41 protein-coding genes and 1 pseudogene (1 of these 42 running past the window's edge) are annotated in these 57,671 nt (G+C 50.4%); 24 read left to right on the forward strand and 18 right to left on the reverse strand.

Annotated elements, in window-relative coordinates; all coding sequences use genetic code 11:
• From IPN95_22110 to IPN95_22130, 5 genes are all read left to right on the forward strand, one after another.
• A partial coding sequence (locus tag IPN95_22110) for a T9SS type A sorting domain-containing protein (GenBank protein MBK9452062.1) occupies positions 1 to 1,856 on the forward strand: 1,856 nt, incomplete at its 5' end.
• Positions 1,857 to 2,222: 366 nt separating this feature from the next.
• Positions 2,223 to 5,018, forward strand: a complete 2,796-nt coding sequence (locus IPN95_22115; GenBank protein ID MBK9452063.1) for a TonB-dependent receptor — start codon at positions 2,223 to 2,225, stop codon at positions 5,016 to 5,018.
• A 55-nt stretch (positions 5,019 to 5,073) separates the two neighbouring features.
• The gene (locus IPN95_22120; protein ID MBK9452064.1) at positions 5,074 to 6,570 is read left to right on the forward strand and encodes a T9SS type A sorting domain-containing protein; all 1,497 of its coding nucleotides are present in this window, start codon (positions 5,074 to 5,076) and stop codon (positions 6,568 to 6,570) included.
• 125 nt (positions 6,571 to 6,695) lie between these two features.
• Positions 6,696 to 7,337 (forward strand): T9SS type A sorting domain-containing protein, encoded by a 642-nt coding sequence (locus tag IPN95_22125; protein MBK9452065.1) that lies wholly within the window; start codon positions 6,696 to 6,698, stop codon positions 7,335 to 7,337.
• A gap of 30 nt (positions 7,338 to 7,367) precedes the next feature.
• On the forward strand, positions 7,368 to 8,888 hold the full coding sequence (locus IPN95_22130; GenBank protein ID MBK9452066.1) for a hypothetical protein: 1,521 nt from the start codon (positions 7,368 to 7,370) through the stop codon (positions 8,886 to 8,888).
• 324 nt (positions 8,889 to 9,212) lie between these two features.
• On the opposite strand, the gene IPN95_22135 is transcribed toward IPN95_22130, so the two are convergent.
• From IPN95_22135 to IPN95_22160, 6 genes are all read right to left on the reverse strand, one after another.
• A complete protein-coding gene (locus IPN95_22135) occupies positions 9,213 to 9,488 on the reverse strand; it encodes a hypothetical protein (protein ID MBK9452067.1) in 276 nt (91 codons plus the stop codon).
• A 178-nt stretch (positions 9,489 to 9,666) separates the two neighbouring features.
• Positions 9,667 to 10,410 (reverse strand): hypothetical protein, encoded by a 744-nt coding sequence (locus tag IPN95_22140; protein MBK9452068.1) that lies wholly within the window; start codon positions 10,408 to 10,410, stop codon positions 9,667 to 9,669.
• Positions 10,371 to 10,928, reverse strand: coding sequence for a YchJ family protein (locus tag IPN95_22145; protein ID MBK9452069.1), 558 nt, complete (start codon positions 10,926 to 10,928; stop codon positions 10,371 to 10,373). Before IPN95_22145 ends, IPN95_22140 begins: the two co-directional genes overlap by 40 nt.
• Positions 10,925 to 11,485, reverse strand: coding sequence for a hypothetical protein (locus IPN95_22150; protein ID MBK9452070.1), 561 nt, complete (start codon positions 11,483 to 11,485; stop codon positions 10,925 to 10,927). The genes IPN95_22145 and IPN95_22150 overlap by 4 nt, the downstream gene beginning before the upstream one ends.
• Positions 11,486 to 11,871: 386 nt before the next feature.
• Positions 11,872 to 12,315, reverse strand: coding sequence for a hypothetical protein (locus IPN95_22155; protein ID MBK9452071.1), 444 nt, complete (start codon positions 12,313 to 12,315; stop codon positions 11,872 to 11,874).
• 16 nt (positions 12,316 to 12,331) lie between these two features.
• Complete coding sequence (locus IPN95_22160) at positions 12,332 to 13,525, reverse strand: ankyrin repeat domain-containing protein (protein MBK9452072.1); 1,194 nt, start codon at positions 13,523 to 13,525, stop codon at positions 12,332 to 12,334.
• A 189-nt stretch (positions 13,526 to 13,714) separates the two neighbouring features.
• Between IPN95_22160 and IPN95_22165 the strand changes: the two genes are divergently transcribed.
• The gene (locus tag IPN95_22165) at positions 13,715 to 14,563 is read left to right on the forward strand and encodes an SPFH domain-containing protein (protein MBK9452073.1); all 849 of its coding nucleotides are present in this window, start codon (positions 13,715 to 13,717) and stop codon (positions 14,561 to 14,563) included.
• A 123-nt stretch (positions 14,564 to 14,686) separates the two neighbouring features.
• Here IPN95_22165 and IPN95_22170 read toward each other — a convergent pair whose 3' ends face one another.
• A complete protein-coding gene (locus IPN95_22170; GenBank protein MBK9452074.1) occupies positions 14,687 to 15,622 on the reverse strand; it encodes a hypothetical protein in 936 nt (311 codons plus the stop codon).
• A 14-nt stretch (positions 15,623 to 15,636) separates the two neighbouring features.
• Between IPN95_22170 and IPN95_22175 the strand changes: the two genes are divergently transcribed.
• Entirely contained in the window at positions 15,637 to 16,662 is a 1,026-nt protein-coding gene (locus IPN95_22175) for a hypothetical protein (protein MBK9452075.1), read from the forward strand.
• Here IPN95_22175 and IPN95_22180 read toward each other — a convergent pair whose 3' ends face one another.
• Positions 16,663 to 17,445, reverse strand: a complete 783-nt coding sequence (locus IPN95_22180) for an RNA methyltransferase (GenBank protein ID MBK9452076.1) — start codon at positions 17,443 to 17,445, stop codon at positions 16,663 to 16,665. It lies immediately after the preceding gene.
• A 99-nt stretch (positions 17,446 to 17,544) separates the two neighbouring features.
• On the opposite strand from IPN95_22180, the gene IPN95_22185 reads away from it, so the two are divergent.
• The 6 genes and pseudogenes from IPN95_22185 (at position 17,545) to IPN95_22210 (ending at position 29,283) form a co-directional block, all read left to right on the forward strand.
• Complete coding sequence (locus IPN95_22185; GenBank protein ID MBK9452077.1) at positions 17,545 to 20,118, forward strand: BamA/TamA family outer membrane protein; 2,574 nt, start codon at positions 17,545 to 17,547, stop codon at positions 20,116 to 20,118.
• A 5-nt stretch (positions 20,119 to 20,123) separates the two neighbouring features.
• Positions 20,124 to 21,134, forward strand: coding sequence for a DNA polymerase III subunit delta (gene holA / locus IPN95_22190; GenBank protein MBK9452078.1), 1,011 nt, complete (start codon positions 20,124 to 20,126; stop codon positions 21,132 to 21,134).
• 67 nt (positions 21,135 to 21,201) lie between these two features.
• On the forward strand, positions 21,202 to 23,574 hold the full coding sequence (locus IPN95_22195) for a carboxypeptidase-like regulatory domain-containing protein (protein ID MBK9452079.1): 2,373 nt from the start codon (positions 21,202 to 21,204) through the stop codon (positions 23,572 to 23,574).
• 2 nt (positions 23,575 to 23,576) lie between these two features.
• Positions 23,577 to 26,699 (forward strand): tetratricopeptide repeat protein, encoded by a 3,123-nt coding sequence (locus tag IPN95_22200; GenBank protein MBK9452080.1) that lies wholly within the window; start codon positions 23,577 to 23,579, stop codon positions 26,697 to 26,699.
• A complete protein-coding gene (locus tag IPN95_22205; GenBank protein MBK9452081.1) occupies positions 26,699 to 28,357 on the forward strand; it encodes a TonB-dependent receptor in 1,659 nt (552 codons plus the stop codon). The genes IPN95_22200 and IPN95_22205 overlap by 1 nt, the downstream gene beginning before the upstream one ends.
• 824 nt (positions 28,358 to 29,181) lie before the next feature.
• A pseudogene (locus tag IPN95_22210) lies at positions 29,182 to 29,283 on the forward strand (SPOR domain-containing protein).
• 315 nt (positions 29,284 to 29,598) lie between these two features.
• On the opposite strand, the gene IPN95_22215 reads toward IPN95_22210, so the two are convergent.
• Positions 29,599 to 30,909, reverse strand: coding sequence for an MFS transporter (locus tag IPN95_22215; protein ID MBK9452082.1), 1,311 nt, complete (start codon positions 30,907 to 30,909; stop codon positions 29,599 to 29,601).
• A gap of 45 nt (positions 30,910 to 30,954) precedes the next feature.
• Positions 30,955 to 31,542: a TetR/AcrR family transcriptional regulator gene (locus IPN95_22220; GenBank protein MBK9452083.1), complete on the reverse strand. Its 588-nt coding sequence runs from the start codon at positions 31,540 to 31,542 to the stop codon at positions 30,955 to 30,957.
• Between the two features lie 359 nt (positions 31,543 to 31,901).
• Here IPN95_22220 and IPN95_22225 point away from each other — a divergent pair, with 359 nt between their 5' ends.
• The 3 genes from IPN95_22225 (at position 31,902) to IPN95_22235 (ending at position 41,448) form a co-directional block, all read left to right on the forward strand.
• Positions 31,902 to 37,790 (forward strand): DUF4157 domain-containing protein, encoded by a 5,889-nt coding sequence (locus tag IPN95_22225; protein ID MBK9452084.1) that lies wholly within the window; start codon positions 31,902 to 31,904, stop codon positions 37,788 to 37,790.
• Positions 37,791 to 38,634: 844 nt separating this feature from the next.
• On the forward strand, positions 38,635 to 40,191 hold the full coding sequence (locus tag IPN95_22230) for a hypothetical protein (GenBank protein ID MBK9452085.1): 1,557 nt from the start codon (positions 38,635 to 38,637) through the stop codon (positions 40,189 to 40,191).
• 663 nt (positions 40,192 to 40,854) lie between these two features.
• Positions 40,855 to 41,448, forward strand: a complete 594-nt coding sequence (locus IPN95_22235; GenBank protein ID MBK9452086.1) for a hypothetical protein — start codon at positions 40,855 to 40,857, stop codon at positions 41,446 to 41,448.
• 507 nt (positions 41,449 to 41,955) lie between these two features.
• Here the strand turns inward: IPN95_22235 and IPN95_22240 are convergent.
• The 7 genes from IPN95_22240 to guaA form a co-directional block, all read right to left on the reverse strand.
• Positions 41,956 to 42,693 (reverse strand): hypothetical protein, encoded by a 738-nt coding sequence (locus IPN95_22240; GenBank protein MBK9452087.1) that lies wholly within the window; start codon positions 42,691 to 42,693, stop codon positions 41,956 to 41,958.
• 88 nt (positions 42,694 to 42,781) lie between these two features.
• The gene (locus IPN95_22245) at positions 42,782 to 43,624 is read right to left on the reverse strand and encodes a T9SS type A sorting domain-containing protein (GenBank protein MBK9452088.1); all 843 of its coding nucleotides are present in this window, start codon (positions 43,622 to 43,624) and stop codon (positions 42,782 to 42,784) included.
• Entirely contained in the window at positions 43,593 to 44,396 is an 804-nt protein-coding gene (locus tag IPN95_22250; GenBank protein MBK9452089.1) for a hypothetical protein, read from the reverse strand. The genes IPN95_22245 and IPN95_22250 overlap by 32 nt, the downstream gene beginning before the upstream one ends.
• Before the next feature lie 21 nt (positions 44,397 to 44,417).
• Complete coding sequence (locus IPN95_22255) at positions 44,418 to 45,407, reverse strand: tail fiber domain-containing protein (GenBank protein MBK9452090.1); 990 nt, start codon at positions 45,405 to 45,407, stop codon at positions 44,418 to 44,420.
• 230 nt (positions 45,408 to 45,637) lie between these two features.
• Positions 45,638 to 46,963 (reverse strand): glutamate-1-semialdehyde 2,1-aminomutase, encoded by a 1,326-nt coding sequence (hemL, locus tag IPN95_22260; GenBank protein MBK9452091.1) that lies wholly within the window; start codon positions 46,961 to 46,963, stop codon positions 45,638 to 45,640.
• Positions 46,875 to 48,677 carry an ABC transporter substrate-binding protein gene (locus IPN95_22265; protein ID MBK9452092.1) on the reverse strand — a complete coding sequence of 601 codons (1,803 nt, stop codon included), beginning with the start codon at positions 48,675 to 48,677 and terminating at the stop codon, positions 46,875 to 46,877. Before IPN95_22265 ends, hemL begins: the two co-directional genes overlap by 89 nt.
• Before the next feature lie 5 nt (positions 48,678 to 48,682).
• On the reverse strand, positions 48,683 to 50,209 hold the full coding sequence (gene guaA, locus IPN95_22270) for a glutamine-hydrolyzing GMP synthase (GenBank protein ID MBK9452093.1): 1,527 nt from the start codon (positions 50,207 to 50,209) through the stop codon (positions 48,683 to 48,685).
• A 286-nt stretch (positions 50,210 to 50,495) separates the two neighbouring features.
• Here guaA and rpmB point away from each other — a divergent pair, with 286 nt between their 5' ends.
• The 5 genes from rpmB to IPN95_22295 all read left to right on the forward strand — a co-directional run bounded on the left by rpmB (position 50,496) and on the right by IPN95_22295 (position 54,912).
• Entirely contained in the window at positions 50,496 to 50,732 is a 237-nt protein-coding gene (gene rpmB / locus IPN95_22275) for a 50S ribosomal protein L28 (GenBank protein MBK9452094.1), read from the forward strand.
• A gap of 155 nt (positions 50,733 to 50,887) precedes the next feature.
• On the forward strand, positions 50,888 to 51,619 hold the full coding sequence (locus IPN95_22280) for an aminopeptidase P N-terminal domain-containing protein (GenBank protein ID MBK9452095.1): 732 nt from the start codon (positions 50,888 to 50,890) through the stop codon (positions 51,617 to 51,619).
• Between the two features lie 15 nt (positions 51,620 to 51,634).
• Positions 51,635 to 52,150 carry an aminopeptidase P family protein gene (locus IPN95_22285; protein MBK9452096.1) on the forward strand — a complete coding sequence of 172 codons (516 nt, stop codon included), beginning with the start codon at positions 51,635 to 51,637 and terminating at the stop codon, positions 52,148 to 52,150.
• Between the two features lie 224 nt (positions 52,151 to 52,374).
• Entirely contained in the window at positions 52,375 to 53,634 is a 1,260-nt protein-coding gene (locus IPN95_22290; GenBank protein ID MBK9452097.1) for a choice-of-anchor J domain-containing protein, read from the forward strand.
• Positions 53,635 to 53,682: 48 nt separating this feature from the next.
• A complete protein-coding gene (locus tag IPN95_22295) occupies positions 53,683 to 54,912 on the forward strand; it encodes a replication-associated recombination protein A (protein MBK9452098.1) in 1,230 nt (409 codons plus the stop codon).
• A gap of 165 nt (positions 54,913 to 55,077) precedes the next feature.
• Here IPN95_22295 and IPN95_22300 read toward each other — a convergent pair whose 3' ends face one another.
• Positions 55,078 to 55,485, reverse strand: coding sequence for a hypothetical protein (locus IPN95_22300; protein MBK9452099.1), 408 nt, complete (start codon positions 55,483 to 55,485; stop codon positions 55,078 to 55,080).
• A gap of 339 nt (positions 55,486 to 55,824) precedes the next feature.
• On the opposite strand from IPN95_22300, the gene mqnB reads away from it, so the two are divergent.
• The 3 genes in view from mqnB to rfaD are tightly spaced (at most 23 nt apart) and all read left to right on the forward strand, a layout consistent with a single transcriptional unit that may run on beyond the window.
• Complete coding sequence (gene mqnB / locus IPN95_22305) at positions 55,825 to 56,514, forward strand: futalosine hydrolase (protein MBK9452100.1); 690 nt, start codon at positions 55,825 to 55,827, stop codon at positions 56,512 to 56,514.
• Complete coding sequence (locus tag IPN95_22310; GenBank protein ID MBK9452101.1) at positions 56,511 to 57,320, forward strand: 1,4-dihydroxy-6-naphthoate synthase; 810 nt, start codon at positions 56,511 to 56,513, stop codon at positions 57,318 to 57,320. The genes mqnB and IPN95_22310 overlap by 4 nt, the downstream gene beginning before the upstream one ends.
• Before the next feature lie 23 nt (positions 57,321 to 57,343).
• Positions 57,344 to 57,671, forward strand: partial view of an ADP-glyceromanno-heptose 6-epimerase gene (gene rfaD / locus IPN95_22315; protein MBK9452102.1) — the beginning only. 641 nt of this gene lie beyond the right edge of the window; 328 of the gene's 969 nt are visible here — the first part of the coding sequence; it begins with the start codon at positions 57,344 to 57,346; its stop codon lies off the right edge, out of view.

A 57,671-nucleotide genomic window follows, 5' to 3' on the forward strand; every position in this document is an offset into this window, starting at 1 on the left:
GCGCCTTTGCCCAATCCTCCGTCTTCATCCGCAACAATTCTTGGCTGGATTTCGACATCAAACTGGTCCAAAACGGCTCCCATAGCCCCAATGCGCAGCAATACAACCACAACACGACCTTGCTTGCCAATTGGATCGAAGACACCGAGGTGTTCAATACCATGCGCGATTCCACCGTCGTTCCCATCGGGGATTCCGTGATCTACAGCTTGGCACTTTCCCACGGCTTGGATACCGTTTGGTTCGATCTCCGCATGCAACGCAGCGGACCGCTGACCACCGTTGCTTCCCGTCTACATGGCGACACCTTCGATACCGGATACAACGCCGACGGCAGCTTCCATCTGGGCATCGTGACCATCGCCGGGCGCACCTTGACCTTTCAGTACAAGGCCGACAACGACGATACACAGCAGAGCATGGACATTCGCCTAGCTATCCATGAATCGCCCATCTATGCAATTGATTCGGCAGACTTCTCCAATCCCAATGTGCTGAATGTCATGGCCTACAACATACAGATGCTGCCCTTGGGCGTCGTCGGGATGCCGCAAGCCGATGACCGTGCTGATTTGTTGCCCGCCCAATTTTCCCCTTGGCAAGACGTCGTGATCTTCGAAGAGGCATTCGATCCGCTTCCGAGGCTGCAAAACCTTGAACCCGCCATGTTGGCCGCCGGATACGCCCACAATTCCGGGATTCTGAACGACTATTTCCCCTTCAACGGCGGCGTTATCATCTTCAGCAAATGGCCCATCGAAGCCACCGATCAGTATGATTTCGAATTGTGTGGCCCGAGTTCGCAGGATTGCCTTGCCAACAAAGGCATCAAATACGCCCGCATCAACAAGCTCGGCAAATACTACAATGTCTTCGGCACCCACTTCGACGCCGGCAGTGACGCCCCTGATCTCGAAGCCAAAAACCTGCAATACACCGAGATGAAGAACTTTATCGCCGCCCAGAACATCCCGCAGCACGAGGCCGTGATCTGGGGAGGCGACCTCAATACCGACGCCAACAACAGCCACAACCTGTATTACAACATGCTGGATTCGATCGACATTGTGGTTCCGGATTACAGCGGTTTCTTCGAATCCAATTTTGGACGCGACACCGGAGACGTCATCGACCACGTATTCACTGATCCCCGCTACCTGCTCCCTTTGGAAGGCCAAGTGTTCATTACCACCTTTCGCAGTCTTTCCTCCGTTTTATGGGATCTCAGCGAATTCAGCGACCACCGTTCCGCCATTGCAAGGTTCAGATTCCCTGATTTGAGCGTCACAGGAGGGGATCAAGTGCTTTGTCCCGGCGAATCACTTTCCTTCTCAAGTACCGCCGACATTCCCGTACAGCGAATTTGGTACCACAATGGCCTGCCGATGGCGGGCGTCGTCGGTCCGGGAATCGCAATCAACGCCACAACCTTGTCCGACTCCGGATTGTATGAGCTGGAAATGCGTTATGCCCAAACCTACGGCACAGGACAGGGCCCCATTGACCTGTTGCTGTATCCCAATGGTCCCGTCACCCGCACCGCCAACATCCGCATGCGCGCCGGACTGGCAGACGTGAGCTTGGCCAATTGTCCGATCGCCGCACCCGATCCCGCCCTGAAGACCCTGCAAGTGTTTCCCAATCCGGCAAATACGCAGTTGCACCTCCAAAGGGAAAGCCAAGTTCCGTTGGTTTGGGAGCTGAAAGATCTCCGCGGAATCAACCTTCAAAAGGACGTTTGGAGTGCCCAATCCCTCACGATTGACCTCACCCAATTGCCCCAAGGCATTTACATCTTGCATCTCACCGGAAAAAACGGAACAGCTCACCACGAAAAGATCATGGTAGCGCGTTAGGTTTCTACCCTTAAAAGGTTGTCAATTCCCCCATTGCGGCTAAGCTACCATAGCGCAGCAGCAGCGGGAATTTCAATCCTCCTGCCCCTGCAAAGCAAAACCCAAAGCAGACAAAATGAAATATCCGCTGTCTCCACACTCGACAATTCACTCTCAACTCTCAACTCTCAACTCTCAACTCTCAACTCTCAACTCTCAACTCTCAATTCTCAATTCTCAATTCTCAATTCTCAATTCCCAATTCCCCATTCTCTCCAAGTTGATAATTTGCACACTTTTGTACCACTTTTTCCGAAAATTCCTGCAATATTAGCGGACTTACTGCGCTGAATCATCATTGATTCTGAACGCAGAAGCAAAAGTTGCATGAAGAAAGTTTACCCTCTACTTCTGATCATGTCATTTTTGAGCGTAGCCTTTGCCGGATATGGGCAGGGGACTTTACGTGGAAAAGTGACCGACAAGGCCACCGGCGAAGCGCTTGCAGGAGCCAAAGTTTTCCTTCAAGGCGGCGCAGCAGGCGGTTTGGCCGACGATGAAGGCAACTTCGAATTCCAGGTCCCGCAGGCCCCGCCGTTTCAGGTGATCGTCACATTCATGTCCTACGATACCCTCCGCACCGAGGTCACCGACCTCAACAAACCCCTCAAATTGGGCATGGACGAAAAAACCGTGCAGGTGCAGGCCGTCGAAATCATCGGCCGCAACATCTCTGAAAAAGAAGCCGAAAATCCGCTGACGGTCGAAAGCATGGGCGCCATCGCCATCAAGGAAGTCGCCGGTGCTGACTTCTACGCCTCCCTCGGCAACATGAAAGGCGTGGACCTCACATCCGCCAGCCTCGGATTCAAAATCATCAACACCCGCGGATTCAACAGCACTTCGCCTGTCAGGTCCCTTCAAATCATCGACGGTGTAGACAACCAAGCACCCGGCCTGAACTTCTCCCTCGGCAACTTCCTGGGTTCCTCCGAATTGGATGTGCAGAAAGTAGACCTCGTAGTTGGCGCAAGCTCAGCTTATTACGGACCGAATGCATTCAACGGCGTCATCAGCATGACCACCAAGAATCCATTCATCCACCAAGGCTTGAGCATACAAGGCAGGGTAGGGGAACGCAATTTGGCCGAAGTTGCCCTGCGTTATGCCAAAGCCTTCAAAAACAAAAACGACGAAGATGTCTTCGCCTTCAAGATCAACGGTGCCTTCATGCGGGCCAATGATTGGAATGCCACCAACATCGACCCGACACAACAAAGCCTCGTCGGCGTCGACAATCCCGGCGGCTACGACAAAGTCAATACCTATGGGGATGAAAACCTCACCTCGGGCATCAACTACGCCCTCGACAATTCCAGCAAACGCGCCTACCCCGGCTTGGGTATCTGGCACAGAGACGGTTACAAGGAATCAGACGTTGTCAATTACAATACTTACAATGTCAAACTGGGTGGCGCACTCCATTTCAAAGTCCTCAAAGGCGCCGAACTCATCGCAGGCTCCAACTTCGGTACAGGAACCACAGTGTATCAAGGCGACAACCGTTACAGCCTCAAAGACATTCTCTTTTTCCAGCACAAACTCGAACTCAAAAAGGAAGACAAAGGCTTTATTCGCAGCTACTTTACCCATGAGGATGCCGGAAAGAGCTACGATGCAGTCTTTACGGCGTTTATGATCCAGGACGCCGCCAAAAACACCAACGAATGGAGCAACGATTACCGCAACTACTGGGCCACGCGCGTCACCACGCGGGCGCAGGCTTTGCCAGGTTACCCGCAATTTACCCAGCCAAACCGTCCTTGGGACGATGAATACTTGCAACTCGACTCTGTGATGGCCGCCAACCAAGACTCCTTGGTCGTTTGGCATCAACAGGCACGCGACTTTGCCAATTCTGCGAATCTGACCGACGGTACCTTGGACCGTTTCGAGCCGGGCACTGCCGCTTTTGACTCCGTTTTGGCGGATGTGACAAGCCGCACAGCCTTCACGGAAGGGGGAACAAGATTCTTTGACCGGTCCAAACTATGGCACCTCCAAGGCGAATACAAATTCACCCCCAGCTTCATGGACATCGTCGTCGGGGGCAACGTTCGCGTTTATTTGCCCTACTCCGAAGGCACCATCTTCAGCGATACCAATGGCGTGCGCATCATCAACAAGGAAGCAGGCATCTACGCAGGATTGGAAAAGCGGATCATGAACAACCGCATGAAGCTCAATGCAACCTGCCGACTTGACAAGAACCAGAATTTCAACTTCTTGGTGTCGCCAGCGGTCTCGGCCGTGTACAACATCAACGCAGACAATATCCTGCGTTTGGCCCTGAATTCCGCCATTCGCAACCCGAGTTTGTCGGAGCAATATCTGTATTACAATGTCGGTCGCGCTTTGTTGGTGGGCAACGTCGAAGGCAGGGATTCCTTGGTCACTTTGGAATCCCTCAACAACTTCTTCGACTCTCAAAACCCGGATACCCTCAGCTATTTCAACGTCGCTGCCATTCGTCCAGAGAAGGTTAAAAGCGCTGAAATCGGCTACCGCGGCACGATCGGCGAACATTTATTCATCGACGCGAGCTATTATTTCAGCCTTTACCAGGACTTTATTGGTTATAAAGTGGGCGCCGATATCTCAGTCGATCAATTTAACCTCGCGACGGTCAAGCGCATCTACCGCGTCGCTGCCAATTCCGATAACCTTGTCACCACTCAGGGATTCTCCGCAGGGGCCAACTACTATTTCAAAAAGTACTACATGGTCAATGCCAATTACTCCTGGAACAAGCTCAACAAATTGACCGTGGATGACCCGATCATCCCTGCCTTTAATACTCCCGAGCACAAGTTCAACATCGGCTTTGGCGGCCGGAATATTCCCGTTACACTCGGCGAAAAGACCATTCGGAACTTGGGCTTCAACACCAACTTCAAATGGGTACAAGGCTTTCAATTCGAAGGTTCGCCCCAATTCACCGGCTTTGTTCCCACCTATTGGTTGTTTGACGGTCAAATCAACAAGAAGGTGGAGAAGATCCACACCACTTTCAAGCTGGGTGCAAGCAACGTCCTGAACAAGCAGGCGCTGCAAGTATTTGGCGGCCCTTACGTCGGTCGGATGGCTTATTTCCAGGTGCTTGTGGAGTTAGATAAATTGTAAATCATTGATTTTTAATATTGTTTATCCAAGTTTTTTAGAATCAAATTTGATGAGTATGAAGAAATTACTACTGTTTACAGCGTTTCTAGCGCTGATGGTGGCGGCCGTACCGGCCAATGCCCAACGTTACCTGTCCGAGATTTTCTCGTCGATCACGGTGAACCAGAACATTCAATACGCGACCAACATCACGGTGATCACCGGCTCGCCCGGTTTGGACACTTTGACCTATGACGTTTATCACCCGATGGGGGATACCCTTGCCGAGCGTCCAGTCGTGATCGTTGCCCACACCGGCATCTTCTTGCCTTCTCCACAAAATGGTCAGGCTACCGGCAGCAAGAGAGACTCTGCAGTCGTTGACATGTGCCGCAAGCTTGCCAAAAGAGGATTTGTGGCAATTGCCATGGACTACCGTTTTGGCTGGAACCCACTAGGTTCGACACAGGACATCCGCACAGGTACCTTGTTGAATGCTGCTTACCGTGGCATCCAAGACGCACGTACCCTCGTGCGTTACCTGCGTAATGACTATGCCAACGGCAATCAGCATGCCATCAATCCAAACAGGATAGTGGTCGGCGGTATGGGTACCGGTGGTTATATCTCCTTGGGTGCTGCCTACCTGGACAGCTACGACGAGATCAACCTGAGCAAATTCCTCGACGGAAACGGCGACTCTTATGTCGATACTTCATTGTCAGGCGACGTCGAAGGCAAATGGTCACGCGCACTCAACGTGAGCAACTACCCTAACGAAAGCTCTACCATCCAGTTTGCATTCAACATGGGCGGTGCAGTTGGTGACTCTACCTGGATCGAAGCTGGCGAAGTTCCTTCTGCTGGTGTACACGTGACGAGCGATCCATTTGCTCCTTACGATTACGGCGCAGTTATCGTGCCTACCACAGGTCAGTTTGTGGTGAACGTGAGCGGCACCAAAGGCGTTCAGCGTTATGCTACTTCATTGGCTGTCAATGCATCCTACGACACTTACACCTACGTGGATCCAACCTCCGTGCAAGCTGCAACCGTCAACGGTGGCTTGAATGGTCTGTTCCCTTTCTTCCGTCCATCCATGGAGTCGGCACCTTGGGAATATTGGGATAGCACGTATTGGAAAAATGTTCCCCACCCAACCTTGGGCAACTTCCACCTCGCAGGTTTGGCAACCAATCCTGACATGGGCCGTGCTAAGTCATTGGCTTACATTGACTCGACGTTGAACTTCGTAGTGCCACGTATCGTTTGCGCATTGGGTATGCCAGGTTGCACCGGTGCTACCACCGGCAACGTAGAGAACATCAGCGCAAGCGAAGTGTCTGTATTCCCTAACCCTTCTGCCAGCTTTGTCAATATCCGCACCAACGACGCCGGCAACCAATTGGTCGCCATCACCGTGACCGACCTCAATGGCCGTCAAGTGAAAGTCGCTGCTGATCTGAAAAGCAACAGCTATCAGTTGGACCATGCAGACCTCACAGCAGGGATGTATTTCCTCACCGTTCAGACCCGCAAGGGTGTGATGACGCAGAAAGTGCTTTTCAACTAAGCAAGTTCTAATCAAGAATATGCGGCGTTTTCCTTGATTGGAAGACGCCGCATTCTTTTTGTTATCATATCGTTTGTAAATTGCCTTCGATTCCATTCACCCTTTTTCAAAATCGAAACGTTGCTATGAGAAATTTTCGAAGGATTTCGTTGACTGCGGCCACCTTGCTCTTCCTTGGATGGATGGGCACTGCCTCGGGCCAAGTCTACCTCAACTATGCGGTCAATCAGCCGGCTCCGCTTGAAGCCGAAGCGGGCCAAGACCAACTGATTTGCCCAGGCGATCCTGCCACATTGGGAGACAATCCTGCTGCGGTTGGCGGCTATGGTGGCTATTCCTACCAATGGGCACCTGCCCTTAACCTCACCAATCCGACCGTGTCCAACCCGATTGCGACCCCAACGCAAAACACCGATTATGTGCTGATGCTCACCGACTCCTTGGGCTGTACCGCCTACGATACCATCAGCATCGCCATCGATACCTGCATCGGCATCTCGGGAATGGCCGGCGTAAATGCATTCGAAGTATTCCCCAATCCCAACGAAGGCAAATTCACCGTCAGCATCGACCTTGCAAGGCAATTTGAATCACTGAACCTCACCGTGGTCGACCTCAGCGGACGCACCGTATTTGCAAAGTTGCTGACGCAGCCGGGGAATGCCGTTCGCGAGCAAATCACCTTGAATGGTTTGAGCCGCGGAGCCTATTTCATTCGATTGGAAGGCGGAGACCTGCAATTGTCACGCAAAATGATCATTCGCTAATCCTCAAACCCAATCAACATGAAAACAACGATGAAAAAATATACAACTGCGCTCGCCCTTCTGATGCTCTTTGGAATTGGCGGATTGCAAGCCCAAGCGCTGACCACCAAGGTCTGCAAAGGCGAAACGGTTTGCCATACCATCGGCGGTCACCGTGGTTTTGTACAATGGGAACAAAGTGCTGACGGCAATTCTTGGTTCCTTGTTCCTTTTATGTCGGCGGATACGTTTTGTATGACAGCCGATTCGAATGGCTACTACCGTGCTGCTGTACAAGAAGGTACATGCGCTCCCGTGTACACAGAAGTTCGATATGTGCAAGCAATCACAGTCACAGCCGATGCCGGCGCAGACGGCAGTGTTTGCGCCAACAGTGGCAGCCTGATCGGTGGATCACCAACCGCCTCGGGCGGCGTGAATCCCTACAGTTACAGTTGGACACCTGGCACAGGATTGAATTCGACAACCGATGCAAATCCGACGGCTTCGCCCGCTTTGACAACCACTTATGTTGTGACCGTGACCGACTCGATCGGCTGTGTCGGCACTGACAGTGTAACCGTTACTCCAAGTGCTGCTGTGGTCGCAGATGCAGGTCCAGACTTGGCACTTTGCTTCGGCTCGTCCGCAACCTTGGGAGGTTCCCCCTCCGGCAGCGGCGGAACAGGTGCTTTGACCTACCTTTGGTCACCGGCCACGGACCTTTCGTCGACGACGGTTGCCAATCCAACCGTGACTCCGACGAGTAGCAATACCTATATGCTCACCGTAACCGATTCCTTGGGTTGTTTTGCGATGGATACCGCGATGGTTGACACCAACAGTCAGCTGATTCACGACAGCACGACCTTTGTTTACACAGGCTCCGCGCAAATGTTTGTCGTACCTGGCTGTGTGGACAGCATCACGATGGATGTCTACGGGGCACAAGGCGGCGCCAACTGGATCAACAACACCAACTTCGGCGGACGTGTACGTGCGAAAATTGCGGTGACACCCGGCGAAACCCTCATGGTCTATGTCGGTCAGCAGCCCACAACTGGAACCGTTGCCGGCTGGAATGGCGGTGGTGCAGGTGACGGTGCTGGCAAAGGTGGCGGTGGCGCGTCGGATGTACGCCGTGGAGGCACGACGCTCAATGACCGCATCATCGTTGGCGGTGCAGGTGGCGGCGCAGGCTACTGGAGCAGCCTTCATGTAGTCGGTGGCGTCGGTGGCGGCTTGACAGGTGGAAATGGCTACCGGGATCCAAGTTTTAGCGCCAATCCTGGCGGGCTGGGTGCAGGCCAATCTGCTGGGGGTGCCAATGGCACCTGTGCCTCCTTTAACAATGTCCTGATGGCCGGCTCCTTTGGGCAGGGCGGAACTCCGCTCTCCTTCAATTGCGGATGCGAAGGCTACGGCGGCGGCGGCGGATGGTATGGCGGTGCGGGTAGCGGTAACTGCCGGGGCGCAGGTGGCGGCAGCAGCTACACCATTCCCACAGCAACCAACGTGCAGCATTTCCAAGGTGTGCGCGTCGGAAACGGCCAAGTGAAATTGGTCTGGTAAAATAGTTAATCCAGCATTTCTAAATGTCCGGGAAAAGGTCCAAACCTTGTTCCGGACATTTTTTTATCAAGATAAAGTTGTAATTCATTTTCCCTCGTACGGACAGGTCGCGACCTGTCCGTACGGGAGAAGGCTGTGTATTGGAAGCCTACGAAGATTGGTATCGAAAAATGCCTTTGTCCTGCGAGTATAGGACACACCCTGAAAAGCTAAAAAAGCAAAGCGTCGGGGCCATGCATTGCACCCGACGCTGCCATTTGCGCGCCAAAATTTGCAAGAGAACGTGGACAATTTCTCTGACAGTCAATGTGCGCGCAAGGTTTCTTATTCCTTCCTTTGGGTCAAACGGTGACGCTTCCAATTTCTGCATCGCAGATTGGAGCGCATTTTGTCATCCCAGGCAAACCAGAGATGTTGTGCATTTCGTTTGGCGCGGCATCCGTTTTCGTGGTACCCTTCTTCGTTGCGTTCGGTAGCCGCGCGGCGCTCGTTGGTCGTCTTCGGACGTCGCCAGTTCGGCTTCCGCCAATAGGTGCAACGGGGCAACGGTTCCGGCCAATTGCGAAAACCAGGCCGCTTTTTTCGATTTTTATGCGTCATTTTTCATCCAGGTAATTACCTAGATGAATGCAGTGGGATAGGTCAAATAGTCTTTCATCAGCAGCAGAACTTTAAATCTGAATGGAAATTAGGCAAAGGAAATTCAGGGCTGACAGATTCAGATGTGATCCGTCAGAATGCAGGGCTGTTCGGGAAAATGGAGTGGGGGAGCGGTTGCTCAGGAATTGGCTGATGCAGGGCGAAGTGGATCGTTAGGCTGCTGATCCATCTCCAACTCCTTGATCACCATGATTTTTTGCCAGATTTTCTGGCTGAGGCTGGTTGTCAGTTCCTCGACTTCATTCACGGTTTGTAGTACCACGCTGTCGTCGATGGCTTGAGCATAGAGCGCGCCTACTTTACTTGTAAGCGATAGCATTTCGCTGCAATAGTCGAGATAGCGGGTCAATTGAGCAGGTGTCAGATCCACTTTTGGCGAATGTTCCGTGTTTTGGGAGATTTGCCGACTCGGATCCTTGACCAGTTGATGCATGTCGATCACGTGGGCAATCGCCCGTAATTCGTAGAGAACCTTGAGGGCACGGCTGCGTTTGACACGGTTCTCGACGCTGAAAAGGAAGAAGACTGCCGCACCAATCAGGACCACATCGTTCAATCCCGCCTCCGAAATCTGCACCAAGTCGCCGACGGTGAAGTTCCCGCTTGCTACCTTAAACGTCGAAATGGTGTACAGCAGGATGGCGACCATCAAGACGATGATGCTGCCGATGCCGATTCGAATCCAAAGCTTGGGGGTTTTGATCCATTCAATGCGTTGCCGCGTGACCTCTGCGAGGTCCTCCAATTCCTTGCAGACCTTGCCCAATCCGGAACCCGGAAACCGGTCTTCGATGCGCAACTCGAGGTGGCGAATCGTTTCGATCACCTTTTTAACATCGAGACTGCGGTAGCGGGTGCCCATTCGAACTTTTCTTTCCTAAAAATAACGGATTCCCCTCGAATTGCCAACGGCTCAAGCGCCGCAGCACTTTTGTACTTCAATCCGCTGCCACAGGGGCAAGGATCGTTGGCTCCCGGCATTTTGAGGGACTGGTGCTGCCCACTTGCATAGGTCCATTTCCCATCCACCTTTTCAAACGTCGAGCGCTCATGAATCCCGGACAATTTTCCAGCCTCCTTCGTCCAAGCGATGAAACGCACCGTTCCCCGTTCGTCGGAGGCCTTTCCTGCCTTGGTTTCCAGCACCTCCAACTTGAGGAACTGCGCAGATCGGCACCATTTTTCGATGGCCGCAGCTTCTTGGTAGGGCAAAATGGACGGATGGCAAGTCGCGAGAATGTACGGCACACGCACGAGCGCATGAGCAGTGTACCGCGAACGCATCAACGCCTCCGCTGTCGGGGCAAGCGCCTGACCATCAATGTACGGCAGGCAACATTCCGCTAGTTCTTTGGTGCTTCCGCAGGGGCAGAGGGTCATGGGTTTTGGATGATGTCGGTAAGGTCAATATTGAATTCAGCTTCGATCGCAGTGGGGAAGGAGAGTTCTGGACGGTGTTTGGTCAGATAGGCGAAAAAGCGATCGCGGTCTGCTTCGCAAAGATACTCCATGACCTCCTTTAAGCGTCCGATATGCGCCTTCCGATGCACCAAGAGTTCCTCGTCATTGAGGCCTAAAAATTGGATAAGGTTACTGGCTTCTTTGTCCTCCGCATTTCTTGGATGAAATTCATCGTCTCGGTATGTCAACCTTTCATGCAGTACCTCGGGATTCTGAAAAAATGAGCTGCCATCATAGGACCTTCGCAATTTAGCGCGATTGGCCCATGGAAGCACCGCGTAGTAATTGAAAAAGTCATCTTTATACTTGATGGCAGGGTTTGAAATGTTCAATGTCAGTCGACAATAGACGTTCGGTGTAAGCGGATGCTCTTTGAGCAGTTCATTGCGTAATGCCCTATTCTTGAGCGCGTCATGGCCGTAAACCTTGCTCTTCTTCAAAATGGGCGAATCAGGATCTTTTCGTAGAAATTTCATTAGCAGGAAAACCATATAGTCGTCCAAGTTCAAGGTAGGCTGTGGCAATGTCCTCTTTTTTGGAAGTATCGCCGTCTGCTTTGAGAAGGCGTTTGAGCTCCAAATATCGGCTCCAAGCCTCATTCCTTCTACCCACGCGCCGCTCCTTTCAACCGGGATGGGGTCGCCTCATTCCGCCTTGGGTTCTGGGTGGTGTGGGGTTGGGGGGGAGCGGGGGGTTCGGGGTGCTTGTTTCTTGTGGCTCGTGCCTTCCCCGTCCCATTCGCTCCAACAAACAAACTGTCGGGCGGTCCGGATGCGTGGTCCGAACGTCTTGAAACTCTTAGCCTGCGCACGCAGATTTGAGGCGGCCACTTTTTCAGCCCAGTTAAGCACTTGTCATGAAATCAACGAAGGGAATCCCCCGGATTCTCCACCGAAACCTTCGCCAGACTGTCCTGCACCCGAAGGGAATCCTGTCGCGCCTCCTCGGTCCACTTGGCATTCCGCGCGGCGATGTTGGCGTTGTCCCAGATGGTGATGCCGACAATGGCGCCGACCAATCCGGCGACGACAATCATCGCCAAAATCCACGGATGTTTGCGTCCAAATCGCCGAACCGGTGGGACATAGGTCAAAAACGCCCATATCGCCCAAAAAATCACGGTAGCACCGATCAATCCGATCGTCGCATCCCAATGATCTGGGAGCGGCGTTCCTTTGACTCTCAATTCCCACCCAAATGCCGTGTTCAAGACGCTGAGAAGGCTGAACAAGGCCATCAGTCCGCCAAACAACATAGCGATGGCGCCGGCAATTCCGCCTTTTTCTTGGTTTTGCTGATTTTGCATCGGCTTTCGAAAGGATTTATTCGGAGGCAGCCTTCAAAAATGCTGCAACTTCCTTGTGATCGTTGAGTTTTGCAATGTCGGCAGCGCGGTAGCCATTGGGGCCTTTGCGTGTTTTGGGATTTGCGCCTGCCTCAACCAAGAGCTTGACCATTTCCATGTCGCCTTGTTGTGCGGCAATCATCAATGGTGTAGTGAATTGGTCGTCAGCGAGTTCTGGTTGTGCCTCATGGCTGAGCAGGATACGGGCGACATCGTGTTGGCTTGTATAGGCGGTCAAAATCAACGGCGAAAGACCGTCGTAATCTTGAAGATTGACGTCTGCGCCCTTGTCGATCATCAGAATGACCGCAACTGTGTTGCCCAGTTCAGAGGCAGCCATGAGGGGTGTAAGCCCCGACTTGTCTTGGGCGTCCACGTGCGCACCGCGTGTGAGCAGGAGTTGCAGGATTTCGACGTGGCCATTGGTGGCGGCAACATGTAGCGGTGTGATCTGCTCGATTCCTTTTTCAGCATCTGTGGCGCGGATATTCACGTCGGCACCTTTGTCCAGCAGGGCTTCGACGACAGCAACCTGCTTGCGGGCCGCAGCCATGACCAACGCCGGAATGCTTCGTTTGCTCCGTGCATCGGGTTTTGCGCCCGCCTTGATCATCTCCAACGCAACTGATTCTTCGTGGTTTTGGATGGCATTCAGCAATTTTGCATTGAGGTTGTCTTGCTGCGAACCCGTTTTTGCGACCTCGATGTCTTCTTCCTTGGTGAATTTGGGTTTGGCACCCGCTTCCAGCAGAAGCCCCATGACTTCGGTATGGCCGCTTTCGGCGCAAAGCATCAAGGCGGTGAATCCATTTTTGTCGATGGCTTCCAAATTGGGACTTTTGGCAAGCAAAACCTGCGCGATCTCGAATTGCCCGTTTTTGGCGGCCATCATCATCGCATTGGTACCTTCCTCGTCTGCCGCGGAAATTGACGCGCCTCTGTCCAAATAAATGATCACCAAGGGTGTATGGCCCAATTTGGTGGCGAGCAGAAGGGGTGTGCGACCGTTGCCGTCATGGCATTCGAGTTTTGCGCCTTTGCCCAATGCGGCCATTGCCTCTTCCAGGTCGCCGACAATACTTGCCCGCAGCAAATCATTTTCAGCTGCAGTCTGCGCTTGAAGGCTTACGGCCGCCAAAACCATCAAAAATCCGAACCAGAGTCTTTTCATTCGCCCAATCTAAAGTTCACTTCAGTTTTGGCAAAAATCGTTCCGCAATCCTGTTTCTGCAAACAGGTTTTGTCCACCATGGACATTGGACAATTTTTCTCCAAAATCTTCATCCATGGTGATAGCAATTTCGTAAAGATGGATAGCTATTAAATAGTAGTTGATAGTATTACTTTAGTGTTAACGAAAATGAAACTCGAAAAAAATTACACAGCAAAACCCGGTATGCCTTTTATCGCCTTGGTATTGGCAATGCTTGGCGGTTCGATCGCGGGAATCATCCTGTTGCATTCCGCTTGGTTTGCCATCGGCATCACGTTGGCGGTGATTCTCTCGCTCGGATTTATCGTGGTTCAGCCCAATCATTCGGTCGTTTTGGTCTTTTTTGGAACCTACAAAGGCACCTTGAAAGACAATGGAATTTGGTGGGTCAATCCATTTTTCTCCAAGAAATCGGTTTCCCTTCGCGCACGCAACCTCGACCGCGAACCGGTGAAAGTCAACGACAAACTCGGCAACCCGATTATGATCGGCGTCGTTTTGGTATGGCGTGTGCAGGATACCTACAAGGCAGCGTTGGAGGTGGATTCCTACGAAAACTTCGTCAAGATCCAGAGTGAATCGGCCATCCGTCAACTCGCGACGCACTTTGCCTACGACAAATTTGACGACGAGGAAACCGATATCTCGCTGCGCGATGGGGGAGAAGAGGTGAATGGAATCCTCGAAGAAACCTTGCGTCACCGCTTGGAAATCGCCGGCATCGAAGTCATTGAAGCACGAATCGCCTACCTCGCTTATGCACAGGAGATTGCAGGTGCAATGTTGCAAAGGCAGCAGGCCACGGCGATCGTGGCAGCTCGCAAGAAGATCGTTGAAGGTGCTGTGAGCATGGTCGAAATGGCTTTGCATCAACTCAGCGAAAAGGACGTCGTGCATCTCGACGATGCCAAAAAAGCCGCCATGGTCACCAACCTGATGGTGGTCCTTTGCTCAGACCGCGCCGCAACGCCGATGGTCAATGCAGGCGTGGAATAGTTGTAAGTGAAAAGTGAAAAGTGAAAAGTTCGGTTGGAGCCCAATCGAACTTTTCATTTATAGCTTTCCGCTTTTCACTTATAGCTTTTCACTTATAGCTTTCCGCTTTTCACTTATAGCTTTTCACTTTTCACTCAATACGTATTTGCCGTTCTGGATCTTGTACCGGAGTGTCTCGGAGAATTTGACAATCGGACCATCGCCGTCGTGGCCGTCCTTGGGGCGGGTGCCTTTGCGGGTGAGGATCAATTCGAAGGGCGCACCGGCTTCCTTTTCCTGAAAGCTGATTTCTGTATCATATTTGAATGCCCCAGGTTCCGTTTTGGGATCGGCAAACATGCCTTCGTTGTTGTAGCTCGTGTTTTCCGTGAGGAGAATGTTGAATTTCCCGTCCACAAGACCCAAAATTTCGATTTGCCTTTCCGTGATCCCCTGCGCCGTATAGCCGTCGTTGAAGATCACGCCGTACATGTCGGGCCCGATTTTTACGAGTTTGTTGGCGGGCAACTGCCCCCACGAACCCATTTCGCCGAGGTCTTTTTGGAGGGCTTCAATAAACCAGGCTCCGTCAATTTGCTGAAACATCGCCGCCCCGAGGATGGGTGCGCAGGCATGGCAATCTTCCCAACCGTCCTTCTCTCGGCTCAAAGTTTCGGTAAGCAGGAGCATCTTTTTCCCTTGGCTTGTTTCCAACGGATAAGAACCCGCAGCGCGGGTAAACAAAACGCCTTTTCCCGCAGCCTTGCTTTCAAATCGTTTGGCTTCGTGCGGCTTGCAGACCCATTGCGAACATTCGATGTTCTTGTCATAGAGTCCGAAGATCACCTCCATTGCGGCCGGCACTGTAAATGCGCCTTCGATGTATTGTTTGTGCGAGGAGTCGTCGGCACTGCTGTCCGTTCGCACGACACTCAATGCATTCGAGGTCGAATCCCCTCCATTGAGTGCGGTCGTATCGGTTCCGGTGCTATCCGTACTCCCGTTGGGATACGTGTCGGCGGTGGGTTGACAGGCCGTCAGCGACACAACAAGCAACCCCAAAAGCAAGCGATTTTTCATGGACAGTATTTTCTGTGATCGAAATTAGGGAAAATTCGATGGATGCGTTGCATTGGGGCAAAGATCATCGCGCATGTCGGACGGTGTTTTGGAATTTTGACGCTGTCTGGTTTATTTCGAATGTCGATGAAACCTCTTCACAGACATTCACCTTTCATACATCTGAATTTATTATGGGCCTGTTTTCCAATCTTTTCGGCAAAAAAGCCACATCTGAAACGCCGTCGACGGGACAAAAGCCCCAACATGGCCAAAGCGGAATCTCCTTGATGCTGTTGTTTGAAAAGGTGCCTTGCTTTGACAAGGAAGTTTTGGAGGCCGCTTTGCAATCGAGGTTTGGCCCTGTCTTGACATCGTCAGGTCTTGCATTCTCCGCTGATGGAGGTTTCGGCAAGCTCCAATTCGGAGAAGATGAAATGATGCTGGCGCAATTGAATATTCCAATGCCGGAGCAAGTCACTCGGCCGATTCTTTCGGTTTGCCATTTCGCGGAGGTTGAAAAGCAGCAGTTTTACCGTAGTCAGTGCCACTTTTTGCTGAGCTACAAAGGCACAGCTGCAACGCCGATCGATGCCATGGACCGGATTTACCAAGTCATCTCGACCTTGATCCAATTGGATGGAAGTGCGATCGGTGTGGTAAATGAAAGCGCGATGACGGCGCATCCGATCCGCATGATGGCTGAAATCGAACGGGAGCGCAACCAACTCAAGGGTCCGGCGATGCCTGTGTTGACTTGGATGGCTTGGACAGGTGGCTGCGTGAAATATGTGCTGGATGCCAATCATATCTGGTTTGTCACCAAGGGGAACCATCAATTCGGCTTGCCGGAATTGGCCTATTTTGGCGGACCTTCAGAAGGAAACAGTACCATGGAGCTCTTCAATCCGCTGTTTTCCTACATGTATTTCTATCAGGCGAAATTGGCACCCGGCCACACGGCTGACCTCGGAAAGCACAAGTTGCGGTTCAGCGAATTGAAGGAATACAAGGACCTGATGGAAGGCAAATTGGGCACTTTGGTGGTCAACAAGCGGTAATTATTTGCCAGCTTTGTTGCTTGGAAACGCCATGTTCCAAGCCAGAATAGATGCTGCGGTGGCGGCATTGAGGCTTTCGGCGTTGCCGATGCGCGGAATCGTCACGCGACGGAGGCCATCCATCGCAGCAATTTCGGAGGAAACACCCAAAGCTTCGTTTCCGAGCAACACGAAGGGCCGTTCAGCGAGATTTATTTGCTCCAAGGATTCACCTTCCATGTCTGCGCACCAAATCAGCTTTGCATTACGCCGAATCCATTCTTCCAGATTGCTCAAAAGGTAAAGACGCACACGAAAAAGCGATCCCATGGAACTGCGCAACACCTTGGGGTTGAACGGATCCACCGTGCCGGGACCGCAAATCAGGCTTGGCATGCCAAACCAATCACTTGTGCGAAGGATCGTTCCCAGGTTACCAGGATCTTGAATTGCAGCCAAGACAAAGGCTGGACCTTGCGGCAATGTATCAACGGGGGCATCGAGATGGCATAACGGAGCTCCCGGAAACCGCAAAACAGTCAAAATGCCCTCCGGGCTGACCTGCGTGGTCAGTTTTTTGAAATCATCGGGGCTTGCTTCATGACAGAGGTTCAGAGGCAGGGCAAGATCATCGGGAATTTCGGTTCCTTTTTGAACCACAATCGCCTCGATCTGATAGTCGGAGGCCATGGCCTCCCTGCACATCTTCAGCCCTTCGGCGACAAACAACCCCTCCTCATACCGGATTTTTTTGAGCTGTAGGCCCGTAAAAAGTCGTAATTTCGCCTTGGAAAGTGCCTGCATCGCCATTTGAAAGCCGCAAGTTACATAAAGATTTTCAACAGCACGCAGGCCTTTGGCAGGTGGGTGGCCGCTTGCAAATGGCAAGGAAGACTCTGGGGGATGCTTTGCATTACTCTTTTTTGGAGTTCCTGCGCCACAAATCTCTACCTTGAAAAGGGGCAATGGCTGCTCAAAGGCGAACCAACCTTTTCCAAAGCCGACGTCATTTTACCCGATTCTGCGTCCAATGACTCGATTTTTACCCTCAAGGAGCGAATTGAAAACCTGAAGGAAATCGGATTGAGCACAGTCGATCCCGATCTGCTGTACAATTCGGTAAAGACGCATCCCAACCGTAGAATGCTCATTCCCAAGACCTATTTGCACATTTACAACCTTGGACGCACCCTTCAGCGCTATGAATATCCGCCGGAGCGGTGGCTGCGGTTTTTCAGGCCCAACAATCATATCGTCGACTCATTGGCAAGCTTTTTGGTGAATACCGCAGGTGAACCGCCCGTGATCATTGACAGCATGCAATTGCTGAACGATGTCGAAAACCTCAAGACGGTTTATTTTTCCCAAGGATTTTTCCATGCACGCGTCGACACGCGCGTCGATACCTGTACCTCCGGCCTCAACCGCGGGAAGGCCAATGTCACGTTCCTCATCACGGAAGGCAAGGCAGCGATCATTGACAAGATTCGCACCCCCTCGATCGTCGACGAAGAAATGCGGAAGGTGCTCCTGCGCAACATGGATGACTCCTATCTGCATACCGGCGATTGCTATATCGAAGACAACTTCTCCGCCGAACGCAGCCGAATAGCAACCTTGTTACGCAACAACGGCTACTATACATTTTCCCCAAAAATGGTATCGTTTGACATTGACACCTTGCCGCCGGACACGATGGGGACGCTGCCCAACAACGAGGCCATCAAGGAATATCAGCCGGTTTGGGTGCAGGTGAAGATCGCGGACACCATTCCTCCCTACAAAATCGGCAACATTTCGATGATCATTGAGCCGGCAAAGGTGGACCCGTCGGTGGATCAAATGATGCAGGTGGTGATGCCAGGTTTTATTACCGATTCGCTCCGCCAAGCATGGCACCTTACCCGGCATCAATACGGCGACAGCGCCTTGGTCACCTTTATCACGTACGAGCGCGTGCTCGAACGCCTGAATTTGAGTTTCCTCGAGAAGCTCATCACGCTTTCCAAAGGCGACGTTTACACCTTGGCCAATGAGCGCAAAACGCAAATGCGATTGCAAAACCTTGGTATCTTTAAGTATGTGCTGATCAAACCCACCGTGAATCCCGAAGACACGACCGTGGACTTCTCGATTCAGACCGTTTTGATGCAGCGATTTCAAGCCAAAGCTGGATTCGAAGCCTTTTTTCAGACAGACCCGATCCTGAAAGCAAACCTTCCGGGCATTGGTGCGGAGGTAGGTTTTCGCGACAAATTGGTCTTCAAAGGCGCCGAAAAGCTGGACCTGAGTATGAAGGGTGATGTGCGTTTCTACCGAAGTGAGGTCAGCGATACCGTGAATGACATTATTTCCACCAAGGATACCCTCGTCACCTTTCTGCAGGGTAGCCTCTCCGCAAGCCTTCAATTTCCGCGGATTCTAGCTCCGGGCCTCGCAAGGAAAAATCTCCAAGGTTTTGAACCAAGTACCTCCTTCATCGTCACCGGTAGTCGCCAACAGAGCATTGACTATGCGCGGAATGCACTTTCGCTGGACTGGAACTACCGTTGGTACCATAGCTCGGTGAACAAAAAAGCACAGAGCTCATTTTCACCTTATGTCATTACCTTCATTCAGAGCCACTTGGAACCCAGGATCATTGATGAGATCCGGAAAATCGAAAACAATCAGTTGAGGTCCATCATTATCCAAGATTTTCAACCACGGTTCAGTTCATGGGGCAACTACCGTTTTACCTACAACAACGGGATCGTCAACAAAAACACGCATAGTTTGAGTTTTGTCGGCAATTTCCAAGTCGGCGGTAATACTCCTTTTCTATTGGACCGGATTACCAATATCGATGACAGTTGGAAGGATCACCGACTGAGCTACATCTTTTATGGACAATACTTGAAATTGTCGGCTGAAGTCAAAAACCATTGGCCGATTCAGCGTCACTTTTCTTTTGTGATGCGCAACTACATGGGCATAGCAGATCCCTGGAATTATACCCGTTTTGTTCCCTTCGAATCGCGCTTTTTCTCCGGAGGCACGAATTCGATGCGGGGATGGCAAAGCAACACCCTTGGTCCAGGGGTGTTTTCAGACAGCACCAATGGAGAAGGCAGGTCCGGGCAAGGTTTTTTGCTATCGCCGGGCGGGGAATTTGTCTTTGAAACGAATCTTGAGTTCCGTGCAGATGTGTACAAATGGATCAAATTGGCTATTTTTTCAGACATCGGAAACGTCTGGTTTCTGCCCGGTTCGGCAGTCGATTTTGAGGGTGGACAGCTGTCCAAAGAGACTGTATTGCAACTGGGAATCGATGCTGGGATAGGAATCAGGCTTGACTTTGATTTCTTCCTTTTCCGGATTGATTTTGCAAAGCAGGTTTATGCACCCGATGTGCAACGGTTTGTGATTAAGTCACTCAAGGACAATTTGGGGGGCAACCGTTTTCAGCTTAATTTCGGCATCGGATACCCCTTCTAGCGCACATGGAGTTTGAAAAGCTGAAAAAGGACATTGAAGCGCACAAGTTTGCCCCCATTTATTATTTGGGCGGCACGGAACCGTATTACATCGACAAACTCTCCAAGTTGCTGGAAGACAAGGTTTTGAATCCAGGCGAGGAGTCTTTCAACAAGTCAGTGATGTACGGAGCCGATACCAAAGGGCCGCGCTTGTTGGGAGAGTTGCGCAGCTTTCCGATGATGGCCAACCGGAGGTTGGTGGTCTTGAAGGAAGCGCAGTCGCTCGGAAAAGGCGAATGGGACATCCTGCAAGCCTATTTTGACAAGCCGGTAGACAGCACGGTGTTTGTGATGACGTTTAAGGGGAAGGACCTTGATCAGCGCACCAAGCTGTACAAAAGCATCGAGAAAAATGGCGTTGTGTTCAAAAGCAAAGCCCTCTACGACAATCAGATTCCAGCTTGGATCATGGACTATTGTACCCGCAAGGGCTACCAATTGGCTCCGGAAGCGCAGCGGATCTTGGCAACCTATCTCGGCACCAACCTCGCTTTGATTGAAAGCGAATTGGAGAAAATTTTCCTCTATATGGCCAACGATCCGAGCAAACGGATCACCGCCGAGATTGTATTTGAAATGATCAATGTCGACAAAGACTTCAATGTCTTTGAGTTGATGAACAGTATGGGAGCGAGGGATCATGGCAAAAGCCACTGGATCGTCAATCACATGATGAGAAATGTGAAAGAGAATCCGCCGGTACTGATTGTCTATCAGTTGTTTCAGTTTTTCTCTAAGCTGCTCCGTTGTCAATCGCGCAAGCTCACAAAGGATGCAGATATCGCTGCGGAACTGAAAATCCATCCATTTGTTGCAAAGCAATACGTCGATGCTGTGCGGAACTATAACCGCAATGACCTCTACAGGAATCTGACCTACATTTTGGAGGCAGATCTTTTCCTGAAGGGTGTCCAATCGACGCACATGAGCGACGAGCACGTGATGAAGACACTGGTCTATAAATTATTGAATTGATCAACAGGGATATAGGAAGCGTTTTACCAAAAATTTAGAAGCGTTGAAAATTGAAAATCGGGTAGGCATGAAATCAGGCAGGGCGCTATTCCTTCTTTTGCTAGCTATCATTTGCATTGGTGCAGGAACCCTCAAGGCCCAAAAAGGCATTGTTCAGGGAACCATTCTTGACAACAAAGGCGAGCCGGTGATCGGTGCCAATGTGGTCATTCCTTCTCTGGGAACGGGTGCAAGCACCAATCTCTACGGAGGATTTGTGATTCCAAGCATTCCCGATGGCAAACACCAGCTCAGAATCACTTATATCGGCATGGACACCGTGTTTTATGACGCCGAAGTTGTGAGCGGGGGCAAGGTCAATGTGAAGTTGAAGATGCAAGAGTCCTCCACGCAGCTCGCGACGGTCGAAATCATGGATCAGAAGTTCGGGAAGATTCAGAAGCGTGAGATCGAAGCCGGCGTGACGCGGATTACCTCGCGGCAGATCAACATGATGCCCTCCTTGGGAAGTCCCGACTTGGCGCAGTACATGCAAGTATTGCCGGGTGTGGTGTTCACGGGAGATCAAGGTGGTCAGCTTTACATTCGTGGGGGCACCCCGATCATGAACATGACCCTGCTCGACGGAATGGTGGTTTATTCGCCATTTCACAATTTGGGCTTGTTTTCCATTTTTGACACGGACTACATCAAGTCGGTGGATGTTTATTCGGCAGCATTTCCAGCGCAGTATGGTGGTCGCGTTTCATCCGTGATGGACATTCGCACCAAGGCGCCTGAATTGGAAGGCATCCGCGGAAAAGTCAACATCAATCCGATTACGACCGGGATCATGCTCGAAGGTCCGATCTACAAGAAATCGCCGGAGTCCTTGGGCGGAAGTTCATTTTTGCTTTCGGCAAGGCATGCCTATCTGGACAAAAGCAGTCCTGTCCTTTATCCCTACGTCAAAAATGAGTTGAGCGACAGTGTCAAAGGGCTTCCCTACGGATTCAATGACCTTTATGGCAAGCTTTCCGTCACCGACGGATTGAATACTTTTGATGTCTTCGGCTTTTACGATACCGATGATGTCAAATATGAATTCCCTGCCAACATCGGCTGGGATCAGTGGGGGATAGGGACCAAACTCAAGCTCACACCGCCACAAAGCAACGTGATCTTCGGTCTGAACTTCGCCTACTCCGACTTCAAATCGTCGCTCAATTCGGTCACAGAGACCTTCCCGCGCAAGAGTGCCATCAACGGCTTCAACTTCGGATTTCGCACCAACTACCTGGTCAACGCCACCGACGAATTTGTTGCCGGTTTGACCTTGCTTGGCTTCCATACCGACTACACGTTCACCAACTCCTTTGGCCTGACCACCGCAACGGTGTATGACAATACCGAAATCGCGGCTGACTTTGCTTACAAAAAGGTGTTTCGCAAGATTTACCATGGTCGCAACGACTCCATCAAGGATCTCGTCGTCTTTGAGCCGGGCATCCACTTGCATTATTACAACGACCACGCGTTCATTTCGCCTGAGCCACGTTTGCGTATGAAGTTCAACTTCAATCGCTTCAGCATTACCGCGGCTACAGGTATGTATTCGCAGAATCTCGTGGCTGCAAGCAGCGACCGCGATGTCGTCAACATCTTCAATGGCTACCTCGCAGCACCTGAAAACGTGCCCAATGCCATCAAGGATCATACTTTGCAGACGGCATCCCACCTTTTGCTCGGCGCCGAAATTGAGCTTTTGCCCAATCTGAGCACAAGAATCGAAGGTTGGTACAAAGATTTTACACAGCTGACCAACATCAACCGGGACAAGATCTTTCCGAGCGAACCCAACTTCGTTTATGAACGTGGCAAAGCCAAGGGCCTTGATTTGATCTTGCGCTACGAGTCCCGCAAAATCTATGGTTATGCCACCTACGGCTTGTCCAAGGTGACACGTGACGATGGAATCCGGGTATATGCGCCGGTTTTTGACCGCCGACACAATGCAAACCTCGTATTCGCCTATTTCACGGGAGAGCTTTACAAGGAAGATGCCTTGATGAACGAAAGGCCCAAATTCACAGAGAAGAAATGGGATTTCAGCATGCGTTGGGCGATGGGATCTGGATTTCCCTTCACGCAGACACAAGGATTTTTTGAAAAAATCGATTTCCTTGACAACGGTGCGCAAACCAACTACGCCAACCAAAACGGCACGTTGGGGATTCTTTATGCCGACAGCATCAACTCAGGTCGTTTGCCTTATTACCACCGTTTGGACGTGTCTGCCAAACGCCGCTGGCAATTTGGAAATAAAGTCTTGTTGGAGGCAAACCTTACACTGATCAACCTTTACAACCGCAAAAACGTATTCTACTTTGATCGCGTAAAATTTGCGGTAATACATCAGCTTCCAATTATACCCAGTTTAGGTCTTACGTTAAAGTTTTGAGTATGAAGAGATTCGTAGGAATTTTCATATTCCTCATGGGTTTGAGCTTGTCCGGAAGGGCACAGCAACCCGCCTACCACGAGACGCTGGGAATCTATAAAGAGGCGACTGAACTGCTCGACAAAGCCAAATTTGGCGCCGCAGCAGAGAAGTTTGGGGAATTCATCAAACGCAGCAGCAATACCAGCTATGCACATGACAAGGGTGATTTGGTCGCCGAAGCGCGTTACATGCAGGCACTTTGTGCATTCAACTTGTTGAATGCCAATTGTTCCGGCCTGTTTGAGGCGTTTGTCTCCCAATATCCCAACCATCCGCGTGTGAATGAGGCTTATTTCCATGTCGGGAAAATGCACTACATGCGCAAGGAGTACAAGGAAAGTATCCCGCCGTTTGAAAAGGTGGAATCCGGCAATCTCACAAAGGCGCAAGTCACCGAAACGCGTTTTATGCTTGGATATGCCTATTTCAAGGATGGCCGTGACAAGGAAGCGATGGATAAATTCCGTCAAATTCGGCTCGCAGAAGGCGTTTGGGGCGAAATGGGAGCTTACTTCTTTGCAGTCTTGGCGTACAGAGACGGACGCTACGAGGAAGCCTACGATGCATTTTCGCGTGTCAAGCCAGAGTCGAAATTCGCGGAGAATCTAGACGTGCTCAAGGCGAGCTGCTTGCTCAAGTTGCAGCGCTACGATGAATTGGACGCCTTGGGCGAAAAATTGCTCGCAGCAGATAGCAAAGCATCCGGGGAGGTATTTTTCATTCTCGGAAATGCCGCTTATGACCGCAGCAAATTCAGCGATTGCATCACCTACTTTGAAAAGGCGATGGAAAAGCGGGTCGAAATGAACCGTCAAGCGCAGTATCGCTTGGCCTACTGCTATTACCGTCGCGGAGATTTCCCCAAAGCTCAGGCCCAATTTGAGAAAGTGACCCACGAGGAGGACACGATTTCGCAGAGTGCCTTCTACTATCTTGGCCATTGTTTCATCAAAAACAACAAGATTGAAAATGCCCGCACGGCATTCAAAAAGGCCTCATCGCAGAAGTTTGACAAGGAAATCGCAGGCGAAGCACTTTTTCAATATGCAAAGGCGAGTTTCGAAACGCACTTCTTTGACGATGCGCAATCTGCCTTGCAGACCTTTCTCAAGGATTACCCCAACTCTGAATATGCGGATGATGCCAAGGCCTTGATCGGGGAAATCCTGCTTTTTGCCAGCAACTACAAGGACGCGATCGACTACCTGGAAAACAACAATGGCCTCGGAAATGCCCGCTCGCGTACCGCCTATCAGCGTGCCTGCTATCTCTACGGCAGTTCCATGTTTGAAAAGCACAAATACGATGTAGCCGCGACCCACTTCAAGAAGGCTTACAATCAGAATCAAGACAGCAAAATCACGCAATTGGCCTACTATTGGTACGGCGAAAGTCTGTTCCGGCAGAACGGTTTTGAGGAATCGATTGGCGCTTTCAAAACCTTCTTGGCACAGCCTTCGGCTTCGCGCCATGAGCTTTTTGGAATGGCCAACTACGGCATCGGATGGTGCAAATTCAAGCAGAAGAACTTTGAAGAAGCCGGTCAATACTTTGAGAAATTCATCGGCTTGGCCGACCGCGACAAAAATCGTGAGGAATATGTTGACGCACTTCTAAGAGCGGGAGACTGCGAATTTGCCCGCAAAGGGTTTGATGGCGCGCTGCGTTACTATCAGCAAGTTCGTGACTTCAACGGCAAATATGTGGACTATGCCATGTTCCAAATCGGATTGGTGCACCTGCGCAAGGCAGAGTACCAAAAGGCAGCCGAAACAATGGTGCAGCTTGCCGTCAAGCAACAGAAATCGGTTTACCGTGAGCAGGCCTTGGCCATTGCTGCGCAGACCTATCTCTCCTGGATGGAGGATGCACCCAACGGCTTGAAATATGCCCAAATGCTCGTCAAGGATCATCCCGACAGCAAATACATGCCGACGGCCTTGATCGTGAGTGCCATCGCGGAAGGCAAATCCGGCAATACTCAAAAGGCCATTTATTGGTTCAAGCTCGCTGCGTATGAGCATTGCTACAATGAGGGCGCCCGGACGACAGCCTTGACCAACTTGGCGGAGCTGTTGCCGGCCAATGAATACGACGACATTGAGCGCCAATCCCAAGAGAAATGCCCGATCCAAAACAATGATCCGGCAAATGAAAAGACCGAGGAGCTCAAAATCGAAATTGCCGATCAGCGCTTTTTCGATGAAAACTATGGATCCGCCAATGACCGCTACACGCAGCATCTCAAGGAGTTCCCCAATGGCAAGTACGTGTTCCATTCCCACTTCTTCCGCGGACAATCCCTGGAAAAGCTGGGCCGCAAGGACGATGCATTGACCGACTACGAATTCATTTACAAGGCCACGACGCCCAATGAATTCACCGTGAAAGCACTCAAAGCTGCTGCGGACATTCAGTTTGCAAAAGGCAACAAATTGGCTGCCACTGAGCTGTACACCGCGATGCAAGACAAAAGCAACCGCTACGAAGACCGCATGGCTGCACAGTTTGGCAAAGCGGAAGTTGCATTCTCCAATGAGGACTATCCGACGGCCCGCATCGATTACCTTGCTGTCTTCAGCGATCCCAATACCACGGATTATTCTCGAACGAAAGCCCGCGTCAAGATTGCTGCCTGCGATTATTTCCTTGGACAAAAGGATCAAGCCTACACCGAATTTGTCGCGGTTCAAGCTGCCAACACGAATACCTTCGGGGCAGAAAGTCAGTACTACATCGCGCGTATTCTCTTTGACAGGAAAGAATATGCCGAATCCCAGAAGAATGTCGCAGTCTTCAACGAAAAGTATTCGACCTACAACTACTGGAAAGCGCGCGCATTTTTAGTGTTGGCCGAGGATTATCTCGCATTGCAGGATACCTTTCAGGCAGACGGAATTCTGGACAATCTCGTTGCTGGATTGATGGCTAAAAATGAATATCCGGAGATCAAAGAGCAAGCCCAGAAGCGCTTGGACGAGATTCGGGCACTCAACAATGGCAACCTCCGCCAAGGCGGTGAACCTGAAAATGAAGAATTGAAGGGTGATGTGGAAGACATGATCGAGGAGGAGAACAAGTAATGAAAAAGTCGCTGATGTTCGCCATTTGTGTGCTAGGTCTCGCAATGGCAATTCCAACGGTTTTGAGTGCACAGGGTGGGGGATTGGTCAGTGATCAAGAAATGGCGGGTGATTGGAAACCCAATCTTGGCTCCATCGAAAAGCCTGAGGAACTTGTAACGCCAATCGACAACAAGATCGAAACCAAGGAAATGACCTACGACGAAAAGCAGGTCAAGGCTCCGACAGAATACAAGCCGCAGGAAGTCAAGCTTCCGCAGCCGCCCAAACCACCGATGGACGAACTACAAAACAACCTCGTGAAGTTCAGCTTCGGACGTTTTGCCTCGCCTTATGCCAAGGTGTTTCTCAACACGGGTCGCAACGTCGACGGCCGTGCCGGCCTCGAGTTCAGCCACGCGAGCAGTAGCAAGGGGTATGTCGACTATGCCGAATGGCGCGACGACATTCTTGGCGCCTATGGTCAATACTACACCAAGGAAAACACATTCAAAGGTGCCATCCGCTTCCAGAATTCCAACTATTTCTACTTTGCAGACACGATCGTAGCTGCAAATCCTGAATTCAAAGACACCATCCGCAACACCTTCACCAAGTTTGAAGCGGACATGAGCCTTGCACGGAATTACAATCCTGAGGGTGTGAACTACGATGTCGGACTCAATTTCCAAGGGTATTTTGACCGTTGGGACAACAAGGACATCCACATTTCTTTGTTACCAAAGCTGAATTGGAAGATCACTGACATGTTTGGTGCAGACATTGCGAGTGCGTTTACCTTCAGCAACAGTACTTTTGATACTGTGCAGCAGAGCCGGTTTTTCTTGGACTTGACGCCCACAGTGACTTTCAAATATGAAGGGTTGAGCGTTCAAGGTGGCATCAAGGTCAATACGTTTGCCGATTCGACCAGCAAATTCAAGGCCTTTCCTGTCTTCAAGGCAAAGTATCAGCTGATTCCCGAGAAGTTGAGCTTGGCTGCCGGCATCGTCGGCGAAATGCACTATTTGAAGTACTATGATCTGATCGATCAGAATCGCTACATCAACCGCCTGCCCGACATCCGTCCGATGCGCGATGCTTCCAATATCTATTTCGGTGTCGACGGGCAGTTTGCCAAACACTTTACTTTCAGTGCGCGCGGCTACACCAAAAAGGTCAAGGATCAATTGATCTACTTCAATCCTGAGAATAGCGCCTATTTCCAGATGTTGTATGACAGCAACTTCACTCAATCCGGCGCGGAGATTTCGTTGACCTTCAATAAAAACGACAAGATCAGGGCTGGTGTGCGCGGCGATTTCCGCTCTTTTAAAACGAGCAACATCTACGCGAACTTCAATATGCCAGGCACCAAGGTTGACATTTGGGGTAGCTACAACTTTGCGAACAAGGTCTGGGTGGCAGCAGAAATCTATCTGTTCGGACCGCGCACCATGAGCGTGCAAGTGGATACGATCACAGGTCCATCAGACATTTTGATTCCGATCAAACAAGGCGTCGTCGCCGATGTGAACCTAAGTGCGGAATATAGGTTTTCAAAAAGGTTATCATTATTTTTGGAGCTGAACAATCTCTTGGACAATCGCTGGCAACGGTGGTACAATTACCAAGAGAGACCGTTTGACATCAAGGGAGGCGTAACCTTCAGCTTTTAATGAATCTCGACCCTCAGAATGCATTGAATTTGGCCTTCAAGAATTTGGATGGGTTTTCCATTCCAGACGTGGGTACTTTCAAGCGTGTGCGGGTTCCTGCCCAGATTGACCATCAAAAAAAGCGGATTTTACCGCCACAAGAGCGGTTTGTTTTGGAAGCGGGAGAGGAGTTGCGCACCGATTTCGAGGATTTTCTCTTCAGGTTTTACAACATCAAAATCAACGAAGCCGAGGAATTGGCTGTTGAGGTGGGCAACTACCTGCAAGACGCTTTGCGTTCGCACGGTCCTGTACGCGTTGATGGCGTGGGAACCCTACGAAAAGACCCTGCCGGTGAAATCGAATTCGTTCCCGAGGATGGAGTATTGGGGCAGGCGGCTGATTTTTTTGGCCTGCAATCCGTGGAGTACACATTCACCGAAGGTGTCAAGGCGACGGTTGAAAAGAAAAAAGAGGCAGCCAAAGAAAGCGTGCTGGCAAATACCACCGTGGTAGAACCCGTCGCGGTGCGCCGCAAATTTCCGCTCGGGTGGGTGTTTTTCCTGCTGATTCTGATCATCGGTGGAGGGGCGGCTTGGAAATGGCAGGCCGAATTGAAAGTCAAACTCAGGGAATACGGATTAATCAAGCAAGCACCTGAAGTTGTTGTGCCCAACGATCCATCTGCGTCCGTCGACTTTCTGACCGCAGAGGAAAAAGAGGCTATGGCCAAAATCAAGGCTGACAGCATTGCGTATGCCCAAGCGATGGAAGACAGCACTGCGGCGCAAGCGGCCCACCGGCAGGATTCCTTGAAGGCACTTGCTGACGCAGCGAGTACCAATCCGAAGGTCGAACCCAAAGTCACGCCCAAGGTCGAACCCAAGGTCACGCCGAAGGTTGAGCCAAAAGTCGCACCCAAAGTCGAACCGAAGGTGACACCGAAAACAATTCCGGCCACCAATGATGGCTCCATGGCGCTTAACGACGGCAAATACGGAGAGCGACCCGTCAATGGCCATTATTACCTGATTATCTCCTCCTTTGAAAACGGTGCAGAAGCCGCCGAAATCGCCAAAAGTATTTCTGGCGCGAAGGTGCTTGTGCCGTATTATCAAAAGGGTTTCTACAAAGTCGCCGTCTTTGAAGCCAACAGCAAAAGCCAAGTCATCTCCAAGATGGTCGGCTACAAGGATAAATACCCAAAAAGCTGGATATTCTGGCCCGGAATGCCAGTCACGGGGAATTGATCCAACGAAAATTTATTCGGCAATCACGACCGGTACTTTTTCTGTATTCATCGCAGGTGCCGCAGCAATTTTTCGGGTAACCATTCGGTCTACTCCCCAAAACAAGATGATCGTTGCGACCAAGGAGGCCATGACCACGATCCCAAGCAACGGATAATTTTCCAAAGGACCTGATTTCGTTACCGCTAGGCCATTCTCCACAGATTGGATTTGCGGTTGAACGACAATCAATCCTGCAAAAAAGGCTGCAATTCCACCTGAAATCTGCTGAATCGACGAATTGACGCCCATGTAGGCGCCTCGATCTGCGGGATCTGGAATGGCCGTGATCAATGCTGAAGCTGCAATCATCCTTGCAGTAAGCCCAGCAAAGAGGATCACGTTGATGAGGATCAACACCCAAAGTGGCGTGATACCAAGGTTCGTGTACCATCCAACCATCGCCATTGCAATGACGCATCCGCCTACAAAGACCTTGTATTTGCCGACTTTGTCAGCCAATCTTCCACTCAACGGTCCAAAGAATATCGTAAACAAGCCCGTCACGAGGTACAGGATTGGGAGCTCTTCCTTCGTCAATCCCAGATTTTCAGTGCTGTACGCCGCACCCAATGGCATCAGCATATAGCCGCCAGTTGCAAGCAAGGCCGTCGCAGCAAAGCCTTTCAAATAATCGCTTTTGGTCAAGGTATGAAACAGGTGCAAAAACGGATTTTCCTTCGTTTTGAGTTTGAGGTGCGCATTGATAGGACGCATATAGATCAAAATCACCACGCCTGCCGGAATCGAAACGGCAACAATCAACCAAAATGGCGCGTGCCAGTCAAATGCATTCGCGAGGTACAGTCCGACTGGTAGACCTATGACTTGACTCACTGCGAATGCCATTTGCACAAAACCCATCACCCGTCCGCGTACCTCAAGTTTAAACAGGTCCGTAATGATTGCGAAAGCGATCGAACCGATCACGCCTCCGAAAACTCCAGTAAAAATGCGGGCCAACAACAGAAATTCATACGTCGGTGAAAGCGCGCAGAGCGCTGTCCCGATCACGAATCCGGTATAAAAAAACATCAGAAGACGTTTGCGGTCAAACTTGTCAGCGAAACCAGCAGCGAGTAGTCCCGATGCGCCTGCGCTAAAGGCGTAGGCACTCACCACGAGACTAAACTGATCGGGCCCGATCTTCATTTCCTTGAGCAAAAATGCGCTCAACGGCGAAAGCACCATGAAATCCAGGATCACGGTGAACTGTATGAATGTGATCACAGCAACGATGAACCATTCGTAGGTGGTGAACGTGGCTTTCTGTTTCTTGGGCATTTTTGAATTATTTTTCACGCTATTTCGATCAAAAAGGGGCTGGAATTAAGGTCTGAGTGCTTTGATTACCATTTCAAAGGTTTGTCGAATGACATCATCCGACAGCTCAAAACAATCGCTGAGCATCGATTTTCCTTGATATTTACATCGTACCAACGAATAGAACGGAGCGTAGGCCATGGACCAATATACCTCTGTCGGCATCGGACGTAACTCCTGATTTCGAACTGCGTTGACGATGAATTGTTGCATGTTTTCCTTGAAGACGGCAAATTTCATGTCTCCTCGGTTGATCAAAGGTGAGTGCCTGAATTGTTCGTAGAATGCGAACTGTACTGGAAACTCCAAAATGAAACGCAGCCGGTTCTGCCATTGCAACCAAAGGCCGTCTGACAGGCTCATTTCCGGCGAAAATCCTTCCAATGCTACCCCTGTAAAATTTTCCTGAACCTCTTGAAAGAGTTGATTCAGAAGGTCCTCCCGATTTTTCCAATAGATGTAGATCGTTGCAGGGGAGACACCGGCGGCTTTGGCCAGTTTTTGCATGGAGAGCCCGTCAAAGCCCTCGGCAACGATCATTTCCATCGCCTTAATTCGGAGGCAAGCCTCTTTGCTTTCGTCTCGCGTTCGCATTTCGACTGCAAATATAAATGAATGTTCGTTTAGTTATCGAAATTGCAATGAAAATAGTTGAATCTTGTGAGATCAGGATACAGCGTGAGAAAACCCTGTGGATAAAAACCCCATCCTCCTTTGAAATTTCGAGGATTCCTTCCTATCTTCATGTCGTCTAAAGCAGGTCGCATTCGGCTTTTGGGAAATTTGGCCGTCTCGCCTCCGTTCATCCCTCTATTTGTCTTCGAAGGTGCCAACTTGTGCCTTCGCAATTGCCAATTTGAATGCCCATGAAGTCTCCAGAATCACGGAATGATCACGATTCGAAGAAGAGCAATACCCTTCTTCCGCCAGACAGTGTCGTCCAGCCAAAGTCGATGACGCCACCGCCTTTTCAGCTGAAAACCAGCGTGTCTACCGGCGGAGAAAACGGCGAAACCGAAGAAATTCAAGAAACGGTACAAAAGGAAGGCAAGGAATCCTCAGGATTTGCCGATGCCGGTGCAGGAGATGCCGCAGGGAGTGGAGCGGGCTCCGGTGCCGGACTGCCGCCAAATCTCAAATCGGGCATCGAAAGCCTTTCCGGGATGAGCATGGACCATGTCAAGGTTCATTACAATTCCTCAAAACCCGCCCAACTCAACGCCCATGCCTATGCGCAGGGTAGCGATATCCACATTGGCGCCGGACAGGAGCAACATTTGCCGCACGAAGCATGGCATGTTGTGCAACAAATGCAAGGCCGCGTCAAGCCCACCATGCAAATGAAAGGCGGTACCCCCGTCAACGCCGATGTTGCCTTGGAATCTGAAGCGGATGTCATGGGTGCCAAAGCTGCGGCCATGGGCAGCGAGTCGGCAAGCGCGCCCACCGCACAACGCAAAGTCAACGGCTTCGCAGCCGCACAACTCCGCGCCAATTACCCGAGCGGATCCGCCATGCAGCTCAAGGCTCAAGGCGAATCCGTGCAATTTGCAGGCGTTGACGTCGATATTCTCAAGGACGGTGCCAAAGACCTCGCCTTCAACTACATGGGCGAGTATTGGGAGGAATTGAAGAAGAACTTCAAACTCGAAGACTTCCTCGTCGTCCTCGTCAAAGACCTGCTCGACATCATCGGAATCGACCTTGTCAAGGGTGCCCTCAAGTCCTTGAGCGCAGGCGCAGCCAAGCTCGCAAGCGGCATCGGGCAGATCACCAAGGTGATTTCCTTGCTCGTCAAAGTCAAGGAGTGGATCGACCGCGTCCCCAAGCCCATCAAGGAGTTTCTGAAGTATCTCCTCGGATTCTTCATGAAAAAGGTCTCCAAGTGGATCACCGACGAAGGCATGGAAGACGCCAAGATCAACACCGTGATCTTCGGCATGGCCAACGTCATGGACATGTTCGGAAGTGCCATCGGTCAATTGGAAAACCTTGTCAACAAGCTGAATGGCTACATTTCGGCGGGAATCGACAAGGTGACCAGCCTTCCAGGTGTGCAGACAGGCATCAATGCCATCACACGTGCTTTCGACTTTGCAGGTCCCGAATTGGAAGCTGCAGGTGGCAAGCTCACGGGCGCTGTTACCGACCTTTGGACGGAAACCAAGAAGCTCAAACCACAGGATCCCAAAGAAAACAAAGCCACAGAACTCGACCTCAAATTCCTCTGGCTCAAAGTCAAAAGCCCCGAAGTCCAGAAGTGGACAGAAAAGGACAAAAAGACCGGCAAAGACAAGGAAATGGGCGGCATGGTCCTCGACAGTCAACTCGGCATCCGCTTGAGTGGCAATGACTTCGAGGCAGATATCACCATCAAGATCAATTACAGTGGCGACTACCGGTTCAAGCTCCAAAGCGAAAGCAAATTGCTCGAAGGCGGTGTCGGCATCGACGGACTCTTCAATCTTCAAGGTCTGACACTCAGTCAAATGGAGATGAGTTCCGAGGAAGGATTGGCATTGCTGATTGTCAAGCTGTCCCGCCTCGCATTTGGTCCGGACGTGTTGGTCGGCGAAAACCTTCGTTTCCAATACAAAAAGGCTAGCAATACCCCGTTTGAGATGGATGGCGGGGTGCAGTTGAATGCACTTGGCCGCAGCCTGAATGGCAATCTCCACCTCGGCTTCAAGGATGACGGCAAGCTCGGCAAGGGCAAGTTTTTCATGACCACGGGTGCCGAGCAATTCGATTTGATCAAGGATCACCTGAGTATCAAAAACATCAACGCCGCAGGCGATTGGGAAGATGGTAAGTTTAAGAGCCTGATGGTCAAGGGAGATCCCTTCATCGGATTCGCAGGCGCAAGGGTTACAGGTGAGCAGGTTGGCTTGGAATACCACGATGGCAAAGGCTTCGAAGGCAAGGCGGATTCGTTGCTGATGGAAGTGGACATCATGGGCGCCACCGTCGGCATCCTCGTCCGCAATGCGACTGTCGAGGAAAGCGGATTCTCTGCCGAAGATGTCACGCTCACCTACACCGGTGCCGCCGCCAAATTGGAGGCTGCCCAACAAGAAGGTGGCGAAAGCGGCCAAGAAGAAAAGGTCGGATTCGTCAAGGAATTTGCCCCCGCCTTCGAATTGAACTGGTTGACCCAAGCTTTGGGCGTGGATCTCGTCGAAATGCGTATCTCTAATGCCCGCATCAACTGGGGTGACAAAAAGGAAGGCGCAACGGAGACAGCCGGTGGTCAAGAGGCCGAAAGTGCCAAGACGGAAGACACCAAAACCACCATGGCGCCCAAGGAGGAGGGCAAGGACGGAAAGGAAACCAACGTGTTTACCCTTCGCCGCCTGAAAGCCACATTGTTTGGCGTGACGGTCGATGGAAGTTACAAAGACGAAACAAAGACATTTGAAGGCACGATTTCTTCCAAACTGTTTGGCCAAGACAGCGGACGCAAGCCGGCTACTTTTGGCGTGCAGATGAAGGAAGGCGGCAATTGGGAAGCGACCATCAAGTCACTCGCCTTGTTGCCTGAAAATAAGGCATTTGGCGAAGCATTGAATGTCGGTCCGATCGTTCTGAACAAGATCACATTCGGTTCCGCAGACGGCATCAAGGAACTCGAATTGGCAGTCGATAAGTTCGGAATCGCAGGAGACATCCTCGCCGCTGAGGGCATTCTCCTGAATTACACCAAAGACGGCGGTGTTTTGGAAGCGAATGCAAATATCTACCTGAAAATGATGCAGGAGAATCCGCGCCTCAGCGGCAAACTCAACCTGCAATTCGGTCAGGACGGCAAATTGATCCAAGGATCAGCCATCAAAGAAGGGGGAGGAGAGGAGTTCAACTTCCTTGACAACCGCTTGATGCTCGGCAATCCCAGCTTCAATGCGCAATTCAGCAGCGAAAAAGGATTGTCCCACCTCAGTGCAGCGGGTAATCTTTCGCTGAAATTGCCATCCGCCAAGGTCACCGCTGAAAATGCCAGCTTCGAATTTGACAAAGCCGAGAAAATCTTCAAGGCCCATGTCGATACGATGACCGGCAAAGTCCTTTTGGGCGAAGAAACCTTGGTGATGGTGATCGTGCAAGGCGCCGAAATTGACAAAAAAGGCATTCGCGCAGAGAGCATTAAGCTCACATTCAGCTACGGCGACGACGAGGCTCCGAAGGAAGACCTTCAAGCACTCGCCAAAGCGGGCGATTTGAGCAAGCTGCTCCCCGGCTTCAACACCGACATGATCAAGAGCGTGGGCGGCATCGACACATTTGTCATGGACCTCACCACGACCAACGTCGCCTACAACTTCGGTGGTGACGACGAAGGTCAGGTCGAAAAAGCGGGCAAAGACGCCGAAAAGAAAAGCGAAACCAGCCTCGCGATCCGCAAGCTCAAGGCGCACGCCTTCGGCTTCGAGATCATGGGCAAATACAGCGAAGGCCTTTTTGAAGGCTCCTTCAACTCACCCGACTTCGGTGGCGGCGAATTTGACGTCAACACAGCCGATCCAGAAAAATGGGTCGCCCGTGCGCACGATGTCGATTTGAAATTCGGAGGACGGAAGCTTTTCAACCTCTTTGGCATGGAGCGCGTGCAATTGCATGAGCTTCAATATGTCAGCGGTCAGGGCATCAACATCCTGAACCTGAGCGTTCACAAACTCGACTTCGGCAACGGTGTGTTCCTCACGGAGCGCATCGACGGCAAAATGACCGACAAAGGCCTCGAATTTGCAGGCAAAGGCGTTCAATTGGATGTCTTCGGCTACAAATTGGCCGGCGCATTCAAGGTCAGCGTGGACAAAACAGGCAAACCCACCGAAATCCGCGCGACGCTTGACGGTGCCACGGACATCGAGGCCATCAAAAACGTGCTCAAATTCACCGGTGTCGGCGGCAGCGTTGACTGGGTGAATGGTGCCTTGGAAAACATGGAACTCCATGCGGGCATGGGCATGAACCTGCCTGCGGGCATCAGCCTGAACGTGCCACAAGCACAATTCGGCTATAAGAAGGAAGATGGCCTCTTTGCAGCTGTCGACGAAATGCGCCTCGGCATTCGCGTCTCCGAGGATGTGCAATTGCTCTTCCGCATGCTCAAAGGCAAGGTGGCCAAGGGCGAAGGCGGCGGCGTGAATTTCACCGCTGAAAAGCTGGCAGCGACCTTCGCTTACGGCAAAGAGATCATTTCGCCAGAAAAAGACGTCAAGAAAGAGCAACTCCAAAGCCTGTTGCCCGGTCTCCCGACCAAGTGGCTCGAGTTTGCCGGCTTGCGCGTGCTGGTATTCACTGCAGCCGCCAACCAAGTGAAAATGGGTCCGAAGGGACTGGAAATCGCAGGTTGGGAAAAGGTCGTTGAAGCCATGGAAGGCGGATTCATGGGCTTGGATGTCGGCTACAACAGCGGCAATGCGGAAGTTGGTTTGGGCGAAGGCCTTGGCGGCATGGTCGAAGGCCAACTCGACAAGTACACCACGGGTGGCGAAGGCAGCAAGGATGGCCTCGACAAAAACGACGGCAAAGACAGCACAGGCGCCAAACCCAAAGGTCCAGGCGGCTGGGTGCGCGGTTCGTGGAACAAAGAGGTCGGCATTCCTGCGATCAGCATGGACATTCCGATCTTGCCCGGACTCGCCGTTGGCGGTGGCATTTCGGCGGGTGTCGGCGTTGGGGCAACCATCGGCGCTGGTTTGGAAAAATTGCCTGAAAAGGAAGACGGAAAGGAACGTTTTAAGGTCAGCGGTGACGCAGCCATCAAGGCATTCGGCGATTTGAAAGTCGAATTGCATGCCACTGTGGGCCACGAATTGATCATTGCCATCCAGGCAGGCTTGTATGCCAAGGCCGCGATTTCTGCCGCAGCCAAAGGCGTGGTCACGGGTGTGATTCTCTGGGACCGCGAGCAAAACAAGATGTCGTTGAGCAAGCGTCCGGAAGATAACCCGCAAGTGGATGTCGATTTGCGCGCTGCATTGAATGCAAGCGTCGGTGCCGAAGTGAAGCTGAAGGCATTCGTGTTCTTCGAGAAAAAGCTTTGGAGCTACGAATTCAAGAAATGGGATCTCGGCGAATGGATGTTGCATGGCAAGCTCGCCGCAGGCGAGGACGGCAGCTACTCCTTCGTACGTGAAGCAAGCGGATTCGGCAAGGATGGCGGTATTCCGGGCACCAAACCGATGGTCGAGGCTAAGGTTGTTTCGCCAATCGATGTCCTCAAGAAAGGGGAGAAGCTCGAGGATCAACGTGTGGTCTGGAGAATCTACCACGACATCATGGATCCAACGAGCGGCTACACGCCCGAGCAGCAGCAAATGATGGTGCAACAGCTCAACAACCTCACGGAAATCGATTTCAGCAAGGAATCCGGCGATCTCGGAACGATGATGTCAGAGATGCGTGGACGCACGGGCGGTCAAGATGATCCTTCAGGTCTCATGACCAACAAGGAGTGGGAGGCCTACAGCACCACGGAAAGCACCTTCCTTTTCTGGACGAATAAGACCAAGCGGAAGTCTGTAACAGCTGTGGACATGAAACTCGCCGAATACAACAAGGCGACCACGACGACAGATAAGATTCGCGTGCTCCAAGGTAGCCTGAGCGACGAAGAAATCGCCAAAAAGTTGCCCAAGATTGACTTGGACGATCCGACCGACAGCGACAAGCTTCGTCCGGTCTTTGAGCGTGCCGGATTGGTGCAAATCTGCGATACCTTCATTCTGAAAGAAAGCGGCAGCAGCCGCGTGGACATGGTCGCCAAACTTCGTAGCGATGCCGCAAGGGAGTTGGAGAAGCTGCTCCACGCTCCTGGAGATCGCCGCAGAATGGCATAAGAGTAGGGCAAAAATAAAGTCCGCCAAGTGTGTCACTTGGCGGATTTTATTTGCCCAATTGCGCCCCAAAATAGGCTGTAGCAAATGACTATCCTGAGGTATATTATTTTATTCTTATCTGGAACTTTGCCAGTGATTACATGATTGTCAACTCGACTGAAGTTTTTAAGGAGCGTAGCGGCGCAAAAACGAAGCGGAGAACCGCGATGCGCATCACGACGGCCTTTGAACTGAATGATGTGAGTAAATCGGGCATGCTCTGTAGCACCCTCTGCAGCAGGTGTTTCTGCGTTTGCCAGATTTCTCTGCGGCGTGCAATTTTCGCAGCCCTCAAATTGCACACCGGTCTATCATATTGCCCCTTTCGGTCAACATCTTGAGCCCCATGCTAAACCCAACGACGCATTTTTTTGTGTTTTAGCTTGCCCTGCATATGCCAAACCTTTGTCTGGTTTGAACGATTTGCCGAACAGTATGACATTGCTTCCTTCTTGTAAATGCTAGTGCAACACTTTTTAAGTAACGCTACCATTTTGCGGACTCCGGAGGAGTCAAACCTTTATAGAAACAGCGTCCCCCACCAATCCGACTCCAGCGGAGTCACACGTTTCAGCGGTCCCCCCACAACCTCAAATGGTACAGAGATTTGGAGATTGATACACTAGCCTTTTCATCGGTGGGGCATCTTTCCAAGCAGCACGCTGATTTGTCAGAGTGCGTAAGTTTTGTTGCTTTTGGTAAATAAGGAAAGCTAGAAATAAAGAGGGTTAATCGAAAATTGTATTTGACATTGGCAAAAATTCCAATTAAGTTTGTTCTAACATTTACCTGATTTAAAATTTACATGAAACCAAAACTGTCGTTCATTGCACTATTGCTATTTGTTTTTGTCTTTTCTGCATGTGAGAAGGAGGTCCCCCCCCCCCATTCTGATATGAATGGCAATTCGCCATCTATGTCGGCGGATTATTCCCCAAATCCTGACCAGCGCCTTACCACTGATCGAAGTTTGCAAATCTTGGCGCTGGGATTTACAGACTTGGTTGCTGATTCACAATTTGTGGATGCTCTTTATCGCACCATGCCTTGCGACGGATGGTTAGGCCTAGAAGAATTTGGAAGATATTTCAATGCTGCCACAGTCGATCGAAACCTTTACGCCGAAATGAATCTGGCGATCCGAAAGTATTTGAAGGACAATACCAATCGCGACTATGTGACACCGGCCATCCAGCAATTGAAGATCGATGGGGTGCAATATGTCCCAGACATCACAATTCCCTATTTTGGAGAGACAAATCTCTTAATACCACCGATTGTGGCAGCTGGGGTAGATGATGAAAATGATCGCCTCACTGGTTATTTGGTGGCAGGGCGAGACATTGCTTTTTACGCTTCGTCCACGAGTCCATTACAAATGTTAACGATTGAATCCGATCTTGTGGGTACCACCTATCAAGCACCAATGTTTGAGGGCGTTTCATCTGTTTTTTCAACTCTTCGCGCTCAATCGATTAGCTCAGAGGAGGCCAGAAATAGACCTATGATTGTGATTGCAGTGGGAGATGGACCAGACCCCAATCGAGAAAATGATCCATGCTACCAGTCGAATGGAGGTGGCGGCTGGACGGGAGGCACAGGAAGTGGTGGAACTAGTGGGAGCGGGATCGGGTGCACCGTTGGTGCTGATGAGGACTGTGCTTATAAAACTGGACCGGTTAATTATCCGATGTGCATTGGTGGATGTGATCCAATTTTCACAAATACAAACCAATGTTTATCTACCGTATCCTTTGAATCAGGTCAATTATTTGCACCTCACAATAGCGGTTCCAATACATCCAAAGTCCGGTACATGATCAGCAAAATGAAAAATAATGGACTTAACGAACTGATGGGGGTTGTTGACAACCCAGCACCAAATGTCATAGTTTCCAACCTTGGGTTGAACAAATGCCGAATCAAATTAGAAGATAGAAACTCTACAAATACAAGCCTTAATGCTGTAGTAAATTATACTCAACACACTCTTCTACAAGAAATTTGCCAATGGAGCCCAACTTGGGGAGGCAATTCATTTGTGCTCGCTACAGGGTTTGATATTAATGCAAATGGAGAAGCCTTTGGAAACGCAACATCAACTTTTTGGATTTACAATCGGTACTGGATTACCATATACGAAGATGATTGGTGGGTCACGAATCCCAAGGAAATACCTGCTCCTGGCATTACATATTTAACAAATGAAGAATACCACCAAATAAGGGCAACGGCATCAACTGATCTGTATTACAACGGATTCCTGAACCTTGATCTTGTAGGTTGTACTGCCAATTTTTGTGATCCAATAAGCCTTAATGATGCCTATCCTGGAAATTTTGTTTTAAGGGTGCATGACTAATTTAGAGAAAGAGTTGAGTCCCCAATTATGAAAATGGGGACTCAGCTTGCATTTTTGGATTAACTGGATGTAAATGTTCCGAAAAACAATAATTCTTCAAATATTCACCATTGGGTTCCTAATACCCATTTTCTCTAACGCGCAATTAGTCCCCGAAAGCAATCCCAACAAATTCTCCCTGGAGCTCGGTATACTCTCCGCGCCAACAAGAGAAATATGGGGTAGCCTTTCCGTAGGCCTGAAGTTGCAACGACAATACTTCAGTTTGGCATTACTTGCGCCTGAATTACGAGGTGCATATCACAGATGGTCTTTAGCCAATGGGTACGAACTTTCCTCGAAAATTGCATTTGGAGTGGGCCATCGGTTTGTCCTATGGGAGAAGAATAGGTGGTCAATGGAAACAAATTCTGTTTTTCAAATTCAAAACATCAACATTTACGAAACTGACGTCATTACCCCCGTCTCAATGACAAAAATCGGCAACTATCCGAGACTACAATTGAGTACAGGTTTGGGATTAAGGTTCTCCTTCCTCAAACATTTTAATCTATTCTATTCAGTTCGTTATGGGATTGCAAGAGGGAATTTCTTTATTGTATATCCCCAAGTTAACCACTGGCGTGCCAGTATCTGTTCAGATATCGCATTTGGGATAAGACTATGAACGGAATCCTCGCAACCCTTATTTCGATCCTGATCACAGCAAATTTGGCAATGGCGCAAGAAAATCTGGTCGTTCCAACCCGCCCAAAGTTGCTCTTGACCACAGGAATATGGGTTTCCAATTCCAATAATTATTGGATACGTATGACGACTAGTCTGGAAACCAAGCGAATGTCATTTGGAATTGGCGTACACCGCCTACTGCGTTTTGCACCCTCTTATTCCAATTTGTTGGTTGATACCGAAATTATCCCTTGGCAATTGGGCTTTGATCTCTGCTACCGGTACTATTTTGCGCTAGAAAAGGCAAAACTGAGACCCTATTTCCTTGCCTCCCTCAGCCTTTCTGGGGCCAATCAAATGCAGAACCCAAGGTATCATGTGAATCCCAAGCATCTAGGGACTTGGAAATATCTAGAACCGACCATAGGCTATGGCCTCAGTTGGGAGATTTGGGAATTATTCTCGCTTGGTGCTCAAGTCGGCGGTGGACTCCAAATGTTTCAATACCACCCGAAAGGACAAAAACCTGATCCTGGGTACTGGCCTGGAGGCTTCATGGGGTCAATCATGCTGGAAAAGCGCTTTTGAGCTTTCTGTACGATATGATTGGCTTGCTCTTTTGCAGGGGAAAAACAACGTTGTCGCCGAGTATGCCCTGCGAACCATTTCACAACCGATTGGTGTAAGCGAATGCCAGTTCTCCAAAGCTGTGCCAGAGAACTTGAAATCGTAGCTCCCAGACATTGAGGATTTGGAGGGCGGGCTGCGGTAGAGTGAGTACTGAATCACGATCCTCGGGTATGGGTGAAGACCAATCAAAAAGTGCAGCCAATGGCTGTTCTTTTGTATTCAAGTCATTGATAGTCAGGATGTAGATGGTTTGGTTTTGACAAATGTGCAGCACCTGCTGCGCAATTGCGTGTAAAAAAATTGACAATCAAATAGTTGAGTTTTATTTGCATGAATTGTGCAACCACCGGTTGCACAATTTATACGAAAATCACTGGCATCCAGAGCGATAGCTTGATGGAAAAAAAACTTGCTATAAGCAGTTGAAAAGACAACCCTATTCGCATGAATCGATAGTCGGGACCATTACTTGGCACTGCCAAGCGCATCCAGATTGTTTTTGGCAAGTATGAACTCCGGGAAAACCTTCAAAGCTGATTCGAAGGAAGTTTTGGCATTTTCCTTTTTGCCTTGCTCCATGTTCATCACGCCGAGAAGGTTCATTCCTGCTGCAGCCAACGGAACATCCTGTGAGCGCCCATCTTGCAATGAAATCACGATCGTTTTGTCTTTGATGGACTGATCTGTCAACAATTGTTGAACAGACCGTTCGCATTCGCCAAAACGTTTCATTGCAAATTGGAGTGCCGCAATTTCGTAAAGATGGTAGGGGTTATTGTTCCGGCCGAAGAGCTTTTCATAGTCTTCGAGGGATTCTTTTGCTCTGCCGAGGCTTTGGTTGGCCACCGCCCTTAGCTCGAGAGCTGCGTCATTTTTGTCATTTTTTGCTAGAATGTCGGTTGTCACGAGCACTACTTGGGGCCATGCACCCCTTTGGAAATACAATGCAGCAAGCGTATCCAACAATGCTGTCGAATCCGGATGGATGCTCAGCAGTCCGTAGATCGCGGTGGAAGCGATCGACATGTCGCCATAGCGAAGTCCATCCGCGTACATCGCCTTGTAGGATTTGTCGAGGATGCTGTTGGTCTGCATTAGGCAGTCGCCTCCAGCTTCTTTTTTCCCTTTTTGGGCCTGAACGGTAATACCGACCAATAGGAACAGAATGAAAACAGGAGATTTTTTGAGAAAAGCGTATTTCATGAGGAAAAATTAGGCAAATGGATTTAAAGGAAACAAAAACCTCCGAAGAAAATGCATTCCGCGGAGGTTTTTGATCAAGGCAATGAAATTATTCGATCACAAGCTTACGGCGTAAAACTTCTGTACCGAGCTTGACATTGGCAATGTAGGTGCCTTTGGAGAGTTTGGTAAAATCAAACTCCATTTGCAAATAGCCAACAGCCACATCGCGATTTTCGCGGTGAACGATTTGCCCGAGCGCATTGTGAACTTCGATCGAGAAGTCGACGTCTTTGGCAAGGCTCATCCAGAGGTTAACATTGCCATTGGAAGGATTAGGGAAAAATCCGCCGACCATGTAGTCTTGGCCTTTGAGCAAAATGGCTTCCACCGTGTTGGAGATGGATTCACCACCATTGTAGTCCAATTGACGGAGGCGATAGAAGTAGCGCTGATTGGCGACAACATTCAAATCTTCGAATTGGTAAGGGGTCGCGCTGCTTGAGTTTCCAGCTCCAGCAACCCAGCCGATGTTTTCAAAATTGATCGCGTCGGTACTGCGATAGACTTCAAATCCGCTGTTGTTGACTTCCGTGGCCGTTTCCCAATCCAACATGATCGAGCGGTCCAAAGGACGTGCGGTCAAAGAGAGGTATTCAACCGGGAAAACGCAGGACATTGCTCCAGAGGCCAAAAACAGGCCTGCCAAGGCAAATGAATTTGTATTCCAAGGTGTCGCATAGGATCCTGGATAGTCAGTGGACTGGGTCCAGCTCAGGAATCCCGGAGGATTCAAGCTCGTGATTGCAGGCACTTGAGGACGAAGATCACTCCAAAGCGAAGAATTCCATTCAGCCATCGTCACTTGGTTGATGTCGCAAACGTTGTCAGCGACAAAGTCATGGTAGATTCGAATGTCTTCAGGGCTGCCGGCAGGAAGTTGGCGCTCCAAGAAAATGGTACCAAGCAGGGTTTACCGTTGCAATCGTAGGGGACTTCAAGTTGGTGCTGAAAGTAGGCAGGTTTACAAACTGAACGAGATAGGCGTTTGCAGCAGCGCCATTTGCGGGAGTAATTTCGACAGGCCTGAAACGTGTACTGTTTCCAACAGGGAACAGGTAGGGCACACCCGGGAAAAGGGCTCCGTTGGTTTGACGTGCCAAACGGCCCGCCGAACCTGGTGTACTCGTGACATAGCCTTGTGTCATGCTCGACATGTAATTGGGAATGATTGCCCCCGTGCGCTGAATCGCACTTGGCAAAGGATTTCCAACGCCAAATTGAAAGACCTGCGTATTCAAAAAGTCATTGGTAAGGTTGAGGATGCCATCATTTCCAGAAGGCAGCAATTGCCTGACCTCCTGTGTTGCGCCCCCGGACTTATTGATCGTGAGGTTGTTGAAGCCCGTGTACTGTGTGCCACCGATCGTTTGGACAGCGCCGGTACCTAAGAATGTCGTAGTGCCGATTGCCGCAGCATCGAAGACGAAGCTCGTGGCACTGGTATTGCTCCAATTCCCGGTAAGCTGAATATCGCCCGAATTGTGCATTCGACCGACGTTCACCCCTTGGTCATCGTTGATAATGTCACCCTGAACAAAGATCAGTCCGGCTGCCTGCACATAGACATCGGCCCCATCGTTGTAAAATTCATTTTGGGCAACCAACCGGGAGAGCCCCCCGATGGCAAGAAAAGCAAGTAAAAATGTTGTAAACCGCTTCATCATACTATTCCCTCACAAGGACTATTTTTGTGCTTCAAGTTCTTCAATTTTTTGCTGCAGGCGTTGAATTTCAGCCTGCTGCTCCTTGATCGCCTCTACGAGGACCGGCACCAAGGAGACATAGTCAACGACTTTCACCGTTTGACGATCCACTGCATTCATATCAGCGATCGTACCTTTTGTTTCGGCTGCATCGCTGACAATGTATTTTTCGGCAACCGCTTCCGGAACGATACGCTCGACCTCCTGGGCCACAAACCCAGTGTAGGTGCGCGAATCGTTGCCAGTGAATTTGCCAAACGACTCTGTATCATACTGATAGCTCACGCCGCGCAGTTGCAACACTTTGTCAAGCGCGCCGGTCAAGGTGGTTACGTTCTTCTTTGCTCGCGTATCGGAAAGGTTGTAAAGGCCGTTAACATAACCGATACCTCCGGCAAAATAGCCTGCATAGCCCAACCAAGAACCATTCGTAGGGATGCTACCTCTGATCCCGATCGCATCGCTGCTGTTGGAGGTTCCCCAGACTGCCCATCCGCTGCCGGTGGCCGGGAGGTGAACCGCATAACTTGCCAAACCAGCTTCGTTTTCCGTCACTGCGCCAAGCCCATTCACGGTTCCAGCAGCGTAGCCAACCAAAGCACCGCCTTGTTCATTCCCATTTTGGAAATAGGCGATGTACTCTCCTGAACGTGCAGCAGTTACGTGCATATGGAACATCGGCGAGGTCGTGCCAATACCCAGATAGCCGTTGTTTTGAATGGTCAGACGCGTATTACTTGTAATCGAGGAGGTTCCAAGTTTAAACTTGTCAGCATCGCTGTCATCGATTCCCATCGATACCACGGGCATTCCATTGATGCCGAATTGCAAGATCGGATCGCCATTGGAGCCGGCATTGTCAATCAATAACCCGTCAGAAGTCGCTTCCGAAACGATATGTAGTTTCGTGAGCGGCTGCGAGGTCCCGATACCCACATTTTGGGATTTTGCACCCAGAAAAGGGAGCATCAGAGCAATTGCACCAATGATTGAACCAATTCGCTTCATTCAGCTTACCGACTGCAATAAATGCTTCAAAACAAACGACTGTTAGGAACCGTCCAATGCCAGTTCATCACAAATCGGGAATAATTTCGGAACAATTTTTTAGCAATGCAAATAAAACGCATCCAAAACGGTCGTTCGGGATGCATTAAATTGTACACAGTGAAGTGTTGGGAATCAGTTCAATGAAATTCTCAGGGCCGAGGGCTTCCCTGATGCTCGACGAGCCAGTCTTCAGCAGCCGCCACAATGAGGTTCACTTCCGACTCTGTGATGCAGTTGCTGATGAACAAAGCCTCAAACTGGCTAGGAGCAAGGTAGATTCCTCGGTGGAGCATTCCCTTGAAAAACTTGGCAAAAAGGGCTGTATCAGCGGTTTTTGCTTCGTCATAGGAACGCACCGGCCCAGAATGGAAGAAGAAAGTGATCATCGAGCCGATGCGGTTGATGGTCATCGGTATTCCAGCCTTCTCAAAGAGTGCTTTCATTTTCTGATCCAGCAGCGCTGTCACACTGTCCAACCGTTTGTACAGTTCGGCATCAGCCTTGAGCAATTCGAGCATGGCCTTTCCAGCCGCCATCGCAACCGGGTTTCCGCTTAATGTTCCCGCTTGATAGATCGGACCTTGTGGTGAAATGTAATCCATGATTTCAGCACGCCCTCCGTAAGCGCCGACAGGCAAGCCGCCACCAATGATTTTGCCCAACGTAGTGATGTCAGGCTTGACGCCGAGCAATTCCTGAGCGCCCCCCAATGAAAGCCGGAACCCGGTCATCACCTCGTCAAAAATCAACAAGATACCGTTCTGATCACATATTGAGCGCAGACCTTCCAAGAAGCCGGGCTCGGGCAAAACCGTTCCCATATTGCCTACGACAGGCTCCACAATGATCGCCGCAATTTGTGCGGGATTTGCTGCTACGAGTTGCCGCACATCCTCAAGATTGTTGTATCCCGCAGTCAGCGTGTCCGCTGCAACGCCTTTGGTAACTCCCTGACTGTCAGGGACACCATGTGTCATCAACCCGCTGCCTGCAGCGATCAGAAAGCTGTCTCCGTGGCCATGGTAACATCCGGAAAATTTGATGATTTTCTCGCGTTTGGTATAGCCGCGTGCCAGGCGAATGGCGCTCATCGTGGCTTCGGTACCACTGTTGACCATTCGCACCTTTTCAATCGAAGGGATCAAGGAGCATACGAGTTTCGCCATTTCTACCTCCATGCGCGTGGGCGCACCAAAAGAAGAAGAATGACGAAGCGCCTCTTCGGCAGCAGCCAAAATTACGGGGTGCGCATGACCCAAAATCAAGGGCCCCCAAGAATTTATCAGGTCAAGGTAGCGATTGCCATCCTCGTCCCACATCCATTGACCTTGAGCACGTTGAATGAAGATCGGATCGCCGCCAACGCTTCTGAATGCGCGCGCAGGACTATTGACCCCCCCGGGGATTACCTTCACTGCCTCCTTGAAAAGCGCTTGGCTCTTTTTGATTTCGGTTGACCTTATCAAGTCTGCCATTGTTGTACTGAAGTATGTTGATTTTTTGATTATCCTGCTCATTTCCAAAATAGAAATCCTGATGGATTCCATGGTAGGGGGCAGCCTTGTGAATCAAATCCGTAAGCGAATTTTTCCCGTCAATGCCTTTGCTCACCGTCAAAAGCCAAGCCATCAAGTCAAATCCTTGAATTGTGGAACTCGAAGGACGGTAGGCATTTTCCTTCAGACAGCGCGCATAGAGGTTGTCAAATCCTGTACTGTCGTTGCCTTCGAAGTAAAAGGAGGAATACTTGAGTTTGTAAGCGGACTTCAATTCTTGGTCAATCACCGTGAAAACCTCCCAATCAGGTCCGCCGGCGACCTCGGTTTTGATGCTCTCATAGTTGAGTTTTGCGATCAGAAGTCCTGCACTTTCCTCATTGGAAAAGGGCGCATAAACGGCATCGTAGCCCATTCCTTTCATCGCCCTGACTTCCGAACTCAGCTTCGGCTGCAATTCAGAATATTTCGAAGGAACGATTTTTTCCACGACCGTCACGCCGGGATCATTGGCCAAGGCTTGTTTGAAGCCGGATGCGAAGCGCTCGGCGTAGTAGCTGCGGTCATTGAAAACGAGGAACTTTTTCTTGCCCTCGACGTCGACCATGTAACGCGCGATTTGACCACCATGGCTTTTCAGGGAGGGGTGGACCAAAAATGTATATTTTTTGTTGGCAATCAACTCATTGAGTGGATTGCGGGGGATCAGGTGAACCACTTTGTTTTTTTCAGCCCAATCGCTGATTGCGGTCGCCAAACCCGTGCGGATATCTCCAATAATGACGTCAGGCTGGAATCTCTGCAAACTATCGAGCAATGATCCGATGAGCAGCGTATCCCCGCGGGTGTCGTAAATACTTACGTTAATCTGCTTTTTCTGTGGGTCACCCAAAGAATCCAAGGCCAACATCATGCCTTCCAGCATTTCAAGGGCCTTTTCCGATTTGGAAGGTACCGACCGTGCTGTATCCGCAAGTTGAAGGTTGAAGGAAAGAAACACGGCAATATTCAACCTGTCGGCAAAAACAACCTTTCCGCTTGCGTATTTGGATTTCAAACCGCGGAGATTTTTGGTCATGTCTCCGCCTTTTGCTTCGTATTCCTTTAGTTTTTCAAGGATTTTGAAGCCATCGCCTTTGCGGTCCATTTGGATGCACATGGCTTCCATCAATGTGGATTGGTACTTTTTGTCCGCAAATTTGATGTACAATTCGAGGAAAGACACTGGATAAACCTCCGTCAGGAAGTGGTTGAGGGATTGTTCGGCATCTGAACGCAGACGCTTGTCGTCGGCATTTTCAATCAGCTTGATCATTTCATCAACGCCACGTTCGCGGTCGTTGACGTGTTCGCTTTCCAACAACACGATTCCCCGATGGTAGTGCGCATTGTCTGCATATGCTGAATTGGGGAATTTGGAGAGAAAGCGTGTCAAGGCATTGTCTGCTTTGAGTTTCTCGCCTGCCTTGTAGTAGGAAATGCCAGCCATGTACCAACAAAAGCTGCTCATATCATTGCTAGGCCGTTGCGTTGCCAAATCAAAGGTCATCGCAGCGTCCAAGTAACTCTTGGTACTGTAGTATTTTTTGGCCAACGAAACCAGTTCTTGCGTCCGTTCGTCGGTGCCGGATTGCCCAAATGCCTGACCACACCAAAGCATTGGCAACAGGATCAGCAGCAATATGTTTCTCATCAAGGTCATTCCCATTCAATCGTTGCAGGTGGTTTCGAACTGATATCATAGACTACGCGGTTCACGCCCTTCACGTTGTTAATGATCAGGTTGCTCACCTTAGCCAGGAATTCATACGGAAGTCGGCCCCAATCGGCTGTCATCCCATCCACACTTGTGACAGTGCGCAACGCAACGACGTTTTCATAAGTGCGCTCGTCGCCCATCACGCCCACCGAACTTACAGGCAACAGCACGGCAAATGCCTGCCACGTGGTATCGTAGAGTCCATCTTTGCGCAATTCGCTGATGAAAATATGATCCACTTCCTGCAAAACCCTGATTTTTTCGTCGGTGATGTCACTGATAATGCGGATCGCCAATCCCGGACCCGGAAACGGGTGCCGGCCAATGAATTCCTTTGCCAAGCCCAAGTCGATACCAACCTTGCGTACCTCATCCTTGAACAAAAAGCGCAGGGGTTCGACAACCTGCAAATGCAAGGATTCAGGTAGGCCACCTACGTTATGGTGGGATTTGATGGTCGCAGACGGTCCCTTCACGGAAACGCTTTCGATCACATCTGGATAAATGGTGCCTTGTGCCAAGAATTCTACGCCGGGGATTTTTTTCGCTTCCTCCTGAAACACCTCTACAAAAATCCTGCCGATGATTTTGCGTTTCGTTTCGGGATCACTCACACCTGCAAGGGCATCCAAAAATCTGCGCCGTGCATCCACCGCGATCACATTCAGTCCCAATTGCTTGTACTGTGTCTGTACGTCTTCGAATTCGTTTTTTCGCAGCAGCCCATTGTCCACAAAAATGCAGTAAAGGTCACTGCCGATGGCCCGGTCAATCAATGTTGCGGCCACGGTACTGTCTACGCCACCGCTCAGACCGCAGACGACCTTGTGCCCAGCAAGTAGTGCCTTTAATTCGGCAACGGTATTGGTCACAAAATGTGACGGCGTCCAGTCGCCTTTCAGCCCACATATATTATATAGGTAATTCCGAAGGATGGTCGCGCCTTCTGTCGAATGGGTGACCTCCGGGTGGAATTGAATGGCGTAGGCTTTTTGGGCTACATTTTGAAATGCCGCATTCTGGACGGAGTCCGTACTTGCGATCAATTCGTAGCCATCGGGCAACTTGGTAATGGTGTCGCCATGGCTCATCCAAACCTGCGAACCCTCGCTTACGCCTTCGAGCAGGGGAGAAGCTGCGCACGCGCTCAGGTGCGCACGGCCGTACTCACGTGTGCCTGCGCTCTCGACCTTTCCATTGTAATCATGGGAGATCAACTGCGCACCGTAGCAAACACCCAATACCGGAACTTTTCCCAAAATCGAGGGCAAATCGATCGAGGGCGCATCCTCCGCATAGACCGATGAAGGACTACCCGACAAAATGATCCCCTTCAAATCAGCACTCAAGGTGATGGAATTGTGGAATGGCTGTATTTCGCAGTAAACGTTTTGTTCACGTACACGCCTGGCAATCAGTTGTGTATATTGTGAACCGAAGTCAATGATCAGAACCTTCTCAATCATGGCGCAAAAGTAGTGATTATTGGCAAATTTTAGAGGAGAAATGAGAAACAATCGCGTCGGCAAATGACAAAGGAAGTTCACCGAAACGAAGTCAGGATTGAAGGGAAGGAGGGAATCGGAGGCAGTTGGTCGTCCTTTGGAAACAAAATTCGGCGATTGCAGAGGCCAATTGTATTTGCCAAGGCAGTTTCTTCCTCGATTTTCTTAGTTTTTTCCATTTTCGATTTTCAATTCTGAATTTTATTCTGATATTTGCACTCCCATTGAGGAAAATAGAATTTGAATTATGGCCAGAGTTTGTGATCTCACAGGAAAAAGGACGATTTACGGCAACCACGTGTCGCATGCCAACAACAAGGTGCGCAGGACATTTGCCCCAAATCTCCAAGTAAAGCGGTTCTATGTGCCTGAGGAAGACCGTTGGGTTACCCTCAAGCTTTCAGCCCAAGCTTTAAAAACTGTCGACAAAAAGGGCATCTATGCGGTGCTCCAAGACATGAAAAAAGACGGAAAGGTGTTTTGAAAACACCACGCTTCCTGATATTGGTAGCGTTTCTTTTTTCGATATCCTATCAAGGCCGATCCCAAATTGATCTTTCAGATCCTTTGGGTTCGGCCTTTAGACTTTCAGCCCAACAGGTACTTCGATCCAAACTGCCGCCAAAATCATGTGCAGTGGTGTTCTCAGGCGGTTTCGAAGCGTTTGACGTTTCCAGACAATTTCCGAGACCTTTTTATTGCGATCCTGATTTTCAGTACCTGACTGGTCTCCGGATTCCAGACGCCGTCGCCGTCGTCTTCTCGGAGCCACGGAGTTTGGCTGAGGGTACCGTTTCCACACTTTTGTTTCTTCCCGACAAATCCGATTATGGCTTGGTTTCCATGGGATTTGAATACCGTGGAAAATTTGGATTGACTGCAGAAGGCGTTGCAACGAGACCCACAGCGCAATGGAAGAAATTTTGCAGTGAAGTTTTGGCAACCGATGGCACCGAACGCGTGTTTTCGAAGCCGATCAGGGATTCCGATTTCAAGAAGCCGGGCGAGCGTGATTACAATTATCTCGGAGAGAAACTCTTCGCGTCATTGGCGCCGGGTTTTGCCTTCAACCCACAATCCCAACGATTTTACAAAGAGATTTTAGCCACCGACTCCGCGAAGATGGCCGGATTGTCTGCGCGGATTGGAGCGATGATGGAATATGAGATGATGGAGGATAAGGATCCATTGCTCATGCGTTTCATGAACGTGCAAACTGCTGACGACCTCAGAAATTTGCAAGCCTTGATCCGCAGGGTGAAAATCGACCTTACCTCTGCTTCTTCATGGATGATGGAACAGCGAAGGCTGAAGGCATCCAAGGAAGTGGCGGCAATCAAAAGCCGTTGTTGGTTGATCGTGAAGGGATGAAAGCTGCGGCAACCCGTGCCAAAGCAGGAGGAGCGGCGTATCCAAGCATTGGCCGAATTTCTGCTTCAACGAGGTGGGGGGCGCCTTTCCATTCCGGCTGTCGTGGCATCCGGAAAATTTACTGCGCGTCCCAATTACACGGCCAATCTCGCCAAGCTGCCTCAAACAGGCCTCGTCGTTATTGATTTGGGCCTCGCAGTCGATGGCTACAACGCCCGCGCGACCCGCACTTTACCGATTGGCGGCGAATTTCTCCCTGAATTGCGCCCACTTTATGAAGGTCTCCTGACGATTCACCGTAAAACGATCAGTGCCTGCATCTCAGGCGCCGCAGGAAGTAAACTGCAATCGGAAGCAGCAGCTGCATTCGACGCATTGGACAAGCGATTGATATTTAGCGTCAATGCTTTAGGTGCTAAGAAGGTGTTGAAAGTCACCCATCTCGCATCCATCGGATTGGAGCTCGAGGAAGGAGATTCGCCAACCAACTTCACTGCTGATAATGTCTTGGTCGTGGAAACTGCCATCTAGAAATGGCGCGGCACTGGAATTGTATTCCGCGACATGGTTCACATCACTGAAGGAGGAAATGAGGTTTTGACACAAGGATTGCCTTTGGAAGCATCTGCTGTGGAAGGCTTGGTCAAATCAACTTTCAGTCTCCCGGAAGATTAAAACGGTAGAATTTTCGTTTTGATCGAGTCTGGCTGAAAATTGAACCTCAGCCGACAAAATTTAATTAATTTGCACCCCGTATGAGAGATTTGACACAGAAACTGCTTGGTTTGTTGTTTTTGCCAGCATTGATCGGCTATAGTTTTTCCTTTGGACAGGTTACGAGCCGCGCTCCTCTTGGGGTATCTTCATTAAAAACCGATGGCATCACGTCTGAAGTTCCTTGTGCGGGTTCTGTGCTGTTGTACGAGGATTTTGAGAACGGAATCCCTTCGGGATGGGTGGTCATTGACGGGGATACGCTGACCCCGCGGTCGGTGATGCAGCTTCAAAAAGGTTGGCAAAGCCGTGTAGATTACCGGGATACATCCAATTTGGTGGTGGTAAGTCCATCTTGGTATGAGCAACAAGGTGCAAGCGACGATTGGTTGATTTCGCCTGCGGTGACGCTGGGCAACAATCCTTGCCTGAGCTGGATGGCCTATTCACAAGACATTTATTTCGAAGAATCCTATGAGGTAAGGGTTGCACTCACGCCCGATACGGCTGCTTTCTTGGCAAATCCGATCGTGGATTCGGAGCTTGAAACAAGTGGCACGCCTCACCAATCGGCTGCCTCCTTGAGCAATTGGGCTGGGCAGACGGTCTACATCGCTTTCCGGCAAACCTCTGATGACAAATTCGTTTTGGCACTGGATGATGTGAAAATCACAAATGTCAATGCCATTGATATCGGTGTCTATGCCGTCACATACGGCGCACCTGATCCGGGTGATACCGTTACCTTGCGTTTCCAGGTTGCCAACTACGGATCGGATACGGTCACCAATTTCCAAGCACTTTACAGTTTGGAAGGTGCACCTGCAAAATTCATGACGATTGGGTCGGTGAGCATTCCGCCCAATGGGACCGTCTCTTTTGACCATGACTCGGTTTTCGTAAGCGATTCTTTGGATCTGTTTTATGACTTCTGCGCTTGGACCACCTTGCCCAATTCCGTAGTGGATCAAGAGTTTCAAAACGATACGCTTTGCGATGCCATTGCAGTGGGTTCTCCGGTTGGGAATCAGGAGCCTATTGCCCATGCGCTCGACGTATTGGTCTATCCGAATCCATTTCAAGGTCAATTTTCAATCTTGAGCAGCAGTATTTCTGTACCCTTGAAGGCTGAGATCACCGTGATGGATCTTCAAGGACGCGTGATGATGCAGGAGAATGCCGTTTTGGTTCCGAATCTGCCGTATCGGATTGCTGCGGAAGGCTTTGCCGAAGGCATGTATCTTGTGCGGATCAGTGCAAATGGCAGATCTTCAAGCATTCACAAGCTGATCAAACAGTGACATGGATCTTTTGGTGACCCCAATTTCAAGCCGCCGCTAGCCGAGCGGATGCGGCCTCAGGGGTTGTCAGACTATTTTGGGCAGCGACACATCCTCCACGAAACCAGTCCGTTGATGAGCGCCATCCGCAACAAGCGGGTGCCATCGATGATTTTCTGGGGCCCTCCGGGCGTGGGGAAAACCACCTTGGCGCGCATCATTGCCGGCAGCATGGGCAAGCCCTTCAAGCAGCTCAGCGCCATTGCGGCGGGCGTCAAGGAGGTGAGGGAAGTCCTGGAATATGCCAAAAGCAGACCCGGAACGGTCCTTTTTATAGATGAAATTCACCGCTTCAACAAATCCCAACAAGATTCGTTGCTCGGCGCGGTTGAGCGCGGACTGATCACGTTGATCGGTGCAACGACAGAAAACCCAAGCTTCGAAGTCAATTCTGCGCTGCTGTCACGATGCCAAATCTACCGGCTCGAACCGCTGACAATGGAAGATACGCGGAGCCTGCTCACCCATGCCATCACCGCCGATGTGGTTTTGCAAACGCGGCAGGTGGAGTTACGGGAGTTGGATGCGCTGTTTAAATTGTCGGGAGGCGACGCACGAAAGTCCTTGAATCTGCTTGAGATGTTTGTCGATGTGACCGAGGATCCCGTGGTATTGGAGGACGAAGCGATGATGGCCGTTGCGCAGGAGCGGGTGGCACAGTATGACAAGGATGGCGAGCAGCACTACGATATCATCTCTGCTTTCATCAAATCCATTCGAGGAAGTGATGCGAATGCGGCGATTTATTGGCTCGCGCGAATGTTGGCAGGGGGGGAGGACATCAAATTTATTGCCCGCAGGCTGGTGATTTCGGCGGCCGAAGACATTGGAAATGCCAATCCTAACGCATTGCTGTTGGCGAATTCGGCATTTGATGCTGTGGCCAAGATCGGAATGCCGGAGGCAAGGATCATTCTCTCGCAAGCCACGATTTACTTGGCAACCTCGCCCAAAAGCAATGCTTCCTACATGGCCATCAACGCGGCAATGGAATTTGTGAAGTCACATCCCGACTATCCCGTGCCGTTGCACCTGCGCAATGCGGTCACGAGTTACATGAAAAGCGAAGGATACGGAGCAGGGTATAAATACAGCCACGATTTCAATGCCCAACAAGCAGCCCAGGAATTTTTACCCGATGGCATGAGCGGATACGTGTTTTATGCGCCAAAGGAAATCGGCAAGGAAAAGGAAATCAAACAATTCCTGAAAGCGACCTGGGGAGAGAAATATAAGTGAAAAGTGATTAGTGAAAAGTGAAAAGTGAAAAGATCCGAAACCTGGATTTGCCTACTTACACGCTTTTAGTTGCGCTGTCCACCTGCGGCAGTTCTCCATTAGCTTTGCTGAACCCTTCAGGTTTCTCCAATTCTCAATTCTCAATTCTCAATTCTCAATTCAAAATCAGTATCCCCCAGGATTTTCCCTGTCTTTGAGCTCTTTTTCGATGGCATTGGGGTTGTAGGCGATTTCGCGGAGGAATTTGAATTCGTCGGGAATCGGGCCTGTGGTGTAGGGAATGCGTAGAAGCACTCTGCGAATTCCCCATTGATGGCAAAACTCGCCTTCCCATTCGAGCCAAGGATGGTCCAAATTGTTTTCTCCGATCAAAACGATCACGAGCGAAGCTTCCTTCAACGCCCAAATCATCCGATCTTCATCCACGCTGCCATCCTCAAAATAAAAATAGTCGTCGTCCTGCGGAATCACATAGACTTTGCCGCCTAGCTTTCCTTGGGTCGCCCATTTTTGAATCTTGCTTAGATAGCGCTTATCCTCATGCGTGCATGAAATGATAATATGCTGCTCCATAACCCCTCGAATTTTTATTGAAAACAGAAATTTTGGAATGCCTGACGCACCTTCGGTTTCTATTAGGATGCAAATTAACCGCAAATTCATTGATAATGGAAGATTTTGCAGCCGAATAGACTGACAAAAATCATGGTATTGTTACACAACCGCCAACGGGGGAATTATCACAGTTTCGTTGCAGAGTGTGATCGTGATGTGGGAACTTTGCTGCACATTCCACGATTTTTCTCCAAGAATGGCCAGATTTTAGGTGCAAATCCAAAAATTCCCAAGATTCTTACATCGCAATTCTTTGACAGCTTTCGCCTAATTTTGCAGGGTTCAACATCGGTCTCATTGAAGATACTGCTCATCGCCGCCACTCCTTTTGAATCGGATTCCGTCAGGGAGCACTTTTCCATGCATTTGGAGGAGCGCGGGGCCGTTGGAATTGACAGCAACAGCGGCAATCGCATCACTTTGTTGCATACCGGCATCGGAATGGTCAATACCGCTTGGCACTTCGGTCGGGAGTTGCAGCGCGAACGCCCGGACATCGCCATACAATTCGGGATTGCAGGTGCATTTGAGGGCGGACCTGCGCTTGTCGAGGTCGTCGAGCTGCAACAGGATTGTTTCGCTGAACTGGGTGCTGAGAGTCCCTCCGGATTTTTGCCGCTGGAAACGCTTGGTTTCGCCAATTTCAGGCTTGGAAATCAGCCTTTTTACAATGTCTTGCGACAGCCGGCCTTGCCCTTGGAAGGTCTCAGGCATTGCAAGGCCATCTCCGTAAATCGCATTTCCGGAACCGAAGAAGGCATTCGAAGAATGGAACAAATTTGGAATCCTGAGGTTGAGACCATGGAAGGCGCGGCATTTTTTCAAGGCTGTTTGATTGAAAATGTTCCATTCAGGGCTTTGAGAGCCATCAGCAACCGCGTCGAGCCGCGAAACCGGGAGGCTTGGAAATTGAAAGAAGCAGTGGAAGCCGTGCAAAAGGAACTGTTGTTTCGCTTGCAACGGTTGGAAACGGGAGAAGCACTATGAAACTCACACTTGGATTTAGCACTTGCCCCAACGATACGTTTATGTTTGACGCGCTCGTGAATGGGCGAATCAACACGAATGGGCTTGATTTTGAGGTGACGATGGCCGATATCTTGCACCTCAATCATGCAGCGATTGCCGGTAAACTGGACATCGTAAAGGTCAGCTACAACACCTACGGCCTGATCCGGGACGACTATGCCTTGCTCAATGCCGGAAGCGCAATGGGCTTGGGTTGTGGCCCCCTGCTGATTGCCCGTGAGGCCGTTTCGATTGCCGAATTGGTGGCTGGAAATGCCCGAATTGCCATTCCAGGGAAAAATACGACCGCCAATTTGCTGTTGAGCTATTTTGAAAGCGGGCTTCAGAACCGGCAGGAAATGCTGTTTCATGAGGTGATGCCTGCCGTGAAATCAGGGGCGGCAGATGCTGGTTTGATCATCCATGAAAACAGATTCACCTACCAAGACGAGGGACTTGTCTGTTTGCAGGATTTGGGGGCCTATTGGGAAGCAAAAACAGGATTGCCGATACCACTCGGTGCAATTTGCGTGCGGAGAAGCCTGGGAGAGGAGCTCATCGCACGCATCGACGCGCTCTTGCATGACAGCATCGCCTATGCATTTGAGCATCCGGAGACGAGCATGCCGTTTGTGCGCGCCCATGCGCAGGAGCTGAGTGAAAGCGTCATGCAGCAACATATTCAATTGTATGTCAATGACTTTTCATTGGATATGGGGCTGGAAGGCAAGGCGGCAGTGAATGCGCTTCTGGCCGTCGGCGAAGGAATGGGTTTGTACAAATAGAACGGTTTTTCAAAGGAGGCAGCATGTATATCGTCACAGGTGCAGCAGGATTTATCGGGAGTTGTGTCGCCGCCGAGCTCGGTCACATGGGTTGGAAACCACTGGTTCTGGTCGATGATTTCAGCCGGGAGGATAAGCAGCCCAACTGGAAAAATCTGCCTGCAGAAGCGGTGGTTGACCGCGAGGAATTCTGGACTTGGGTGGTAGGAAAGGAGCAGGGGATTCAGGCGGTCATTCACCTGGGCGCACGAACGGATACCACCGAAATGAACCATGAGGTGTTTGACCATTTGAATTTCGGGTATTCGCAGAAAATTTGGCGCCTTTGTGCTGAATTTGGAATTCCATTGG

The organism is Bacteroidota bacterium, assembly GCA_016718825.1.
Classification (GTDB): Bacteria; Bacteroidota; Bacteroidia; order J057; family JADKCL01; genus JADKCL01.

What these genes read in the sequence shown, in the direction of transcription:
- IPN95_22115 (MBK9452063.1), top strand. Translation starts at nt 2,223, where the DNA reads ATGAAGAAAGTTTACCCTCTACTTCTGATCATGTCATTTTTGAGCGTA.
- IPN95_22120 (MBK9452064.1), top strand. Translation starts at nt 5,074, where the DNA reads ATGAAGAAATTACTACTGTTTACAGCGTTTCTAGCGCTGATGGTGGCG.
- IPN95_22125 (MBK9452065.1), top strand. Translation starts at nt 6,696, where the DNA reads ATGAGAAATTTTCGAAGGATTTCGTTGACTGCGGCCACCTTGCTCTTC.
- IPN95_22130 (MBK9452066.1), top strand. Translation starts at nt 7,368, where the DNA reads ATGAAAAAATATACAACTGCGCTCGCCCTTCTGATGCTCTTTGGAATT.
- IPN95_22135 (MBK9452067.1), bottom strand. Translation starts at nt 9,488, where the DNA reads ATGACGCATAAAAATCGAAAAAAGCGGCCTGGTTTTCGCAATTGGCCG.
- IPN95_22140 (MBK9452068.1), bottom strand. Translation starts at nt 10,410, where the DNA reads ATGGGCACCCGCTACCGCAGTCTCGATGTTAAAAAGGTGATCGAAACG.
- IPN95_22145 (MBK9452069.1), bottom strand. Translation starts at nt 10,928, where the DNA reads ATGACCCTCTGCCCCTGCGGAAGCACCAAAGAACTAGCGGAATGTTGC.
- IPN95_22150 (MBK9452070.1), bottom strand. Translation starts at nt 11,485, where the DNA reads ATGAAATTTCTACGAAAAGATCCTGATTCGCCCATTTTGAAGAAGAGC.
- IPN95_22155 (MBK9452071.1), bottom strand. Translation starts at nt 12,315, where the DNA reads ATGCAAAATCAGCAAAACCAAGAAAAAGGCGGAATTGCCGGCGCCATC.
- IPN95_22160 (MBK9452072.1), bottom strand. Translation starts at nt 13,525, where the DNA reads ATGAAAAGACTCTGGTTCGGATTTTTGATGGTTTTGGCGGCCGTAAGC.
- IPN95_22165 (MBK9452073.1), top strand. Translation starts at nt 13,715, where the DNA reads ATGAAACTCGAAAAAAATTACACAGCAAAACCCGGTATGCCTTTTATC.
- IPN95_22170 (MBK9452074.1), bottom strand. Translation starts at nt 15,622, where the DNA reads ATGAAAAATCGCTTGCTTTTGGGGTTGCTTGTTGTGTCGCTGACGGCC.
- IPN95_22180 (MBK9452076.1), bottom strand. Translation starts at nt 17,445, where the DNA reads ATGCAGGCACTTTCCAAGGCGAAATTACGACTTTTTACGGGCCTACAG.
- IPN95_22185 (MBK9452077.1), top strand. Translation starts at nt 17,545, where the DNA reads ATGCTTTGCATTACTCTTTTTTGGAGTTCCTGCGCCACAAATCTCTAC.
- holA (MBK9452078.1), top strand. Translation starts at nt 20,124, where the DNA reads ATGGAGTTTGAAAAGCTGAAAAAGGACATTGAAGCGCACAAGTTTGCC.
- IPN95_22195 (MBK9452079.1), top strand. Translation starts at nt 21,202, where the DNA reads ATGAAATCAGGCAGGGCGCTATTCCTTCTTTTGCTAGCTATCATTTGC.
- IPN95_22200 (MBK9452080.1), top strand. Translation starts at nt 23,577, where the DNA reads ATGAAGAGATTCGTAGGAATTTTCATATTCCTCATGGGTTTGAGCTTG.
- IPN95_22205 (MBK9452081.1), top strand. Translation starts at nt 26,699, where the DNA reads ATGAAAAAGTCGCTGATGTTCGCCATTTGTGTGCTAGGTCTCGCAATG.
- IPN95_22215 (MBK9452082.1), bottom strand. Translation starts at nt 30,909, where the DNA reads ATGCCCAAGAAACAGAAAGCCACGTTCACCACCTACGAATGGTTCATC.
- IPN95_22220 (MBK9452083.1), bottom strand. Translation starts at nt 31,542, where the DNA reads ATGCGAACGCGAGACGAAAGCAAAGAGGCTTGCCTCCGAATTAAGGCG.
- IPN95_22225 (MBK9452084.1), top strand. Translation starts at nt 31,902, where the DNA reads ATGACGCCACCGCCTTTTCAGCTGAAAACCAGCGTGTCTACCGGCGGA.
- IPN95_22230 (MBK9452085.1), top strand. Translation starts at nt 38,635, where the DNA reads ATGAAACCAAAACTGTCGTTCATTGCACTATTGCTATTTGTTTTTGTC.
- IPN95_22235 (MBK9452086.1), top strand. Translation starts at nt 40,855, where the DNA reads ATGAACGGAATCCTCGCAACCCTTATTTCGATCCTGATCACAGCAAAT.
- IPN95_22240 (MBK9452087.1), bottom strand. Translation starts at nt 42,693, where the DNA reads ATGAAATACGCTTTTCTCAAAAAATCTCCTGTTTTCATTCTGTTCCTA.
- IPN95_22250 (MBK9452089.1), bottom strand. Translation starts at nt 44,396, where the DNA reads ATGAAGCGGTTTACAACATTTTTACTTGCTTTTCTTGCCATCGGGGGG.
- IPN95_22255 (MBK9452090.1), bottom strand. Translation starts at nt 45,407, where the DNA reads ATGCTCCCTTTTCTGGGTGCAAAATCCCAAAATGTGGGTATCGGGACC.
- hemL (MBK9452091.1), bottom strand. Translation starts at nt 46,963, where the DNA reads ATGGCAGACTTGATAAGGTCAACCGAAATCAAAAAGAGCCAAGCGCTT.
- IPN95_22265 (MBK9452092.1), bottom strand. Translation starts at nt 48,677, where the DNA reads ATGAGAAACATATTGCTGCTGATCCTGTTGCCAATGCTTTGGTGTGGT.
- guaA (MBK9452093.1), bottom strand. Translation starts at nt 50,209, where the DNA reads ATGATTGAGAAGGTTCTGATCATTGACTTCGGTTCACAATATACACAA.
- rpmB (MBK9452094.1), top strand. Translation starts at nt 50,496, where the DNA reads ATGGCCAGAGTTTGTGATCTCACAGGAAAAAGGACGATTTACGGCAAC.
- IPN95_22290 (MBK9452097.1), top strand. Translation starts at nt 52,375, where the DNA reads ATGAGAGATTTGACACAGAAACTGCTTGGTTTGTTGTTTTTGCCAGCA.
- IPN95_22295 (MBK9452098.1), top strand. Translation starts at nt 53,683, where the DNA reads ATGCGGCCTCAGGGGTTGTCAGACTATTTTGGGCAGCGACACATCCTC.
- IPN95_22300 (MBK9452099.1), bottom strand. Translation starts at nt 55,485, where the DNA reads ATGGAGCAGCATATTATCATTTCATGCACGCATGAGGATAAGCGCTAT.
- IPN95_22310 (MBK9452101.1), top strand. Translation starts at nt 56,511, where the DNA reads ATGAAACTCACACTTGGATTTAGCACTTGCCCCAACGATACGTTTATG.